The 47,418-nt window shown below is 70.4% G+C and carries 35 protein-coding genes and 2 tRNA genes; 14 read left to right on the top strand and 23 right to left on the bottom strand.

Annotated elements, in window-relative coordinates; translation table 11 throughout:
• The 3 genes from MLV88_RS20420 to MLV88_RS20410 form a co-directional block, all read right to left on the bottom strand.
• The coding region (locus MLV88_RS20420; protein WP_243338262.1) for a transposase at nucleotides 1-116 on the bottom strand (116 nt) is incomplete at its 3' end.
• Between the two features lie 25 nt (nucleotides 117-141).
• Nucleotides 142-489, bottom strand: coding sequence for a hypothetical protein (locus MLV88_RS20415; RefSeq protein ID WP_243338535.1), 348 nt, complete (start codon nucleotides 487-489; stop codon nucleotides 142-144).
• Nucleotides 486-653 (bottom strand): hypothetical protein, encoded by a 168-nt coding sequence (locus MLV88_RS20410; RefSeq protein ID WP_243338533.1) that lies wholly within the window; start codon nucleotides 651-653, stop codon nucleotides 486-488. Before MLV88_RS20410 ends, MLV88_RS20415 begins: the two co-directional genes overlap by 4 nt.
• 274 nt (nucleotides 654-927) lie before the next feature.
• Here MLV88_RS20410 and MLV88_RS20405 point away from each other — a divergent pair, with 274 nt between their 5' ends.
• A complete protein-coding gene (locus MLV88_RS20405) occupies nucleotides 928-1,164 on the top strand; it encodes a hypothetical protein (protein ID WP_243338532.1) in 237 nt (78 codons plus the stop codon).
• Between the two features lie 877 nt (nucleotides 1,165-2,041).
• Here MLV88_RS20405 and MLV88_RS20400 read toward each other — a convergent pair.
• The 7 genes from MLV88_RS20400 to MLV88_RS20370 all read right to left on the bottom strand — a co-directional run bounded on the left by MLV88_RS20400 (nucleotide 2,042) and on the right by MLV88_RS20370 (nucleotide 14,539).
• Nucleotides 2,042-7,012 (bottom strand): RHS domain-containing protein, encoded by a 4,971-nt coding sequence (locus MLV88_RS20400; RefSeq protein ID WP_243338530.1) that lies wholly within the window; start codon nucleotides 7,010-7,012, stop codon nucleotides 2,042-2,044.
• A 12-nt stretch (nucleotides 7,013-7,024) separates the two neighbouring features.
• Nucleotides 7,025-8,152, bottom strand: coding sequence for a WSC domain-containing protein (locus tag MLV88_RS20395; RefSeq protein ID WP_243338528.1), 1,128 nt, complete (start codon nucleotides 8,150-8,152; stop codon nucleotides 7,025-7,027).
• A 27-nt stretch (nucleotides 8,153-8,179) separates the two neighbouring features.
• Nucleotides 8,180-8,527 carry a hypothetical protein gene (locus tag MLV88_RS20390; RefSeq protein ID WP_243338526.1) on the bottom strand — a complete coding sequence of 116 codons (348 nt, stop codon included), beginning with the start codon at nucleotides 8,525-8,527 and terminating at the stop codon, nucleotides 8,180-8,182.
• Between the two features lie 262 nt (nucleotides 8,528-8,789).
• Nucleotides 8,790-10,313 carry a DUF5906 domain-containing protein gene (locus MLV88_RS24715; RefSeq protein WP_243338524.1) on the bottom strand — a complete coding sequence of 508 codons (1,524 nt, stop codon included), beginning with the start codon at nucleotides 10,311-10,313 and terminating at the stop codon, nucleotides 8,790-8,792.
• Between the two features lie 485 nt (nucleotides 10,314-10,798).
• Nucleotides 10,799-11,890 carry a bifunctional DNA primase/polymerase gene (locus MLV88_RS20380; protein WP_243338522.1) on the bottom strand — a complete coding sequence of 364 codons (1,092 nt, stop codon included), beginning with the start codon at nucleotides 11,888-11,890 and terminating at the stop codon, nucleotides 10,799-10,801.
• 130 nt (nucleotides 11,891-12,020) lie between these two features.
• On the bottom strand, nucleotides 12,021-12,239 hold the full coding sequence (locus tag MLV88_RS20375; protein WP_243338521.1) for a hypothetical protein: 219 nt from the start codon (nucleotides 12,237-12,239) through the stop codon (nucleotides 12,021-12,023).
• A gap of 1,724 nt (nucleotides 12,240-13,963) precedes the next feature.
• Nucleotides 13,964-14,539 (bottom strand): hypothetical protein, encoded by a 576-nt coding sequence (locus tag MLV88_RS20370; RefSeq protein WP_243338519.1) that lies wholly within the window; start codon nucleotides 14,537-14,539, stop codon nucleotides 13,964-13,966.
• A 620-nt stretch (nucleotides 14,540-15,159) separates the two neighbouring features.
• On the opposite strand from MLV88_RS20370, the gene MLV88_RS20365 reads away from it, so the two are divergent.
• Entirely contained in the window at nucleotides 15,160-15,372 is a 213-nt protein-coding gene (locus tag MLV88_RS20365) for a helix-turn-helix domain-containing protein (protein WP_308197559.1), read from the top strand.
• The gene (locus MLV88_RS20360) at nucleotides 15,369-16,577 is read left to right on the top strand and encodes a tyrosine-type recombinase/integrase (protein WP_243338517.1); all 1,209 of its coding nucleotides are present in this window, start codon (nucleotides 15,369-15,371) and stop codon (nucleotides 16,575-16,577) included. The genes MLV88_RS20365 and MLV88_RS20360 overlap by 4 nt, the downstream gene beginning before the upstream one ends.
• Nucleotides 16,578-16,617: 40 nt before the next feature.
• On the opposite strand, the gene MLV88_RS20355 is transcribed toward MLV88_RS20360, so the two are convergent.
• The 3 genes from MLV88_RS20355 to MLV88_RS20345 form a co-directional block, all read right to left on the bottom strand.
• Nucleotides 16,618-16,691: transfer RNA gene (locus MLV88_RS20355), tRNA-Pro, on the bottom strand.
• A gap of 128 nt (nucleotides 16,692-16,819) precedes the next feature.
• Entirely contained in the window at nucleotides 16,820-20,350 is a 3,531-nt protein-coding gene (locus MLV88_RS20350; RefSeq protein ID WP_243338515.1) for an Ig-like domain-containing protein, read from the bottom strand.
• A 110-nt stretch (nucleotides 20,351-20,460) separates the two neighbouring features.
• Nucleotides 20,461-21,453 carry a hypothetical protein gene (locus MLV88_RS20345; RefSeq protein ID WP_242340803.1) on the bottom strand — a complete coding sequence of 331 codons (993 nt, stop codon included), beginning with the start codon at nucleotides 21,451-21,453 and terminating at the stop codon, nucleotides 20,461-20,463.
• A 33-nt stretch (nucleotides 21,454-21,486) separates the two neighbouring features.
• On the opposite strand from MLV88_RS20345, the gene MLV88_RS20340 reads away from it, so the two are divergent.
• Nucleotides 21,487-21,756 (top strand): hypothetical protein, encoded by a 270-nt coding sequence (locus tag MLV88_RS20340; RefSeq protein ID WP_242340802.1) that lies wholly within the window; start codon nucleotides 21,487-21,489, stop codon nucleotides 21,754-21,756.
• A 21-nt stretch (nucleotides 21,757-21,777) separates the two neighbouring features.
• Here the strand turns inward: MLV88_RS20340 and MLV88_RS20335 are convergent, their stop codons facing one another.
• Both MLV88_RS20335 and MLV88_RS20330 read right to left on the bottom strand, forming a co-directional pair.
• A complete protein-coding gene (locus tag MLV88_RS20335; protein ID WP_242340801.1) occupies nucleotides 21,778-23,097 on the bottom strand; it encodes an aminopeptidase P N-terminal domain-containing protein in 1,320 nt (439 codons plus the stop codon).
• A 190-nt stretch (nucleotides 23,098-23,287) separates the two neighbouring features.
• The gene (locus tag MLV88_RS20330; protein WP_242340800.1) at nucleotides 23,288-25,033 is read right to left on the bottom strand and encodes a M61 family metallopeptidase; all 1,746 of its coding nucleotides are present in this window, start codon (nucleotides 25,031-25,033) and stop codon (nucleotides 23,288-23,290) included.
• Between the two features lie 82 nt (nucleotides 25,034-25,115).
• Between MLV88_RS20330 and MLV88_RS20325 the strand changes: the two genes are divergently transcribed.
• From MLV88_RS20325 to MLV88_RS20290, 8 genes are all read left to right on the top strand, one after another.
• Entirely contained in the window at nucleotides 25,116-28,439 is a 3,324-nt protein-coding gene (locus MLV88_RS20325; RefSeq protein ID WP_242352760.1) for an ATP-binding protein, read from the top strand.
• A gap of 165 nt (nucleotides 28,440-28,604) precedes the next feature.
• Entirely contained in the window at nucleotides 28,605-29,630 is a 1,026-nt protein-coding gene (gene kdd / locus MLV88_RS20320) for an L-erythro-3,5-diaminohexanoate dehydrogenase (RefSeq protein ID WP_242339542.1), read from the top strand.
• A 179-nt stretch (nucleotides 29,631-29,809) separates the two neighbouring features.
• The gene (locus tag MLV88_RS20315; RefSeq protein ID WP_242352762.1) at nucleotides 29,810-30,442 is read left to right on the top strand and encodes a DUF4129 domain-containing protein; all 633 of its coding nucleotides are present in this window, start codon (nucleotides 29,810-29,812) and stop codon (nucleotides 30,440-30,442) included.
• The gene (locus MLV88_RS20310) at nucleotides 30,439-31,707 is read left to right on the top strand and encodes a DUF4350 domain-containing protein (RefSeq protein ID WP_242352764.1); all 1,269 of its coding nucleotides are present in this window, start codon (nucleotides 30,439-30,441) and stop codon (nucleotides 31,705-31,707) included. Before MLV88_RS20315 ends, MLV88_RS20310 begins: the two co-directional genes overlap by 4 nt.
• Nucleotides 31,661-32,617 (top strand): AAA family ATPase, encoded by a 957-nt coding sequence (locus MLV88_RS20305; protein WP_255821063.1) that lies wholly within the window; start codon nucleotides 31,661-31,663, stop codon nucleotides 32,615-32,617. Before MLV88_RS20310 ends, MLV88_RS20305 begins: the two co-directional genes overlap by 47 nt.
• Nucleotides 32,614-33,927, top strand: coding sequence for a DUF58 domain-containing protein (locus MLV88_RS20300; protein ID WP_242352766.1), 1,314 nt, complete (start codon nucleotides 32,614-32,616; stop codon nucleotides 33,925-33,927). The genes MLV88_RS20305 and MLV88_RS20300 overlap by 4 nt, the downstream gene beginning before the upstream one ends.
• The gene (locus MLV88_RS20295) at nucleotides 33,924-34,913 is read left to right on the top strand and encodes a stage II sporulation protein M (RefSeq protein WP_242352769.1); all 990 of its coding nucleotides are present in this window, start codon (nucleotides 33,924-33,926) and stop codon (nucleotides 34,911-34,913) included. Before MLV88_RS20300 ends, MLV88_RS20295 begins: the two co-directional genes overlap by 4 nt.
• Nucleotides 34,910-35,776: an RDD family protein gene (locus tag MLV88_RS20290; RefSeq protein WP_242339554.1), complete on the top strand. Its 867-nt coding sequence runs from the start codon at nucleotides 34,910-34,912 to the stop codon at nucleotides 35,774-35,776. The genes MLV88_RS20295 and MLV88_RS20290 overlap by 4 nt, the downstream gene beginning before the upstream one ends.
• Nucleotides 35,777-35,828: 52 nt before the next feature.
• Here MLV88_RS20290 and MLV88_RS20285 read toward each other — a convergent pair whose 3' ends face one another.
• The 7 genes from MLV88_RS20285 to MLV88_RS20255 form a co-directional block, all read right to left on the bottom strand.
• A complete protein-coding gene (locus MLV88_RS20285) occupies nucleotides 35,829-36,659 on the bottom strand; it encodes a hypothetical protein (RefSeq protein ID WP_242339556.1) in 831 nt (276 codons plus the stop codon).
• Nucleotides 36,660-36,862: 203 nt separating this feature from the next.
• Nucleotides 36,863-37,642 carry an ABC transporter ATP-binding protein gene (locus MLV88_RS20280; RefSeq protein ID WP_242339558.1) on the bottom strand — a complete coding sequence of 260 codons (780 nt, stop codon included), beginning with the start codon at nucleotides 37,640-37,642 and terminating at the stop codon, nucleotides 36,863-36,865.
• Nucleotides 37,639-38,556, bottom strand: a complete 918-nt coding sequence (locus MLV88_RS20275) for an ABC transporter permease (protein ID WP_242352773.1) — start codon at nucleotides 38,554-38,556, stop codon at nucleotides 37,639-37,641. Before MLV88_RS20275 ends, MLV88_RS20280 begins: the two co-directional genes overlap by 4 nt.
• A gap of 2 nt (nucleotides 38,557-38,558) precedes the next feature.
• Complete coding sequence (locus tag MLV88_RS20270) at nucleotides 38,559-39,545, bottom strand: ABC transporter substrate-binding protein (protein ID WP_242352775.1); 987 nt, start codon at nucleotides 39,543-39,545, stop codon at nucleotides 38,559-38,561.
• 2 nt (nucleotides 39,546-39,547) lie between these two features.
• The gene (gene cooS, locus MLV88_RS20265; protein ID WP_242339563.1) at nucleotides 39,548-41,536 is read right to left on the bottom strand and encodes an anaerobic carbon-monoxide dehydrogenase catalytic subunit; all 1,989 of its coding nucleotides are present in this window, start codon (nucleotides 41,534-41,536) and stop codon (nucleotides 39,548-39,550) included.
• Nucleotides 41,533-42,450 (bottom strand): cysteine synthase A, encoded by a 918-nt coding sequence (gene cysK, locus MLV88_RS20260; RefSeq protein ID WP_242352780.1) that lies wholly within the window; start codon nucleotides 42,448-42,450, stop codon nucleotides 41,533-41,535. Before cysK ends, cooS begins: the two co-directional genes overlap by 4 nt.
• A 129-nt stretch (nucleotides 42,451-42,579) precedes the next feature.
• The gene (locus MLV88_RS20255) at nucleotides 42,580-43,860 is read right to left on the bottom strand and encodes a trans-sulfuration enzyme family protein (RefSeq protein WP_242339568.1); all 1,281 of its coding nucleotides are present in this window, start codon (nucleotides 43,858-43,860) and stop codon (nucleotides 42,580-42,582) included.
• Nucleotides 43,861-44,170: 310 nt separating this feature from the next.
• Between MLV88_RS20255 and MLV88_RS20250 the strand changes: the two genes are divergently transcribed.
• A tRNA-Leu gene (locus tag MLV88_RS20250) sits at nucleotides 44,171-44,256 on the top strand.
• A gap of 48 nt (nucleotides 44,257-44,304) precedes the next feature.
• Here the strand turns inward: MLV88_RS20250 and MLV88_RS20245 are convergent.
• Nucleotides 44,305-46,839, bottom strand: a complete 2,535-nt coding sequence (locus tag MLV88_RS20245) for a PPC domain-containing protein (RefSeq protein WP_243338512.1) — start codon at nucleotides 46,837-46,839, stop codon at nucleotides 44,305-44,307.
• Between the two features lie 463 nt (nucleotides 46,840-47,302).
• On the opposite strand from MLV88_RS20245, the gene MLV88_RS20240 reads away from it, so the two are divergent.
• A partial coding sequence (locus MLV88_RS20240) for a transposase (RefSeq protein ID WP_243338262.1) occupies nucleotides 47,303-47,418 on the top strand: 116 nt, incomplete at its 3' end.

The raw sequence follows: 47,418 nt of genomic DNA, 5'->3' as shown, positions 1-47,418 counted from the left end.
TAGAAGGTCGTCTCCGTGATGCCGAGGCGGCGCACGACGTCCTGCACCTTGGCGCCCGCCTCGACCTCCTTCAGGACCTTGATGATCTGCTCGTCGGTGAACTTGCTCTTCCGCATCCGTCCTCCACCATCAGTAGAGGACTCACGCTTCGACCCGTCCAGTTTTCGGGGGGCAGGTCACCGCCGCTGCGTCGAGGGATCGGTCGTAAAGGGCCTCGATGTACATCCGCGCTCCCCGAACCTTGTCGGCGAGCGACGCACCGGTGCCAATTAGGTTCTCGCCGGCCTGCTCTAGGGCCTTGCGATCTTGCTTCGTTCGGGGCTGGTAGCTGAGGGCAGCAAAGGCGCGGGTCTTCCTGTTGTGCACTTCGCGGTGCCTTCGAGTGTCCCGCTTCACGGCGTCGCGAACATCAGCGGGAAGGCGCCTGTATTCGTCTGGCGCAAGGTGGTTCACCGGCCAGTGGCAGCTCGGGCATTCGGTAACGATCATTTCGTGTTCTCCTCTAGTAGGTTTTCGATGGCTCTCTGGATCAACTCCCGCACCGAGACACGCCGCTTCGACAGGCTGTGCAGCCGATGGCGTTCATCTTCGAGGCGAAAGAACAGGCTTGCAGGAATGCGAGCGCTCACCCGCATATGCGTCGGCTGGTCCATTGGGTATTGGCTCCTTGACATAATGGTAGGCCATTAACCAGCGAGACCCAACGGGCTCTCGAAGTTTTTTGCCTGCATCGGCGGCGGGCGGGGTCGTGTGTCCGGATGTCCGGAAATCCTGCGGGGTTGTATTCGCGGCGCGAAGACGCGTTCCGCGCTGTTGACAGCGCATGCCTCACTATTTGGCGATCACACAACATATTGACGGACATCCGGGATCAGTCGCTCACAATCTAGTAAGTCGCGGATTACGCTTGCAATGTGGTTATTCAAGATGTCCGGAAGCGTTTCAGACATCGTCGGACATTCCGGACAGCGCCTCGCGCCACCTTTCGCCTACATCGGCGGGTGCGCCTCCGGGGAGACGGCCCGGTTCGCCACCGTGGTCGCCAAGGTCGTCGCGGAGCACCTGGGCTGCTGGAACGAGGATGGCTTCAAGTGCCTCGCCCAGCAGGTCGAGGAGACGAGGGTCGCCGTCTATCTCGCGCACCATACGCAGCGCGGTCGCTGAGGGCGGCAGCAGCGCCGCTCGAATTCCGTGCTGCTGCGGTCCTCGAAGTGGACCCGGAGACGGTGGCCTCGGAATGGCGGCGCTACGTCATTCCTTCCCGAGCAGCTTTCCGAACTCCGCGACGCGCCAACAACCTCGTCCGAAGCTCTCTGTATTTTCCGGAGTCGCCCGGCATGAGCCCGCGCGCGGCATAGCTCTCGTAGCGTGTCGTCGTGGCGAGCGCGGTTGTCGATGCACCAACGCCAGGAGCGCGGAATCCTGGACATGGCGGTCAGCATCCGTGAACCCAACCGCTGCATTGCACCGAAGCTGGACCTCACCGACGACGCAGCGCTCGCTCCGCGAACACGCCGCCATCAGCAGGCCCTCGGCCGCCGGCCGCTTCACTTCTTTACGCTCTCGTGCTGCGGCTGGGCAAAACGAATGCTTCGCGCGCGGCTTCAGCGAGACGGCGCTTCGCTTATGCGAACGGCAGGCGCGCCCCATCGGCAAGGGGCTACGCCGAGCGCCCGCGCCGCCTTCATCGACCTCTCCTCGGGGAACGTACTCGCCGGCATGGCTTGTTGTTCCTGGCGTGAACCGGCCAGATGCCGCCGTCCTGGATGCTACGGAGCAAACCCCCTAGTTCGCCAAACGAGCATGGTCATCTCTCGAAGCAGGAGGTTCCACTGTCCGGCAACTAGCACGACGGCGAGCAACGCGAGCGGTCGCCACCTGAAACGGTGCGCCACTGCGACCCAGGCGCCTACTACTGCCGATGCAACCCCTAGTACGCTCTCCGCTGTCCACCACCCCGGTCCCAACTGGCCGACACACCGCACCGCCCAGGAACCCACCTGAATGGCGACGAGAACGCTCCACGATATCGAGGTCGCGTTCATTTGTTGCACTCTTCCGGACAACCGGAGCACTTGAAGTTGTTTATGGCCATGTTGCAGTACGACCTGCTGTCATTCCATGTCCCGGGCTTCGGCGGACGCGGCCAGTTGTTTGGGTCGTCGCAACCCAGTTTTCTCAACTCATTAATCAGTGCTCGGTCGCACAGAGACGTGCAGTTCTTCTTCAGCGGCCCGGTGAGCCCGTCACACTCCGCGTAACAGAAGTCATGGTGCATGTACGCCTCGTCGCCACTATCGACGGGCGGTGCGTTGCCAGAGCCTCTGCCGGGTCCGCACGAAGGCTGACCGCCGCTCCAGCACATGCCGCCCCAGTTGCCGTTCGTGGGACCGAAGAACGGCGCCGGCCACCTCGCCCCGCCGGCCGAGTTGTTGTAGTCCGTTTTGTCCAGGCCGAATCTGTCCGTAAACCGAAGGGGGTCCTGCCCAGCGTAGCCATACCACTCGGGGCCGTACGGACCGTTGAAACCCCCTTCAAGAGCCACCGGGTCCAACTCCACGTACCTCCCCACCGAGGGCAGGTACCACCTGTTCCAGTTGTAGTACGGCCCCTGCATGCTGATGCCGGCTGGTTCGAAGAGCCGCTCGTCGTACTGGCCGGGGAGCCGCAGGTTCGTCACCACAGTCCGCCCGGAGATCGGATCAACCGACGTCTTCTCCGAGATGTCACCATACGGCTTGGGATACGTATTCCACACAAGCTGCCCGCTCGAGTTGGTCATCGCGCGCGGCAGGCCCATGTGGTCCACGTGAAGGTAATACGTGTAGCCTTCGGTACTGCCCGCCGGGCCCGGGTACTCGATCTGGGCGAGTGGGCGACCGTCGAGCCAGATGTAATCCCGGACTCTTACCCAACCGCCGTCCACAAGATCGAGCTCCGAGAGCGGGTTCCCGGAGGCGTCGAACACGAAATAGGTCCATTTGCCGGAGGCGACATCCTGCCGGGCGACCCGACGATTCCGGGCGTCGTATTTGAAACGCGCGATAGGTTGCGTAATCTCGGAATCCTGAGCGCAAAACACGAATCCCGCACGGACACCGACGGGGCGGCGGCCGAAGAGCGTCATGCGCCCAAGCGGATCGTGACGCAGGCATACCGCAACGGTCTGGTTGCCCGCCATCCCGCCTGTGAGGTCCCACTTCCCGATGGCTGCGACGTTGCCCCATAAATCGTAGCCGAAGCTGTGGGTGACCCGATCGCCGCTTGGAGTCTTGAGCCAGCGCGTGCTGATGCGATCTTGGAGCGCGCCTTCTAACCCGTATTCGTACACGTACCAGGCCTGCGCCCCCTCGACAGTCTCATTAAGCCGGTTGCCAGCTCCGTCGTAACCGTACGCGAGCCAGACGGGGGACTCGACTAGACGATTCTGGAAGTCGTACCCAAAGCTCCGCGCGGTGTCCCGAGGGCAGCCGCTCAGGGTCGTGGACGTGTCGGCGATCGTGATGAGTTCGCCGGCCGGCCCAATCGTATAGGCGAGCGAAAGCGGTCCGCTCCGGATGACCTTCGGCTCGGCCCGCCTCGTGAAATCTTGGGAGAGGGCGAGCCCGTTGCCAAACGAGAGTTCTCGGACGCCTCCCTCCGGATCGTGCATCACGTGGTCAGCGTAGCGCGTGCCGGTGGCGGCGTTCACTACGCTCACGATCGTGCGCGCCGCGGGATCCCGCTCGTAGCGGATGCGGAGACCGGTCGGGTAGGTAATCTCTCGGAGAGCCCCGTCCGCGTCGTATCCGTATCCGGTCGTAAGCGGCTCGGGCACGTCCGTCAACTGCAATGTCTCGGTCGCGAGCCGGCCGGCGGCATCGTAGGTGTAGCTCACGGCACCATCGGCGTCTTGAATCGACGTGAGCCGCCCCTCATATGGCTGGGCGTCGTACACGTACGTGTACGAGACGTCTCCCGCGTGCATAGCGGTCAGTCGGTCGAGGCCGTCGTACGTATACGTGGCGGTCTCGCCGGTCTTCTGGTGAGTCCGCGAGACAACGTTCCCCCGAGTGTCGTACTCGAACCAAAATCCCTGCCAGGTGTCGAGTGGCGGCGCGAGGATCTGGACCATGCGCCCGAAGTCGTCGTGTTCGTACGAGGTAAGGGTCCCGTTCCCCGCCCTGATGACGTCCAAGGTGTCGGAGCGGGGTGCGTACGCGTACGCGGCGACCGTCACCGACTCGCCCCCAGGCCCCGTTCTTGCGACGCGCAGCACGCGATTGAGCGCATCCGGGGTGAATTGGACCCCCCGTCCGGCCTCGTCCGTTGTGGCCGACAAGAAGCCAGACGGATCATACGTCCAGCTCCGTGCAATCCCGGGAAGCTCGGGGTTCGACTCCCATATGACCCGGTGCTCGACATCGTAGGCGCGATCCTGGGTCCCGCGCACGATTCCCTCGGCATCCCGCCGTTCGGCGTGGATTCGGTTGCCGGCCACGTCGTGCGTGTACCGCTCGCTCCAGGCGACCGCCGGCGTTTCGCCCGGTGTCTCGGGATCGCCGCTCAAGTGATCGACCTGTTGTAGCCGACCCATGCCGTCGTAGCCGTAACGGACAATCGCGCCTCCAAGCAAGAGCTGGAGACGGGGCGAGAGGCCGTCGTAGTACCGCGTCTCCCGATTGGAACCGCCGGACGTGAGGACAAACGCGGGCCGGCCGCGTCCGTCCTTAACGATGGTCGTGATCCCGCCCCGCTCGTCGGTCACCTGGTACACCCCGAACTCGTCGTAGTCGTACGACGTGGAGAGGCCACTGCTCGCCGGCGACGGATACCGCTTGAACTGCCGGACGCGGCCGCGACGCGCGAGGGTCTCGGAGTCAGCCCAGTACGTCCACTCCTTGATCGGAGCGACGTCCGTCGACCGGGCGTCGAGATTTACCGGTCCATACCTGCGAACAAGGCGTCCACGCCCGTCGTAGGAGAAAAAGGTCGCGTGGCGCTCGAGACGCGTGCTTCCCCCGGCATAGGCAATCCCGCTTGTAATCTGTCGGCACAGGACGCTTCCAGCCGGCAAGTGCGCCTCGACACACGTGTAGCCGGGCGGATCGATTGCGGCGTTCGGGCGCTGATCGTAGTCATAAGAGTCGCCGATAGCCGTCGAGGCGTCCAGCGTGCTGGGCCGGGTCGCGCTGGTCAGCACATCCAGCGGAAGCGAGATTCCGACCGCGATCTCCTTCACCAAACCGTAGGCGCGTCGCTCGTCGCGGGAATCGCCGGGAAGGCTCGCAGGCAACGCGCAGCTCGTGCCGGAGAACTCGACCGTCCGCGTCAAGCGACCGGCGCTGTCGAACTCGCGCCGGGTGACGTGACCGAGCGCATCCCGCGTACAGGTGGGGCGCCGGTCCGTCCACTCCCGCAGCCTCGCCGGCCCACAGGAACATCCATCCGACACGCTCGTCACGTGGCCGTCTTGGTTGAGCGCCCGGATGCTGACGCTCGACGTGTCGCCCTCCTTCCCGCGGAAGTACTCCGTGACCGCGATCCCTCCGGGCGCCTCGTAGTTCACCGACACGCTCGAAGCATAATCGACGAGGCCGGTTGCCCGCCCGTACTCATCGTACGCGAACTGCGCAACCAGATCACCCGACTCATTCTTCACGGCCTGGAGCAGAGACGAGCCTTCGTCATACACGTACGAGCGGAGCACGTTACCATCGGCGTCCACCGCCCGAGCGAGATTAAGGCCTTCATATTGATAGCTCGCAACGACAACGCCATCGAACCGCAGCAGATCGGCTAGCCCCGTGGAACAAGCCGCAGCACCCCACACGTCGAGCGTGTGGCCGAGGTCGTCCGCGAGGCTCATGAGCAGCCCGGAAACCCGATCGTAGCGGACCGTCACCGTGTTGCCAGCCGGATCGCGAACGCTCACGAGACGGGCCAACCCGCCGTCCAGCGCGTCGACGCACCGCGCGCTCGAGAGATCCGCTTCGGTGCACGCGTCGCAGACCGTCCGAAAGGTGAGCTCGCGCCCATCCGTCAGGAACGCGATCCAGGATCCGTCCGGCTTGCGGACGAGGAGGTTCGGGTTGTCGTCCCTCACCACTTCGTTGGAGTAGCCGGTGTAGACGTCCCACATCTCGAAACCATCGAGCGAGGGCGCGGACCCGCTGCGCGCGAATTGGAGCGCAGGAAGGAGGCCTCGCATCAGGGTGCACACGCCGGCGCGACAAGTCACGGCGGCCTCCCAGTCGTGGTGCCAGCCAACGCCGAAGATCCCGATGGGACCACCGTGAAGCGACGCGTCGGCGCTCTGGTACGTCCGGCCAAGCGACAGCGTCGACACGAATTCGACACTGAAGTCGGTGAAGGGTTCCGTCGCAATCGCCCTCGAGGCCAGAAGAATAGGGTCCGCCCCCGCCTTCTCGTCGCAGGTTTCCAGGTGGCCGCCATTCTCCTTCGGGCCGAAGGGCCCGCCACCTCTACCCCCGCCGATCGGCGCACAACCGTCGTCGGCGATCCCGTTGCAGTCGTTGTCGATGCCGTCGCCGCAGAGTTCCAGTTTCGCCGGGTCGTACGGCTTGCATGTCGCCTTCCCTGGGGCCAAGCACGACAGCTGTTTCGGCGAGCACTCGGCGATGCACGTGCACTGGCCCGAGCCAAGTTCGCAGCCCTCGTTAACGCAGCCGTCCCAGTTGTCGTCGGTCGTGTTCGCGCACGATTCCGCTTTCGGGCCGAGGAACTCACCGCACTTGTCCACGGCTTCGTCCCGCCATGACGCAATTGTGGCTTCACACCAGTCCGGCGCGAAACCGCATGGTGAGTAAACGCAGCCCCGGTACAACTCTTCGCCATCCGCACACGCGTGGGCTATCAATTTCAAATTTGCCATCCCATAGCCCTCCGCGGTCGTGTACGGCTCACAGTAGTACGTATAGTACACACCCGTGTTGCACAACGTCGTTCCAGCTCGAGCGTATGCCATCGGCATTACGGACATCAGCCATACCGTCGCCGTTCGCAGGTTCATAGGAGGATGTCCTCACTCGAGAGGCTGGCACTTGGGCGAAACACCATCGCAGATCTGACCGCCGCAAACTCCGCCGGAGGAACACGGCGTCCCCGGCGGAAGCGTGATGGAGCTGCAGACCGGGGTACCATCACAATGAACCTGCTGGCATGGACCGGCGGACCGGCACGAGACCGCTGTTCCCACGCAGATGCCGTTCTCGGAGCAAACGTCCGAGTACGTGCATGGGTCTCCGTCATCACACGCGGCCCCGGTCCGTGGCACCCCTGTGCAGGCACCAGCGCCGTCGCACGTGCCCTCGGTCCGGCAGCCATCGATACATATGGTTCCCGCTGATACGGGGGGATGGATCACGCCGGTCATCGGGTCGCATTGATCCAGCGTGCAGGGATTTCCGTCATCGATAGGCGCCGGCGGTTGGCAGGAGTACGGTCCAACCACGAAGGGCCCGGCAGCAAATGAGTTGTTCGTCTCATCGAACTCCGAAACGACTTCCCCGAGGTCCGCCACCGCGATGAGGTAGTAGATGCCAGGCAAGACATCGATCGGGATCGAGAGGCTCGTCTCGCCGGAGCTGGACTGCCCCGGCGCGAGCCCGCCTGCCACGGTCCGGGCTGCATTCAGGAAGACGTCGGCCGGTCCACCCGTGCTCGTCGTCGACAAGTAAAACCCAACCTCGAACTCACCGGCGGTCGCCCCGTCAACGCTCGCGGTGACCGTGTCCCGAATCGTGAGGCTGTCGCCGACGCCGATGGCGTCCGGAATCCCTGTGAGTGCCGTAACGAACAGATCGGCCCGCCCGGCAGCATAAATACTGTTTCGCCATGCGCCCCCGCACGCTTGCGCAGGGTTGGCGGTACAGGACGTGTTGCACTCAGAGTCCACTACTTTGGTGTAGCGGAGCTCGTTCCCTGCGAAGCAGTAGCCGTAGTACTGCAGGCCGGCATAGGCGAATCCCTGTGCAGCGGCGGCGGCGGTGCAGTTCTCGACGGTCGCTCCAGACGACATGAGCAGCGTTGGGAGGGCACGCGGCTCGGTGTCCGTGTAGCAGCCCTGATACTCGCCAACGTCAGCCACAGTGGGTTCAACCCTAGCCAGCACGAGGCCGAGCGTTACGGCGACGCGAGCAGTTCGCGGCATGTCCCCCCCTTGCAGCACGTGTGACGGTCAGTCGACCATACTGGTGGTGTCACCTGCAAGGGCAGTGTACGAGTAAAGCATCGTTTCAAGAGCACGCTTCCAGACGGTTAGTGAGATCCATGCTTTGCGAGGCAGCTTGTCGAGATGCTGCTGTGCGCGAGACTGCCCGGCGATGCCTGCCCTGGTGAACTCGAACTCAACAACAGCCGATGGACATGCTTCAACTGACGGGGCACCTTCCCGCTCATCAAGGCCCCTGAGGCGCGGCAGGGTAATCGTCAGGCCAGGCTGCGCCATGGCCGCGCGGGCGGCGTGCACGGCGATGTCGGTGGCGTCTCCCTGACCCCTATGCGCGATCGCCGTGAGGATGAACACGTTCCGCGCGATCGGTACCCGAGCAGTTGGAGTCCGGACACGCGGGATGTGTCGATCAGCGCGTGCCATGGAAGGCAACCCAGTCGTCACCGATCTCGCGTTCCGTCGGAAACGTGCGAGACCCGGCTTGCCGTCAGCGGGTTGGCGAGCCACGTATCACAGCGCCGGTCCGCCCTGTGCCGACCGGCGCCCCACAGAGAACAGAAGACCCGGGCGGCGTGAGTCCACCCGGGTCTTCTCGACCCATATCCGCGACGTGAAGTCAGTTCAGCGGCAGAAGCTGAAGCGACGAGTTGTCGTCTTCTGGATGTACGGCCTCGCTGCCCTCGAGCGGAATGCCATGCCACGCATCGAACGAGGTGCGATCCTTTCGTTTCGAGCGCGACTCTGCGAAGGCTCCGTTCAGCATCATCGCGAACGCCCCCTTCACTGCCCTCTTCGGCGGCACGTTGTGGTGCCCATTGGCGCGGCACCACCGTTCGAAGACTTCGTACACGAATGCCGCATCGACGACCGGCACCTGTTTTACAGTCTCGAAAGGCTGCGTCCATCGGCCGAGGCCGGGGAGTTCGTTGAACTCCGCAGCGACCTCGAGCCAGCCGTGGCGGCGGATCTTCTCCACAAACGCCTGCTGTGGCGAAAGCGACTGATCGATGATCATCTGAATGTCGTTATCGGGATCGCGCTCTCCGAACTTGAGCGTCACGTTCACCTCGTAAAGTAGGTGGTGGAAGAACGCTCGGAGCCTGTCTAGCGGCCCCGTACCAGCCGGAGATCCGAGATCAGCGTAGATTTCGTGTGCCAATGATCCGGGCAATCGGCTCTTCACGTAATACGGATTCGCCCGACGATCCCAGTGCTCCAGCAGGACGGGCCGCTCACTGTTCGAGGTGACATACATGTTGTGGAACACCTCGATCGTTTCCCGATCCTTGCCCTTGCCCTCGATGTCGAGCCGCGAGGCGGTCGTCATCTCCTTGATCTTGTTTGCTGACTCCATGGTCCGATTGGTGGAGCTGATCGTCTCGTTCAGGTGTAGCAGCAGCTTGCCGCGGATCTGGCTGTTGAACCTGCTATCGATCGCGTCCTGATCCAACTTCTGGTAGTTCTCGTCGCCGTACATGAGGCGCAGCACATCCGCGAGCGTGTCCTTACCGCACCCGGGGTGCCCGAATACGAGTTGGTAGAACCCCAGGGTGCGCGGTCGACCGCTGCGGTGCAGGCTCTGTAGCGGTGCCGCAAGCGTCTGCATGAAGTGCAGATAGCTCTCCTCACGATCTCCTACGAGATGCCGAACGAGCCGCTCGTAGCAGGACCAGTCGCCCGGCTGCGGCACGAGGGTCGTGGGGATGTAAGTGTTCAGGACGAGCCGCTCCCCTGCCTTTACGAGGGCCTCTTTGCTAGAGAAGATCGGACGATGAGCCTCGATCTTGGGGATCTGGGTCAGGAAGAAATGCATCTTGCGATCGGTAAGGTGAACGAAGAGCATCTTGAACGCATGCGTGGTGACCGCTGTGCCGAATGACCTGTCTCCCAGCCGGCGGCGGAACCCACCTTCGTGCGCGTCGTAGATCCAGTTCTCGGGGTTAGGTGCGAGTGCTCGCCCCGACTCGACATCCGCCTGAACGCGAAGGTCGTCGAGGTGCTTCGCCCACCCATTCTTCAGCCAGACCGCCACCGACATCTTCGGGCCGATGCCCGGGTCGAGTTTGTCGATCGGCAGGTCCTTCCATTTCGAAACAGCCGGAGCGGGCCCTTTGGGAGCCAATGCCCACGCCGCTTCCACGAGTTTCGGATCGTGTTCTGGATGAGGCTCATGAAGCAGGCTTGAGGCGTGCTATCCAACGGAAACCCCGGCCAGTTGTAGCCCTCGTCGGGTTCCGAAAGTGATTTGAGCGAGGCAGCCAACTTCGCTACCCACTCCTTGGCGTGCTCCCACTCGCCGTTGCAGATGAACGCCAGGAGCTTGCTTGCGCCAAGGGTGGTCTCAGCGAAGGCGAGGCAACCAGCTTCCGGGGGAGCGCCACGGGATGCCTCGCTCACCGGGCACGGTTGAGCGAGGACAGATTCAGTCGTGTGTGTTTCCATGTGATGCACCTACAAACTGCCAATTAATGGAGCCGAAGCCCCAGTTGAGAAGGGTGCGTCCCCGGAGCCATTCCGAGGCACGCGGCTATGGAGTTGGAAATGGAGTGCTTGGCCGAGCCTTGAGGCACTCGACAGATGAACGAAAGACTTGGTTATCCCGGCCGACCCTGAGGGCCGACGTTGTCACTCGGCGAGGTACCCATGCGACGTCAGGTATTCACGAACGCCCATGCCGGCATCGTACGCATCGACGTCGAGTGCGGTCCCGCCCCAGCTGCCGTCGAGCTCGCTCTGTCGGCCGCACTGCGTTGCGTGATGACGAGTCGACTTGCAGTTCCACCATGCAGCGGAGGAACTGGTGGCCTCGTACAGGAGGATGAATCCGTCCGGACTTCCGCAGACAGGGCACGCTCCACGACGACGGGGCCACTCGTCGGGCGTGTTGGCGTGGTTGTACTCGAGGGCCGCACGTGCGAACGAACCCGAGGCGTCCCGCTCGAACCATGCTCCTCGTGATGCGCGTGGTGCGCCTCGGAGCGGCGAGGTAGCGCGCGTCTGGACGGGTGCTGGCAGACGCGCTTGAGCCGCCAAGATCTCTTGGATCAGCCACTCGGGAGCAGTGGCGACGTCAGTCTGATCCGGCGTGTGACCCTCGAAAAAGAGGTACCTGTTCCGGGACTTGTGCCGGGACGGAGGGAGCACCGCAAGCCTATTTCCCCCAGCTAGCACGTCGAGTCCGGGGCGTACGCAGCCTAGGCTGCTCCGAATTCTCGGGTCGTGCTTGAAGAACAGGTGCCGTGTCCCGGGCTTCTGCGAACCGCTCTGGGCCATGATCGTTTTCGGCAAGGGCCCACGCGTCGCGACGAGTATCTCGAGTTCGCGTGCGCCGTTCGCGCCGCCCTCGTCCTGCTTGTTGTCGACGTCCAAGATCCAGACGCCCGATGCCTCGCCCGTGAGGAGGCCGATGTTCCAGGGCTCACCGCGTCGGCGAGAATCGCGGCTTTGGAACCATCGGTATTCGAGGTTCGCCAGACTTGATGACGCGTTTGCGGCGTAATCCTTGTACGCCGGGTGCTTTCCGACGTTCCTGCACGCGAGATCGCCGCACGTACAGATGAGCGGCGCGTGCTCGTCCCCCGGCGGTTGGTAGGCGTAATGGACCTCGAACACCTTCCATCCGAGGCGCGCGTACACCGTCAGCGCTTTGAATATCTGCCCGCGATGGTGAGCGGCGGCGTCGGCGGCCGCGCCGCCTGCGGCTGATACGTATGTCATGATCAACAAAAGATAGGCCGCAAAGCGGATTGACGCAAAGGCGCCAGGCCGTACGCGAAACCTTGACAATGAAACCGGCCTGGCATCCCGCGTACCAGGCCGGTCTCCTCGTCCCATCCTCGTCCTAATGCTACTTCCGAAGCTGCGCGTCGTTCGGCCGCGTGCCCGTGTGCGAAGAGGTCTCGGCGATCTCATTGATCGCTTCGTCGAGAAAGCCCAGTGCCGCCACGGCGCGGGTGGCGTTCGCAAGCGCATCCGCGACAAACGCCTTCGCCTCGCACGTCGGGCAGATCGCGTTGGTAGTAGCCATCGAGTGGTGAATCTTGTTGCTCGGGTTAGCCTTGGACACAAATAACCTCGTTTCAGTAATGGGTTCAGAAGTGGTGTGACTGCAACCGCGTTCCCGTCGCCAGGCGGCTGGTGCAGAGGTACCCGCGAGAGCGGGGGAAGATCGCATTTCAGCAGTGGGTAGCCGCCGCAGGGGTCGCGCGGCGGACGTCAATCCGTACGCTCCGCATGGTTCGGGGCGCGGAGCCCTAGCTAGTTCTCGCTAACGGCGCACGACTTGCAGACATATACGCGCCTCCTGCCATCGGAGCTGACGTTGGTCGTGCACTCCCGGCAGCACGCGAGGCCGCAGTACTTGCAAACGCGCACCCACTCGCGAATGTAAGTCGAGCGGTCGACGCGCCGGACGGAGCGGAACGGTTGCAGGTCGCCCCCACAGAGAAACCTTCCGTGCGAGTCGATGTAATACCTGTGGCCGAACTGGTACTTAGTAATGAGAAGCAACGTGTTCTCCTGCTAATTGCGTGGGGACAGCAGATCGTCGCTGCGCCGCATGAGGGCGCCTTCTTCACGAGTGTGCTCGTGAGCGGACCGCCCGACGATCGACGGTGCGGTTATTCTATTGTCAATCAGCAATCGTTGACCTCGCCGACCAGGCGAGGGTGAGCGCCGAGGCCGAACCCCGGTCCATCGGTGGCTCCGTCTTGTTCAGCGTGCGACGGGGTCACGGTGACGTGGACTGAATTACGGCCGAGGTCGGGGAACCGCATCTGGCCGCCGCTGCCCGCGACGCGCGCCGGTCTCGTGATCACGCCGCGCAGCGGACCAGAGGTGAGCGCCACAGCACCACGCGATGCGGCACAAAGGCCCGAGATGGCGCCCGGTTGTAGCGCCGTCGTGGACCCACGCGTTCGCTGGCCCAGTTGTGGCTTCGCGCCGGCAGGCGCGAGGGAGGAAGTGCAGGTGAATCTCCTCGATCTCTTCGCAACAACCGGCGCATGCCCGCCGAAGGACGCGGGTTTAGAGGTGTCGAATGCTGCGGTCCCCTGCGAGGAGAGCTGGGCGCGGGCCAACCCGCGGGACGGTACGGAAGCAGTTGCTGGTCGCGAACCTTGCGAAGAGCAAGCTTGGCCGATCCCGCCGAGCAATGATGCAGGCGTGATGGTCTTCGCACCGGCGCACGATCAGAATGCGAGTGTTCTCGCGCTCTTTCGCCGCGGGGCAAGGTGTTAACGTTCACCCGCACATCGCTCCCGCCGAGAATCAGCGTCAGCCGCGTCTCGCAGGCACGTTCACCTTCATCACCTTCCCGCTGGTCTCGTCGTAGCCTCGAACGGGACTGCAGGAGGCTTTCCCGCTCTCCCCGGGCGGGGCCGGAGGGATGGGGATGAGGGTCGCGGACCTGTCGATGGATCGATGAGCCCGTGCGTGCGACAGCTAGGCCGCCTCGACCTTGGTTCGCGGCGGCGGCAACAAGGCTTGGGCGTGTGCGGGTTCGCCGGGCAGAAGCGGTGCCGCGCTCATGAAGACCCCGTCCGACGAGATCTGCCTGAGCGCGCAGAGCCGCGCGCCGGGTGGCGTGCGCGAAACATCGGAGAACCGAATGGATGTCGTTCTCGCGATGCTCGCCTGCGCCGAAGCATCGCGGTCCCGTTCGCCGCCGAGGGAAGAATCACCGGGAGGGGTCGAATGAGGCGGTCCATCATCTGCCAGATCCTCATGCGATCGCCGCCGCCGCGGCCCCACGGCGACGCCGCTCGTGTGCGCATCTGCATGATGACGCGGTCAGTCTGCTCGTTGGAATCGTCCGTAGCGATCTCCAGAAGACGGGACTCGAGCCCGGGCTCGACGTGGAACTTGGTGGTCGTCGTCACGAACGCGATCGGCCCTCGGTGGTGAGCGTACGGCGGCCAAAGGCGTGTCGAGGAGGCGGGAGACCGCCACCAGCTTGACGATCCTGATGTTGTCGTCCTCGCCAGCAACGCCAGCCGCGTGAATGTCCTCGACGAATCGATCCAGGAGCGTCGGATCCCTGAGCAGTTCCTCAGCCCCCCTCAAGATGCTGGGATCGTCAGGCGCGGAGCGGGTCGCAGTGTCGACCGGGGTTTGCGCGACGATGCCGCCGACGACCCTGTAGCAGCGATCATTGCCGAGCACGGACGCTGGGTCCCCGTAGTCGATGTCGCCGGCGTAATCGGCACCGCCACCGAGTTCGCCGTCGGAGGACCCGTCCGTGAGATCTCTCACGTACTCCGCGAGTTCGTGGTCCTCGCCAAGCGATTCGCCGACAGCAGCAGAAGCGCGCCGAGTGCGGGGCCTCGCAAGATCGATGATGTTGTTGTCGTTCTTCTCGTCCCTCATGTTCTTCTCCGCCGCGGCGTCACCCGCAGCGCGAGTAGAGCGACGTGTGCTGAACCGAACTGCGGCGGACAACACTTAAGGTGTCGTTCTGCCTGAGGAACTTGTCCGACCAGGGATGCAGTCGAACAAGGTTGGGCATGCGGTTTTCGGCACGGGACGAGAGCCGAGCGTGCGGGACCGGACTGCGGTCGGACAACACTTAAGGTCTCGTCCCGCCTGAGGAACTTGTCCGATCAGGGATGGGATCAGAGCATGCGGTTTTCGGCACGGCACCTGGGTCTCCGCGTATGGCCCCAGGATGTCCGCGCTCATGCGAACCCGCTCGTATTCACCGGACCTCGCGCTCACGACCGCGAGCGCAGGCGCCACATGTTTGGCGTCCACGTTGGCGTGCCAGTTGCGAACGCGCGCCTCCGCGTTACATTCCGTCACTCCCGCATCTCGGGGCACGGGGACTAGATCACCCGCAACCGCCGTACTCGTCCAGCTGCGCCGCTGTCCCCGTCGCGCGCAGCTAGACCGCCTTCGGTGAGGCAGCGTCTCGCTGCCATCGGACACCGGGCACCTCATCTCGCCCTTTTGACGCCGTTAAGCGGCCGTCGGGCGCACGAGTTTGCCCTGTGTTCGAGCAACTTCCCCTTCTCCTCACGGCTGAAGAGCTTGCGGTCGTCCTGCGAACGAGCCGCAAGAACGTCTACGAGATGGTTCGTCTGGGTCAGCTCTCGGGCGTGGTCCGAGTGGGCCGCAAGGTCCTGTTTCGTCGGGACCGCCTGCTAGACTTCCTCGCTGAACGGGAAGAGCAGCCCGTGTCGTCGCTCGGAGATCGTCGATGAGCGACGTCACTGTGAGGAGGAAGAAGCACAAGATGCATGTGGCCGGGTGCCAGAAGCTGCGCACTTGCCAGTGCCCCTTCACCGAGGGGGACTGGCAGTACGACATCCGGTTCACCTGGCCGTCCGGGACGCCGTTTCGCGAGAAGCGGATGCTGGACCACCCGGACTTCACGAAGAAGAAGGCGCTCGACTGGGCCACGGAGCGCCGCAACGCCATCATCGCGAAGGGCGAGGCCCGGCTCGCGAGGGAGGCCGAGAAGCCGGTCCCGACGCTCAAGGACTTCGGGCCCGTCTACATCAAGGATTACTGCAAGGCGAACCGCAATAAGCCTCGGACCATCGAGCGCAAGGAGGGGGATCTCGCATTTCACCTCATTCCACGGTTCGGGAACAAGCGCCTCGATGAGATCAGCCTCGCCGACATCCAGCGGCTGAAGGGCGACCTCGCGGACCTGAACGCGAAGACGGTTAACAACGTCCTTAGCGTCCTCCGCACGATCCTGGATTTCGCCGCGGAGACCGGGGTCATCCCGGCCGTGCCGGTCACGTTTCCGCAGCTCAAGACGGCCCCCGCCGAGATCGACTTCTATGAGCCCGATGTCTACGAGAAGCTCGTCGCGATAGCCAAAGAGCTCGACGCTCGCGCCTACCTGATGATGCTCCTGGGGGGCGAGGCGGGGCTTCGCCGAGGAGAGATCGCTGGGCTGGAGTGGAACGACATCGACTTCACGCGCAGGTTCCTGCACGTCCAGCGTTCGGAGTCGAAAGGCCAGCTCTCGACGCCGAAGAGCGGCCGCAGCCGCCGGGTAGACCTAAGCGCTCGGCTAATCCAGGCGCTGCGCGAGAACCGACACGCGCGAGGCTCTCGGGTGCTCTGGAGGGACCCGCACTACCGCTGGGACGCTCCTCACGCGAAGGGCGGCGTGTGGGATCGAACCATCCAGAGTTGGATGGAGCGCGTCCAGCGGCGCGCCGGGCTCGAGGTGACGGGTAACGTCCACATCCTGCGCCACACGTTCTGCTCGCGGCTCGCGATGGGAGGCGCTCCGACGCTCTACATTATGCAGCAGGCGGGACACGCTGACATCAAGACGACGCAGCTCTACATGCACCTCGCGCCGAGCTTCCAGGGAAGCATCGACCGCTTCCTCGGCGGTGAGCAGGCACTTGGTCGTATTTTGGTCGCTACGGAAACTGGACCCTAGAAAAGACGAAAGCCCCGCGAAATCGCGAGGCTTTCAGAAGTCGGGGAGACAGGATTTGAACCTGCGACCCCTTGGTCCCGAACCAAGTGCTCTACCAGGCTGAGCCACTCCCCGATGATGCGCTTCGTCGGACGGATTCCGGGCCCCGGGAAGACCTCGGACCGACGTAAGGCGGCGTAGATACTGGAGTGCCGAGAGGGTGTCAAGGGGGAAGCGCGGGCCGGCTCGGCCCGCCGCTCCCGCTAGAAAACCGTCACCTCCGCGGACTCCGTCTTGCCGTCGAGCCGGGCCTCGATGCGCACGGTTCCGGCGCGCTTCGCGGAGAGCTTTCCGGGCGCCGCGGGGTCGAAATCGACGATCGTCGGGTCGGCGCTCGACCACGTCGCGCGGCCCGACACGTCGAGCGAGGCGCCGTCCGCGAAGCGGGCGGTCGCGCGGAACCGGTAGCTCGAGCCGACGGGTACCGTGGGCGCGACGCCCGCGAGCTCCAGGCGATCGAGGGGGGCGCTCGACACCGTCACGGGCAAGGGCCACACCTGCAGCCCGGAGGCAGCGGTGACGATCGCGGTGCCCGGGGCGACCGCTTCGACGACCCCGGGCGAGACCACCTTCAGCACGGCCGGGTTCGACGAGGCCCACGCCAGCGTCTTCTCGAGCTCGGCGAAGCCCACATTCTCGTAGGTGTTGAGGTACAGGCGCTCGTACGGGTGGAGCCCGAGGGGCCCGCTGTCCGGCGCGAACAGCCCGAACTCGCCGACGGTGTGCGTGACGTTCACGATCGCCGTCGCCGTCTGCCCGCCCCACGTGGCGGTGACGACCGCGCTCCCGAGCTTCTGGCCGGTGATGGTGCCGTACGATCCGGGGTACGAGGCCGTGGCGACGTCCGCGGGCGACACGGTGATCTGCGCGCCGGTCGCTGTGGCGGTGCCGCCGCTCGAGAGCGTCGCGCGGAGCTGCATCGTCAGGCTTCCGCCCACGGGGAGCTCGTAGGTCGGAGGATCGAAGCGCAGGCTCACCGCCGCCGGCTCCGCTGCGGCGCCGACCACCGGGACGCTGTCCGTCCCGACGAAACCGCTCCAGCTCGCGTCGAGCGTCGCCGTCCCCTCGGCGATCGCCTGCAGGTCGGGCGCCGTGCCCGGCGTCCACGTGAGCGACGCGACGGCGGGAGTCGAGCACGCCCAGGTCGAGAGCTTGGTCACGTCCACGTAGTCGCCGCTGTCGAGCTCCAGGAAGGCGCCCGGCGCCGTCTTGTCCCCTACCGTGAGCTGGTACGGGAGCGCCACGAAGAGGGCCTTCGGCGTCGCCGGCACGACGGTACCCTGCGCCACGACCGTCACGTCGTCGAGGCGGGCGCGGAGCTCGACCGAGCCGAGCTTCCGCGCGACCACCGTCGACCCGCGCACCTCGAGGACCGACGGATCGCTCGACTCGAAGGTCGCGAACGTCGTCGCCGAGGCGGTGGTGGTCGCGAGCGGCACGGCCAGGCGGAGCGCCGCCGAGCCACCGAGCGGGACCGTGACCGGCGCGAGCTCGAGGGGCGCCGTGGGCGTCACGACCGAGAGCTGCGTCGACGCCTGCATCGGCACGCCCGACGGGCTCGTCGTGGCGGCCCGCACGTAGACGCTGCCGGCGGCGAGCGCATGGACCCGGCCCGGGTTCGCGGGATCGTCGAACGCGGCGACCGCGGGCGACTCGCTCGTCCACGTCACCTCGCCTTGCACCGGGACTTCCACGTTCCAGCCGCCGGCCGAGTACACGTACATGGCCCGGAGCTGTCCGGTGTGCCCCACCGGCAGCTTGTCCCCGTACGCGACCGCGGGGCGGACGACGAGCCCGCCGAACTGGGACGGCTCGCGCACGACCGTCGCGGTCGCGGAGCCGAAGACGTCGCCGATCGCGGCGGTGATCTCGCCCGTGCCGGGGCTAGACGACCAGAAGCTGCCGCCGTTCACCGAGCCGATGACGCGGTCGCAGCGCCAGGTGACGAGGGTCGTCGCGTCGGTGGTGCGGCCGTCAACGAGGCGGGCCGTCGCGCTCAGCTGGCGGGTGGCGCCCGAGGCCACGACGAGCGACGCCGGGGAGATGGTGATCGAGCTGAGGGGCCCCAGCACCGTCACCGTCTTCGTCGCCGTCATCCCGCCGAAGGACGCGGACAGCGTCGTGCTCCCGGAGCCGACCACCGTGGCGGTGCCCTTCGTGCCGGGCGCGTTCGAGATGGCGATCACCGCGGGGTCGCTCGAGGACCACTCGGCGTAGCTCGACACGTCCTCCGTCTCGACGACGTACTTTCCCTGCACGCGGGTCTGCGCCTTCACCCTCCAGCTCACGCCCGCCGGCACCGACGCGGGAGCGTCGAGGGTGAACGATAGCGGCGCGGTCACCTGGACGCTCGCCGTGGCGGACAGCCCCGCGTAGCGCGCCTCCAGGGTGGTCGTCCCGAGGCCCACGGCCCGGACGACGGTATCGCCCCACCATCCCTTCTCCACGATGCCGACGGCCGGATCGAGGACCGAGAACGTCGCCGCGCTCGAGACGTCGTAGCTCGAGCCGTTCGCGTAGCTCAGCGTCACGTTGGGCGGTGGCCAGGTGTAGTCGCCGAGGCCCATGGCGATGGCGGTCGTGTCGATCGCGAGCCCGGTCGGCGCGTCGCCGGTGACCGTCACCGCCGCGCGCCCGACGGCGCCCCCGTAGCTCGCGCTCACGACGGCGACCCCGCCCGCGACCATCGTCGCGACTCCGCCCGCGGCCACGGTCACGGCGCTCGAGTCGGAGGACCAGGTCGCGAGCGCGGTCACGTCGGCGGTGGTGCCGTCCGCGTGGAGCGCGGTGGCGCGGAGCGGGTAGCCGACGCCGACCGGCAGCGGCGAGGGCACCGGTTGGACGAGGACGAAGATCACGGAGTCGGAAGCAACGGTGAGCTCCGCCGAGGCGGTCTTGCCGCCGAAGGAGGCCGTGATCGTCGCCGCGCCGGCCGCGAGCGCGTCGAGGCGCCCCGCGGTCTGGGCGACGCTCGACACCGCGGCCGTCGCCGGCGCGCTCGAGGACCAGTCCGCGAGGAGCGTCACGTCGCGCAGGCCCCCGTTCGAGTAGACGGCGAACACGCGCACGTCGAGCGCGTCGCCCGCGGCGAGGGTGAACGTCGGGGGCACGCCGAGGAGGAGCGACGCGAGCGACGCCGCCTCCACGGTGACGTGCGCCTGCGCGGAGAACCCGGCGTAGGTGGCGCGCACGTCCGTGCCGCCGACCTTCACGCCCGAGACGACGCCGCGCGAGACCGTGGCGACGAGCGGATCGGCGCTCGTCCAGACGGCGGCCGCGGTCACGTCGATCTCCGCCCCGCCGTCGGTGATGCCGAGGCAGCGGAGCGAGGCGGACTGGCCCGCGGAGATCACCGCGCTGACGGGATCCATCCGCACGGAGACGAACGTCGGCGTGTCCACGGTGACGAGCGCCGTCCCCTGGATGGGCCCGATCGCGGCGGTGATGGTCGCGGTCCCCGCGGTGATCCCCGTCACGACGCCCGCCGACACCTGCGCGATGCCGCCGTTCAGCGAGGTCCAGCTCGCCTCGGCGGTCACGTCGCGCTTGCTGCCGTCGTCGTAGGCGCCGGTCGCGGTGAGCTTCACCGTCGCGCCCGCCACGGTCACCGCCGTCGCCGGCGTCACCGCGATGGAGACGAGGGTCGCCGCCGGCTTCGCGCCGCCGCCACCGCTGCCGCCGCTGCACGCCGCCGCGAGCACGGCCGCGAGGCCGAGCGCCGAGATCCGCCGCATGTTCCCCTCCCCGCGCCGGCAACGGCGCGCGTCCCGGCGTTCACGCTGGGATACGGCGCGCGAGGGTACACAGCGGGTCAACGAGCGGCAAGGCTGCGACCGCACCTACATCAGAACCGTCCTGCCACCCCCGCCGAGAACCCGCCACCCTCGAGCCGCGCCACCATCGGCGCCGCCATCGCCCCCTCGGCGCGCGCGGCGGCCGCCTCGTCCAGCTCCTCGTCCCAGCCGCGCGAGAGGTACGCCCCCGCGGCGAGCCCGACGGCCATCCCGGCGAGGCCCGCCGCGCCGATCGCGTGACCGTTCTCCGCGTTCGCGAACGCCGGCACCGAAACGCCGGCGAGCGTGCCGAGGAGCCCGCCCGCGTCGATGAGGAGTGACCGGCCGCGGCTCATCTCGACGCGCCGCGCGACGAGCGCCATCGCGAGAAGGCCGGCGTCGGTGGTGGCGAGCAGCACGCCCTGGGCGGTCGTGTCGCTCGCGTCGTCCAGGATCGCGAGCGTGAGCCCGCCCGTCACGAGCCCCCAGATGCCGCCGCTGTTCGTGAGCGCCACGGCGCCCGAGGACGGGCTCCGGTCGCGCGTCAGGAGCACCGTGGTGCCGAGCGCGGCGAGACCCGTGCCGAGCGTCGCGCCCACCACCCCCTTCCCGTCCGCGTCAGCGAGCGCGGCGATGAGGCCGCCGTTGAACGTCCCCCAGCTCGTGGCGGACTCGATCGCCTGGGCGCGGCCCTCGGGCATCGCAGCATGGCGGGTGGGCAGGATCGCGAGCGTGAGCCCGCCGACGCCGCCGGCGATGGCGAGCGCGAGGTAGGCGCGGCCGTCGTCGGCCTCCGCGAGGAGCCCGGTCGCGACGCCGGTCCAGATGCCGTAGGTCGTGCCGAAGAACGCGAGCTCGGCGCGGCCGCTCCGGTCCAGACGGGCGGGACGCCGGCGCTCGAGGCGCGGCTCCTGGAGCTCGAAGTGGCCGCGAGCGGCGAGCGCGCGGCTCACCTCGGCGAGCGTGCGCGCGCGGTCGGCGAGCGGGCCGGCGCCGGGGGTGGCCGCCACCGCGTCGAACGCGCGCGCGGCCTCCTCGAGCTTGCCGTCGAGGAGCAGCGCCATGGCGGCGTCGTAGCGGGCCGAAGGGTCCGTCCCTTGGGCTTCGACAGGCTCGGTCCGAGCGGCCGGGGCCGGTTGCGCGACCGGCCGGGCGGGCTGGGCCGGCTGCGCGGCCACGGGCACGACCGGCTGAGCCAGCCGGGCGGCCACGAGCTGGACCCGCTGCCCGGACTGGACGGGCTGCGCGGCGGCGAGGAGGACGGCGGCGGCGAGCGTCAGCATTGCGGCGGCTCCGTCGCTCCCGGTGAAGGGTCCTGGGAGCAGCCGGAGCCTACCGCATGGGCGGCGCGGCGCGAGTTCGCGTGAACGCGTGACGCGGTCGTGCCGCTACCGCACGCACACCGCCTCGACCTCTGCGACCTCCTTCGGCACCGCGGCGGTCAGGTTCTCGTGGCCCTCGGGCGTCACGAGCACGTCGTCCTCGATGCGGATGCCGACGCCGCGCATCTCCTTCGGCGCGCTCTCGTCGTCCGCGGCGACGTAGATGCCCGGCTCGATGGTGAGCACCATTCCCGGCACCAGCGCCCGCGGCTTGCCGTCCACGTAGTAGTCGCCGACGTCGTGCACGTCCATGCCGAGCCAGTGGCTGGTCCGGTGCATGTAGTACTTGCGGAACGCCTTGTCGGCGATCCGCTCGTCGGCGCTGCCCTGCAACAGGCCCAGCGAGATGAAGCCCTCGGTGAGCTTCCGCACCGCGAGGTCGTGGATCGCGTCGAGGTTCGTGCCCGGCTTCACCGCCTCGATGGCCTGCTTCTGCACGTCGAGGCAGAGCTCGTAGAGCTCGCGCTGCGCCTTCGTGAACTCGCCTGACACCGGGAACGTGCGCGTCACGTCCGCCGTGTAGAGCTCGTACTCGCCGCCCGCGTCCACCAGGCACACGTCGCCGTCCTTCAGGAGCTCGGGGCCGGCGCGGTAGTGGAGGATGGTCGAGTTCGCGCCGGCGGCCACGATCGTCCCGTAGCCGGGGCCCGACCCGCCGCGGCGGCGGAACGCGTACTCGATCTCCGCCTGCACCTGGTGCTCGCGCCGGCCGGGCTGCCCGTCGCGCATGGCCGCCATGTGCGCCTCGGCGGTGATCTCGGCGGCCTTGCGGAGCCGCCGGAGCTCGTCCGGCCCCTTCACGAGGCGCTGCTCGTGGAGGATGCGGCCGGGGTCCACGATGGCGCGCGGCGGGCGCTTGCCGAGGCGCGCGCCCTTCCGCAGCTCGTTGAGGACGCGCGCGAGCCGCGCGTCCCACGGCGCATCCTGGCCGACGCGGAACCAGAGCGTCTCCGCGCCCTCGACGAGCGCCGGCAGCCTCGCCTCCAGCTCCGCGACCGGGTACGCCTCGTCGGCGCCGTACTGCTCCTTCGCGCCCTCGATCCCGGCGCGGCGGCCGTTCCAGATCTCCTTCTCGCGGTCGCGCGGCCGCACGAACAGGACGAGCTTCGCCTCGCCCGCAGGCGACGCCACGAGGACCGCGCAGCCCTCCGGCTCGTCGAGGCCGACGAGGTAGTGGTAGTCGCTGTCCTGGCGGAAGAGGTACTCGGTGTCCGCGTTCCGGAGCTTCTCTTCGGCGGCCGGGAGGAGCATCACGCCGCCCCCCTGGCGCGCCATCTGCGCGGCGGCCGCCCGGCGGCGCTCGGCGAAGGTCGAGTTGGAGTCCATGCCCGCCCATATAGCGCACTCCCGCCGGGAGCGCGGGCGCGCCGCCGTCGCGGGGCGGGAGGGCCTCGCCGGGGGCGACGGGCCGTGCCGGAAGGTGGCCTCGACCGCGTAGCGGCCGCGCTCGGCCGGCCTCGGGCCCGCGCGCGCTCGGGGCGCAAAATCGAACGTGATTCCCGGACGATGAAGCGGGCTACTTCCCCGGCCAGCGCGTCCCCGACCACTCCTCGAACGCGGCTCGCTGCGCCTCGCTCGCAGCCTCCACCGGCTCGAGCCAGACGGTGTCCTCGGGCCACGGGGCGAGCGGCACGGTCACCTCGACGAGCTCGTCCCGCCGGAACACGGTGAGGCGGAGCGAGCCGCCCGGCCCCCTCTCGCCGAGCCGGTCCCACAGCGCGGCGCGGTCCAGCCGGAACCCGCCCTCTGCGACGAGCTCGTCCTCGGCGTAGAGGCCGGCCCGGTGCGCCGGGCTCCCCTCCTGCACCGACGCCACCGCGAGCTTCGGCCCCTGGGCGAGCTCGAAGCCGGCCCAGCCGGGCGCGGGACGCTCGTCGCCGTTCTTCGGAGGCGTGCCGCCCTTGTCGTCGAGCCCCTGGGCCGCGCGGCGCCGGAGCCGCAGGCCCACGAGCTCGAGGTCGAGGTCGAGCGGCTCCGTGCCGCGCACCTGGCGATCGAAGAAGCGCCGCGCCGCGTCCGCGCCGAGGAGCTCCGCCGCCGCCTGCTCGACGCCGTCCTCCGGCAGGCCGCGCCCCTCGTGACGCGCGTAGAGCGCGCGCAGGAGCGCGTCGAGCGACGACCCCGCCCGGCGCAGCGCGAGGTCGAGCGCGAGCGCGACGAGCTCGCCCTTCAGGTAGTAGGAGATGGCGCTGTTCCCGCTGTTCTCGTCCGGCCGGTAGTGCTTCACCCACGCGAGGAAGCTCGCCTCCTGGACGCTCATCTTCCTCGCGCCGGGCGTGCGCTCGAGCTGGGTGAGCGCGCGGCCGAGGTTCCGGAGATACCGCCCCGCGTCGAGGAGGCCGGCGCGCGCGAGCGCGAGCCCCTCGTAGTAGGACGTGGCGCCCTCGAACCACCACAGGAGCCGCGTGTACTGCTCGCGCCCGTAGTCGAACGGCACGAGCGCCGCGGGCCGCATGCGCTTCACGTTCCAGAGGTGGAAGAACTCGTGCGCGAAGAGGCCCAGCGTCTCCTCGTACGCGTCGCGCGGGAAGAACTGCATCCGGCCCACGTTGAGCGTCGTCGAGCTCGCGTGCTCGAGGCCGCCGCGCCGCTTCTCGGTGAGGTGCAGGATGAACAGGTAGCGCTCGTAGGGGAGCCCACCCATGAGCCCCCCGAGCGTCTCGACGATCCGCCGGGTGTCCTCCGCGAGCTTCGCCTCCTCGACGTTCCCCCGCCCCCAGATGGCGATCTCGTGCGGCTTGCCGAGCGCGGTGAACGGCACGACGCGGTGGCGGCCGATCTCCACCGGGGAGTCGGCGAGCTCGTCGTAGTCACGTGCGGTGAACGTCGTCGGCCCGCCGGGGAGCGCCGTCGCGATCGACCAGCCCTCCGGCGGCGCGATCTCGAGGACCTGCGGCTCGCGCTCGCGCCCCGGCGCGTAGAGGAACACCGCCGCGCCGTTCAGGTAGCCGTGCGTCCCGTCCAGGTGGCAGGTCCGCACCGTGAGCTCGTTCGCGTAGACCCGATAGCGCACCACCACCCGCTCCGCCCCGCCCGCGTCCACGCGAAAGCGTTGCTTGTCGAGTCGCTCGATCGTGAGACGGCGGCCCTGGCCGTCGTCGGCCTCCACGCCCTCGAGGTGGCGCGCGAACTCGCGCACCAGGTAGCTGCCGGGCGTCCAGACCGGGAGCGCGAGCTCGGGCGTGGCGCCGGGCCGCTCGAGGATCGCCTCGACGTGGAAGAGATGGGAGTGCGGTTCGGGGAGCGAGAGCCGGTAGCGCATGCGGTCACAATCTAGCCGGGGATCAACCGCGTGCCCCGGAGTTCTGTTAGCCTCTCGGCCCCAGGGGGTTCTCGCAGTGTCGATGCTGAAGCTCCACCTCCTCGGGCGGTTCGAGGTGGTCCGCGCGGACGCGCCCATCCCCGCCCAGGCGTGGCGACGGCGGCGGCCGGCCGACCTGCTGAAGCTCGTCGCGCTCGCGCCGGGCCGCGCGCTGGGTCGCGACGCGGCCATCGAGGCGCTCTGGCCCGACAAGGACCCCGCGAGCGGCGCGAACAACCTTCACCGCGCGCTCTACGACCTCCGCCAGATCCTCGGCGGCCGCTGGGTGGACATCGAGCGCGGCCAGCTCGCGCTCCGGCCGGACGTCTGGGTGGACGTGGACGCGTTCGAGGAGGCGGCCGCCGCGGGCGGTCCCGAGCGCTGGGCGCAGGCTGTCGCGCTCTACCGCGGGGATCTCTCGCCGGAGGATCTCGACTCTCCGTGGCTGCAGGGGCGGCGCGCGGAGCTCCGGAGCCGCTTCGTGGACGTGGCGCTGCCGCTCGCGCGCGACGCCGCCGGGCGGGGAGACGCCGGCGCCGCCGTCCCGCTCCTCCGCCGCGTGCTCGAGGTGGATCCCGCCGCCGAGGAGGCGCACCGGCTCGTCATGCGCCTCCTCGCCGAGACCGGCCGGCGGGCGGAGGCGCTCCGCCAGTACGACGCGTGCGACAGCGCGCTGCGCGCCGCGGGGCGGTCCGGCGCGTCGGACGAGACCCGCGCGCTGTGGACCGCCATCCAGCGCGGCGAGGTCGGGCCGACCCAGGCGCGGCCGGCGCTCGACGGCGCGCGCCGCGCCGCCCGGCGGCTGCTCGGGACGACCGACCCGCCCCCGGTGCGCGGGCGCGGGCCGGTGGTGCTGCTCGTCGAGTCGCTGCTCGAGCAGGGCTCGGGGACGCTCATGCTCCTCGGGGAGCGCGGGGTCGGCAAGACGCGGCTCGCGGTGGAGGGCGCCCGGCTCGCCCAGGCCCGCGGGGCGGCGGTGCTGTGCGGCATCGCCACCGGCGGCGGCGCGCCGTACGGTCTCTTCGCCGACGCGTTCGCCGAGGAGGCCCGCGCGAACCCCGCCTTCGCGAGCCCGCTCGCGGGGGCGGCGCCCGGGCCGGGGATCGCCGGCGAGGAGGTGCGGCTCCGCATCTTCGAGGCGGTGGAGCAGGCGCTCGGGGCGGTCGCGGAGGGGCGCCCGATCTACCTCCTCCTCGACGACGTGCACGCGGCGGACGAGTCGTCGCTGAACGTCCTCCACCTCCTCGCCCGCGACGCGCGCGCGCTGAGGCTCATGATCGTCGCCACCTGCAACGAGGCGGCGATCCACGCCGGGACGCCCATCCAGATGGCGCTCGCGCACCTCGACTGCGCGCGCCTGGCGCGCGGCGTCCGCATCCCGCGCCTCGGGCTCGCCGCCACGCGGGAGCAGGTGGCGGACCTGCTCGGCGAGCCGCCGCCCGAGGCGACCGTCGCGCAGCTCTACCGGATCACGGACGGCTCGCCGCTCCTCACCGAGGAGGTCGTGCGGGCGCAGCGCGAGTCGGGCGGGCCGTCGCTCCCCACCGATCCCTCCGCGGCCATCCGCACCCGCGTCGAGCGGCTCGGCGCGCGCGCGGAGGCGCTGCTCGCCGCCGCGGCCGTGGCGGGGGCGCGCTTCGACTTCGAGCTCGTGCGGCCCGTCTCCGGCCTCACGGCGCACGAGGCGCTCACCGCGCTCGACGGCTGCCTCGAGGCGCGCCTCCTCGACGAGGACGGCGCGGGGTACCGCTTCCACCACGCGCTCGTGCGCGACGCCGTCTACGACGGCCTCTCCCCCGCGCGCCGCGCGGCGCTGCACGGCGCGCTCGCCGACGGGCTGGAGGCGGCGCTCCCCGCGGGCGGCGAGCTCCCCTCCGAGGCGCTCGCCTGGCACCGCCGCCGCGCCGGCGATCCCGACCGCGCCGTCGTCCACCTCGTCGCCGCCGGCCACCGCGCCGCGGCGCGCGCCGGGCTCCGCGAGGCGCTCGCCTTCTACACCGAGGCGCTCGACCTGCTCGAGCGCTCCGGCGCGGACGGGCCGCAGGAGCTCGAGCTCCTCGACGCGGTCGGCCGCGTCCAGCTCGGCCTCGGCGAGCTCGCCGGCGCGGCGCGCTCCTTCTCCGGCGCGGCCCACCTCGAGGACGGCGGCGGCTTCCGCCCCAGCCCCGAGCAGCGGGCCCGCGCCCACCGCCTCGCGGCGATCTCGCTCGCCTCCGCGGGCCTGCTCCGCGCGGCGAACGCCGAGCTCGAGGACGGCCTCCACGCGGTGGACGCGCAGGGCGAGGAGGCGGCGGCGCTCCTGCACGTGCGCGCGCAGCTCTTCTGGCACGAGCGCCGCCCCGCCGACGCGCTCGCGGCCGCCCAGGGGTGCCTCGAGCGCGCCAGCGACACGGGCGACGCGGACCTCGCCGCCCGCGCCGCCGACCTCGTGGCCCTCGCCCGCGCGACGCTCGGCGACCCGCTGCGCCCGCCCGACGACGCGACCGGCGACAGCGCGCGCTCCTCCCGCCAGGACCTCGCCCCGGAGCACCCCGTCCCGCTCCATCTCGTCCTCTGGGATCGCGACCTGCTCTGCGACGCGACGGCCGGCGAGGTGGGCCACGCGGCCGCGCTCCTCGCGCAGCGCGCCCGCCAGCGCGGGGCCGCAGGCTCCGTCGCGGCCGGCCGTCACGGCGAGGGCGTCGCCGCGCTCGCCGGGGGAGACCTCGACCTCGCCGAGGCCGCCCTGCGCGACGCGCTCGAGCGCCACCGCGCGGGTGGCTCGGCCATCGGCGAGGCGCTCGCCCTCGAGCGGCTCGCCTGCCTCCTCACGCTGCGCGGCCGCCTGGACGAGGCGCTCGCCCTCGTGGACCTCGGGATCGTGGTCGCGGAGCGCGCGGGGCTCCGCCGCCACGCCCTCACGCGGCTCCACGCGACCGAGGCCCGCAACCGCCTCGCCGCGGGTGCGCTGTACGCGGCGGAGGACGCCGTGCGGGAGGCGAGCGAGACGGCGGCGCGCCACGGCGACTGCGCCGCGTGCGACGCGGTGTTCCGGCCCGAGGCGGTGCGCGTCGCGCTCGCGCGCGGGCGGCTCGGGGAGGCCGAGGCGGAGGCCGAGGCGCTCGAGGAGATCGCGCGGCAGCGCGGCGGCCGGGTGCTCGTCGCGACCGCCCGGCTCACCCGCGCCCGCGTCCTCGCGGCGCACGGACGCACGGACGACGCCCTCGCGGCGCTCGCCAACGCGCGCGCGGGCTTCCTCGCCGCGGGGCACCGGCACGAGGCGGGCCGCACCGTCCGGCTCGAGGCGCGGCTGCGTGGGGCCGGCTGGGCCATGCCCGACGAGCTGCGCGCGCTCGACGCGCTCGTCCAGGTCGACGCGGACGCCTGAGAGGACGGCCTCGGGCGGCCCGGAGCGCACGGGCGAGCGGCGGCGGCCCCGCACGCCGGGATCCCGGTGACGCGCGACGCGGGCCCGGCGGGCGCCGGCCGGGCCTCACCCCGCCCCGCCTCGTCCCTGGCGCACCGCTCGCCCTCCCCCTAAGCTCTCGCGCCCATGGATCCCTACGGGCTTCGCCGCGTGGTCTCGCCCAGGGGCGCGCTCCCCCAGCGCGCCGACGTCCTCGATCCCACCCTCCCGCTCGGCGAGGACGAGCTCTCCATCGAGGTCGAGGCGCTCAACGTGGACGCCGCGAGCTTCCGGCAGATCGAGGGCGCGGTGGGGCGCGACCCGGAGCGCATCGCGGCCGAGGTGCTGCGCATCGTGGGTGCGCGCGGGAAGCTCCAGAACCCGGTCACCGGCTCGGGCGGCATGCTCATCGGCCGCGTGCGCGCGGTGGGGCCGCGCCACCCGGCCGCCGCGTCGCTCCGTCCGGGCGACCGCGTCGCGACGCTCGTGTCGCTCTCCCTCACGCCGCTGCGGCTCGATCGGATCCGCGCCGTCCGGCCGGAGATCGACCGCGTCGAGTGCGACGGCGAGGCGATCCTGTTCGCGAGCGGGCTTTGGGCCCGGCTGCCGGCCGATCTTCCCGAGACGCTCGCCCTCGCGGCGCTCGACGTGTGCGGGGCCCCGGCGCTCGCCGCGCGCCTCGTCCGGCCCGGCGCGCGGGTCCTCGTGCTCGGCGCGGGCAAGTCGGGCCTGCTCGTCGCGGCGCACGCCCGCGAGCTCCTCCCCGGCACGGGCGGCGAGGTGGTGGCGGCCGATCGCTCCGAGGCGGCGCTCGCTGCCATCCGCGGCGCGGGCGCGTGCGACCGGACGATCGCCCTCGACGCCACCGACGCCGTCGCCGCGCTCGCCGCGGTCGAGGCCGCGGGCGGACCGTTCGACCTCGTCGTGAACTGCGCGAGCGTCGCGGGCACCGAGATGGCCTCCATCCTCGCGGTGAAGGACGGCGGCACGGTGCTCTTCTTCTCGATGGCGACGAGCTTCACCGCCGCCGCGCTCGGCGCCGAGGGCGTCGGCAAGGACGCGACGCTCCTCATAGGGAACGGCTACGTGCCCGGCCACGCCGAGCTCACGCTCGACCTGCTCCGCCGGAACGCGAAGCTCCGCGCGCTCTTCGAGGAGCGGTACGCGCGCTGAAGGTCGGGCGAGGTCGGACCCCGACGGCGTCCATCGGCCCGTCGAAGCTCCCGGAGGAGACCCGCGGCCGACGCCGACACCCACCTCCGCCGCCGTCCGGCGCACCTCCGCCTCGGCGTCGGTCGGGTCCGGGCGAGCCCATCCTTGTGGAGCCCGCCCGCCCGTTCTACTCTCGGGAAATGCCGCTCCTCGCCGGGCTCGTGGCCGCCCTGCTCGCTGCCACGCCCGCGCTTGCGCCCGCGTCGCCGCCGCCGGCCCCGCGTTCCGCCGAGTCGATCGAGGCGCGTGCAGGCGAGATCCTCGCGCGCGGCGACGTCCAGACGTCCCTCCCGTCCGAGTGGAAGCCGGTCGAGCTGCCCGACCTCCTCGCGACCGTGCTGCGGGTGCTCGTCTTCGCGGGGATCGCGCTGCTCGCGGCGCTCGCCGGCACCTGGCTCTTCCGGCGGCTCCGCGCGCGCTCCCGGGATCCCGAGGTCGAGGGTGGGTCCGGGACGGAGGCGGGCCCGGAGCCGATCCCCATCCCGTCCGCCGAGGCCGCCGCCGCGGCGGGCCGGTACGGCGAGGCGATCCACGCGCTGCTGCTCGACACGCTCGCGGCCCTCTCGCGCGCGGCGCGCCTCGCGCCGTCGCTCACCTCGCGCGAGATCGTGGGGCGCGTCCGGCTGGCGCCCCCTGCGCGCGAGGCGCTCGCAGGCCTCGTGACCGCGGTGGAGCTCTCTCACTTCGGCGGCGCGGTGCCGGGCGAGGCGGACTACCGCGCCTGCCTCGACCGGTTCCACGTCTTCCTCCAGAGCTACCGGGGCACGACGTGAGCGGGCCCTTCTCCCGCCGCGGCGCCACGTGGCTCGCCCTCGCCGCGACCGCCTCGCTCGCCGCCGCCGCCTTCCTGGGCGTCTTCGGGGACGAGCTCTCCGAGCCGCCGTCCGTCGCGCCCGGCGCGTACAGCCGGTCCGCCATCGGCCACCGCGCGTTCGTCACGCTCCTCCGCGAGCTCGGGATCCCGACGCTCGTCTCGCGCCACCGGACCGCGGACAAGGCCGCCGACGGCGCGCTGGTCGTCCTCGCCGAGCCGGCGCTCGAGCCGGCCGGCGAGAGGGGCCGGCGGACCGTGACCCTGGAGGAGATCGCCTCGGACGCCTCGCGGCTGCTCGTCGTGCTCCCGAAGCGGTCCGGGTTCCCCGATCCCCACCGGCCGCGCTGGCTCGGCGGCGCGAGCCTCCTGCCGCTCGCGGAGGTCCGGCGTGCCCTCGAGGTCCTCGAGCTCGACGCCGAGGTGGTCCGGCCGAGGCAGCTCACCGCCGCGTCCTGCGGGACGCTGCCGGCGGGGGCCGTGCTGGACGCCCCGCAGCTCCTGCGCTCCGACGCGCTCGTGCCCCTCGTCTCCTATGCGGAGGGCATGCTCGCCGGCGAGGTCGTGGACGAGGAGACGGGCCGCCGGATCGTGGTGCTCGCCGACCCGGACGTCCTCGCCAACCACGGCCTCGGGCGGGGCGAGAACGCGGCCCTCGCGCTGCGGCTCGTCGAGCGCCTCGGCGGAGGCGAGGTGCCCGTGGTGATCGACGAGACGCTGCATGGGCTGGACCTCCAGCCGTCCGTGGCCCGCGAGCTGTTCAGGTTTCCTCTCGTCCTCGCCACGGCGCAGGCGGCGCTCCTCGCGGCGCTCGCCGTCTGGGCCGGGCTCGTGCGCTTCGGCCGGCCGCGCCCGCCCGACGCGCTCCTCGCGCCCGGCAAGGCGTTCCTCGTCGAGAACACGGCGGCCCTGCTCCGCCACGGCGGGCACGTCGCGCACGTGCTCGGCGCGTACCTGCGCGCGGCGAAGGACGAGGTGGCGCGGAGGTCGCGGGCGCCCGGCGACCGGGCCGAGGCCCAGGACGCCTGGATCGCGCGGCTCGCCGCGGCGCGCGGCCGGAGCGACGCGCTCGCCCGGGCCGAGGCGCGCGTCCGCGCGCTCGAGGGGCGGGGGCGCGGGGCGGAGGAGGACGCGCTGCGGACGGCGCTGGAGATCCACACCTGGCGGGAGGAGATGACGCATGGAGCTGACGGCGATTCGAGACGTGACCGAGCGACTCCGCGCTGAGGTCCACCGGGTGGTCCTGGGCCAGGACGCCGCCCTCGACCTCATGCTCGTGGCGCTGCTCTCCGACGGGCACGTCCTGCTCGAGGGCGTCCCGGGCACGGCGAAGACCTTGCTCGCCCGCGCCTTCGCGGCCGCGCTCGGCATCGGCTTCAACCGCATCCAGTTCACGCCGGATCTCATGCCCGGCGACGTCGTCGGCACGAACATCTTCAACTTCCAGACGAGCGCGTTCGTGCTGACGCGCGGCCCCGTGTTCACCGACGTGCTCGTGGCCGACGAGATCAACCGCACGCCTCCGAAGACGCAGGCGGCCTTGCTGCAGGCCATGCAGGAGCGGGCCGTCACCATCGACGGCACCACCCATTCGCTCTCGCCGGGCTTCATGGTGCTCGCGACGCAGAACCCGATCGAGCAGGAGGGGACCTATCCGCTCCCGGAGGCCCAGCTCGACCGCTTCCTCTTCAAGGTGAGCGTGGGCTACCCGTCGCGCGACGAGGAGCGCGCGATGGTGCGCGTGCACGGCCACCGTACGGCGACGCCGCCCATCTCGGAGTTCGCGATCTCCTCGGTCGCCTCGCTCGAGGACCTCGTCGCCATGCGCGCGGCGGTCGCCGCCATCCGCCTGTCGGACGAGATCGTCGACTACGTCGTGGACCTCGTGCGCGCGACGCGCGCGCGGGCGCAGCTCCTGTGCGGCGCCTCGCCGCGCGCCGCCAACATGCTCGCGACGGCCGCGCGGGCGCTGGCCGCCACGCAGGGGCGGGCGTTCGTCATCCCCGACGACGTGAAGGCCCTCGCGCGGCCCGTGCTCCGGCACCGCATCGTCCTCGCGCCGGGCGCCGAGATCGAGGGCTCCACGCCGGACGCCGCGGTCGCGAGCGTCCTCGAGGAGGTGGAGGCCCCCAGGTGATCCACCCGACCCGCCGCGCCCTCCTGCTCGTGGCCGCAGGCTTTCCGGTCGCGCTCCTGCCCGCGCTCGTGCACCCGCGCCTCTGGGGTGTCTGGCTCGTCGTGGCGGCCCTCACGCTCGCCGCCATCGGGGCCGACGCGATCCTGGCGCTGACGCCGGGGGCGCTCGCCGCGTCGATGGAGGTCCCCGAGTCGCTGTTCGTCGGCGAGGCGGGCGCCGCGCGCGTCGTCCTCTCGGCGGCGCGCGGGGCCGCGACGGTGGAGGTCCTCGCCGATCTGCACGCGGACCTCGACCCGCAGCCGCCGGCGGAGCTCCGCGTCCGCGCGGGCGAGCCGGCGGCGCTCGAGATCGCGCTCCGCGCCCGCCGGCGCGGCAGGCCCACCGTGGACGCGCTCTGGCTCCGCTGGCCGGGCCCGCTCGGCCTCGCCGCGCGGCGCAAGCGCGTCGCGATCGACCGCGCGGTGGCGGTGCTGCCGAACCTCCGCCCCGTCCGCGCCGCGGCCTTCCGCTACTTCGGCGCGCGGGAGCTCTCCGCCGGCGTGCAGGTCGAGCGGTTCCTGGGCGACGGCTCGGAGTTCGACGCGCTGCGCGAGTGGGTGCCCGGGCTCGACCCGCGGGCCATCAGCTGGAAGGCGACCGCGCGCCACCGCAAGCTCCTCGCCCAGGAGTTCCGCGCCGAGCGAAACCACCAGGTGGTCCTCGCGCTCGACACCGGTCACCTCATGGCCGAGCCGCTCGAGGGCGTGCCGCGCCTCGACCACGCCGTGACCTCGGCCCTCCTCCTCGGCTACGTGTCACTCCGCCTCGGCGACCGCGTGGGGCTCTACGGCTTCGATCGCGCGGCGCGCGCCTGGACGGAGCCGCAGGGCGGGCTGGGAGCGTTCTCGCGCCTGCAGGCCGCCTCCGCCGGCCTCGCCTACTCGACCGAGGAGACGAACTTCACCGTCGGCCTCGCCGAGCTGTCGGCGCGCCTGCGCCGTCGCTCGCTCGTCGTGGTGTTCACCGAGTTCGTGGACACCGTGACCGCGGAGCTCATGCTCGAGAACCTCTCCCGGCTGGCGCGCCGGCAGCTCGTGGTGTTCGTGTCGCTGCGCGACCCGGGCGTCGAGGGGCTCGCCGGCGCGGCCCCGCGGCGGCTCGGGGACGTCTACCGCGCCGTGGTCGCCTCGGAGCTCGTGCGCGAGCGGGAGCGCGTCCTCGCGCGCCTGCGCCGCATGGGCGTCCATTGCGTGGACGCGCCGCCCGCCGCCGTCTCGACGCGCCTCGTGAACCGCTACCTCGACATCAAGCGCCGGGAGCTCATCGCGTGACCGTCGTGCTGAAGAGCGCGGCGTTCCGCGCCGAGCGGGAGCCCTCGTGGCGCGAGCTCGAGGGCCTCCTGGATCGGGTCGAGCGCTACGGCCTGCCCGCCCTCGCCTCCTCCGAGATCGCGCGGCTGCCGGCGCTCTACCGCGCCGCGCTCTCCTCCCTCTCCGTCGCGCGCGCGATCTCCCTCGATCGCAACGTCCTCGACTACCTGGAGACGCTCTCGGCGCGGGCGTACCTCGTCGTCTACGGGACGCGGCGGCACCTCCGGGACGCGCTCCGGGACTTCTTCGTCCACAGATTTCCGGGCGCGGTCCGGGCCCACCGGCGCCACCTCGCGCTCGCGCTCGCCCTCATCGCGCTCGGCGCGGTGGTCGGTCACGCGCTGACGGCGCGCGACGCCGAGCGGTTCTACGCGTTCGTCGATCCCGCGATGGCGCAGGGGCGCGGGCCGACCTCCTCGACCGCCTCGCTCCGCGAGGCCCTGTACGCGCCGAGGGACGCCGCGCAGCTCCTCAAGACCTTCGCGATGTTCCTGTTCCAGCACAACGCGACCATCGGCCTGCTCGCGTTCGCGGTCGGGTTCGCGGGCGGCGTGCCGTCGGCGCTCCTGCTCTTCACGAACGGGCTCGTCCTCGGGGCGTTCGGCGCGCTCTACCGCTCGCGCGGCCTCGCGCTCGAGTTCTGGGGGTGGGTGCTGCCGCACGGCGTGACCGAGCTCTTCGCGGTGGCGCTCTGCGGTGCGGCGGGCCTCGCGCTCGGGCAGGCCGTGGTGTTCCCCGGCCGCGAGGAGCGGCTCGCCGGGCTCGCGCGCCGCGGGCGGGAGGCTGGCGTCCTCGCGGTCGGGGCCGTCGCCCTGTTCTTCGTCGCCGCCCTGGTGGAGGGGCTCTTCCGGCAGCTCGTCCACTCCGTCCCGATCCGCTACGGCGTCGCCGCCGCCACGTTCCTCTTCTGGACCGTCTACCTCGCTCGCGCAGGGAGGCGGGCGTGACCGCCGGCGGCGCGCGCACGCGCGAGGTCGTGACCCCCGACGGCGTGCCGCTGCGCTTCGCGATCGCGCTCGCGGGCGACCGCGCGGGTGCGTTCCTGCTCGACTACCTCCTCGTGCTCGCCGCGGTGCTCGTCTCGGTGCTCGCGATCTTCTTCCTGGTGGGGTGGGCGGGCGGTGCGGATCTCGCCCTGGCCGGCGCGCTGCTGGCGCTGTTCCTCGTCCGCACCTTCTACTTCACCTTCTTCGAGCTCTCGTGGCGCGGCCAGACACCGGGGAAGCGCAAGCTCGGGATCCGCGTCATCGACGCGCGCGGCGGTCCGCTCACGGCGGAGGCGATCATCACGCGGAACCTCACCCGCGAGCTGGAGGTGTTCCTGCCCATGACGGCGCTCGCCGGGCCCGACGCGGTCTACCCCGGCGCGCCGGCGGGCGTCGCCCTCGCGGCGCTCGCGTGGATGCTGCTGTTCGGGCTCCTGCCGCTCTTCAACCGCGATCGCCTCCGCGTGGGTGACCTCGTGGCGGGGACGATCGTCGTGCGCGCGCCCGACGCGCGATTGCTCGACGAGCTCGTCGCCGCGCCCGCGTCGCGAGCGGCGGACGGCTTCGCCTTCTCGCTGGAGCAGCTCGACGTGTACGGTGAGTACGAGCTGCACGTCCTCGAGGGGCTGCTCCGCGATGGGCCCGCCGCGCGCCCGGACGCGCTCGCGGCCGTCGCGGCGCGGATCCAGGAGAAGATCGGGTGGGACGCCCCGGCGCCGGACGACCGCGCGTTCCTGCGCGCCTACTACACGGCGCTGCGCGGCCGGCTCGAGCGGCGCCTCCTCCTGGGGAGGCGGCGGGCCCACAAGCTCGACCGCTCCTGAAAAAGGGCGGCGCGATCCGCGCGTCGCGGATCGCGCCCGCCGGCGGTCGGTGCTACCCGAAGACCTTCACGAGCGAGGCGGTGTCCACGCCCTCCTTCTCCGCGCGCAGGTCGTGGTACGCGACCGCGGGCGCGATCGCGCCGAGCGACCCGATGGCGAGGCTCACCACCGTGGAGATCACCATGCCAACGATGCCGGTGATCTGGCCGCCGAGCGCGGCGAGGGCCGGGAACACCAGGTTCACGAACGCGCTCACCCCCATGAACACCGCGAAGAACACCAGGAACGCGGCGAAGATGGCGAGGCGCCGGCCCTTCGTGAGCTGGAAGCTGCGCCTCACCGAGCCGAAGATCCCGTTGCGCTCGACGACGGCCACGGGCACCGACACGCTCACGGCCGTCAGCACGATGAGTCCCGGGACGATGAGCAGGACGAACCCGAGCACCGACGCGAGGTAGCAGATCACGCCCACGCCGAGCACGACAGGCGCGCGGCGCAGGCCCGCGCGGAGGAGATCCCCGAGCTGGACCGGCTGGCCGGCCAGGCTCTGGATCGCCCCGTAGGTGAGCGCCGCCATCTGGACGAGGAGGAGCGCCATCGCGACGAGCCAGACGACGGCGAACGCCCCCATGGCCCCCGAGATCGCCGCCGGGTCCACCTGCGCACCTGGCGTCCGGAAGAAGAGGTTTCCGACGCCGAGCGCGACGGCGACCACCATCATCGGCACGTAGACGACGAGCGCGAGGACGAAGAATTTGCCGAGGTTGCTCCACCAGATCGAGAACGAGCGCGAGAGCAGGTTGCCGACGGTGAAGCGCCGCTCCGCGCCGACGGCGAGCGGTGCGGGCGGCGGCGCTGCGGGGATCGTTGCGGGAAGGTTCATCTCGTGACCTCCAGGAGAGAGGCGGCGAGCATAGTTTGCACCACCCGTGACGTCGAGGATCCACCGTGTGTGCGGGCTTCGCCCACAGCTTTTCGCCGCGCCGCGTTGTGCCGGAGTCTCTCGACCCGCGGGGCGCGGAGCGAGCGGACGTGACCCGGCTTCCGGGCAGCGCTCGAGCCCGACGCTCGACGAGCACACGCCCGTCAGATCTCGAAATCCGGCTTCGAATCGTGAACGAGCTCCAGCTCCGCGTACACCCGACGCCGCAGCTCGTCGAACTCGGGGCTCGTCCGGGAACGGGGGCGCGGCAGCGGCACGGGGATGACGGTCTTCACCCGTCCTGGGTTCGTCGCCATCACGAGGATGCGATCGGCGAGGAACACGGACTCCTCGATGTCGTGGGTCACGCAGATGATGGTCTTCCGCTTCTCTTCCCAGATCCGCGCCAGCTCCTCCTGGAGCTTGATGCGGGTGATCGCGTCCAGCGCGCCGAACGGCTCGTCCATGAGGATGCACTCGGGATCCACGGCGAGCGCGCGCGCCAGCGCGATGCGCTGCTGCATGCCGCCCGAGAGCTCGTGCGGATGATGCTCGGCGAACGAGGACAGGCCGACGAGGTCGAGACACTGCATCGCTTGATCGCGGCGCTGGCGCCGGGGAACCCCGGACACCTCGAGCCCGTACTCGACGTTGCGCAGCACGCTGCGCCAGGGGAACAGGCCGTAGCTCTGGAACAGGGTCACGACCCGGCGCTGCGGCCCGTCCACGATCGCGCCGTCGATCTCCACGGAGCCTCGTGACGGGAAGTCGAACCCCGCGAGGATGTTGAGGAGCGTGGACTTCCCGCAGCCGCTGGGGCCCACCAGGCACACGAACTCGCCCCCCCGGATCTCGAGGTCGACCGCGGCCAGCGCGACCGTCGTCCCGCTCCGGGTCGCGAAGCGCTTCTCGACCGAGCGCAGCACGATGCGCGCCTGCTTCATGTCACGTCCCCGGGCGCCGGCACCGCGCCCCACGCCCGGTAGATGCGGCGCTCGGCGGCGCCGATGGCCTTGTCGAGCGCGAGCCCCACGACGCCGATGACGAGGACCGCGAAGAGGAGCAGGTCCGTCCGCAGGAAGTTGCGCGCATCCATGACGAGGAAGCCGAGGCCCGAGCGCGCCCCCAGCATCTCTCCGGCGACGAGGTAGACCCACGCCGCGCCGAGCGCGATGTGGAGCCCGACGGCCACTTGGGGGAAGGCCGCGGGCACGACCACCTTCAGCACGATGTCCCGCTCGCTCGACCCGAAGTTCCGGGCGATCCGCAGCAGGAGCGGATCGACCCGGCGCACCGCTGCGACCGTGCTGAGGAGCGCCGGGAAGAACGACGCGAGGAAGATGATGGCGATGGCGGGCACGTCTCCGATTCCGAGCCACAGCACGGCCAGGGGGAACCAGGCGATCGGCGACACCGGGCGCAAGAGCTGGACCACGGGGTCGAACGCCCGCCAGAGCCGCTCGCGCCAGCCGAAGACGAGCCCCAGCGTCACTCCGAGCGTCCCTGCGAGAGCGTAGGCGACGAGGAAGCGGGCCAGGCTCGCGCCGACGTGCACGAACAGCGTCCCGTCCGCCAGGATCTGGGCGCCGGCGCCCAGCACCGCGATGGGGCCGGGGAGCTGCTCGGCCGTCCACCGCCCGGACCACGCCGCCGCCTCCCAGGCGAGGACGAGCGCCGCGATCCCCGAGACCGGCACGAGCCAGCGATCGAGCGCGCGCGTCACCTGCGACGCCGTGACGGACGACGCGCGCCGGGAGGCGAGGGCCCGCAGGGCGATCGCGTCCGAGGCCTCGCCCTCGGCCGGCCTGGCGGGCTGCGGCGACGGACCCGGGTCCGCGGCGTACGGTGGGGCGCCCATGCTCACCTCGCGTAGGCGTGCCTGGCGAACCGGTCGTCCAGGAACGCCCCCAGCTCCACCCGCGAGGTCGCGATGTCGAACCTGAGCATGTCCGCCTGCGTGACTTCCAGGTCATTCAGCTCCGGCAGGAGGTTGTCGTAGGTCACGCGGTCATGCGGATGCGTCAGGACGTGGCGGATGATCTCCGGCTTCTGTCCGAGGTACCGCGTCGACAGCTCCGCGGCCTCGTCCCGGTGCTCACCCACGAACCGGCCCGCCGCGACGAGCCCGTCGACGAGCTCCTGGACGACCTGTGCGTGCGCCGCGATGAGGTCCTCTCGGACGAGGAGCGCGCAGCAGACGTGGTTCGGCCAGACGTCCTTCGACAGCGTGAGGACCTTCCCGACGTTTTGCAGCTCGGCCTGGGCCCCGAACGGCTCAGCGACGATGAACCCGCCGATGCGGTCCGTCGCGAGCGCCTGGACCATCTCCGGCGGCGGCATCTCCACGATCTGCACGTCGCGGCCCGCCTCGAGCCCCTCGCCGGCGAGGATCCGCCGCAGCAGGATGTGGTGCGTCGAGAACCGGCTCGGGATCGCGATCGTCTTCCCTTTCAGATCCGCGATCGACGAGACCGCACCGCCCGCCTTCACCGTCAGCGCGCTGCCGTTGCGATGCCCGAGCAGCACGAGCTTCACCGGGACCCCCTTTGCGCGGAGGGTCAGCCCGATGGGCGTGAGGGCGAACGCAGCCTCGACCCGGCCGCCCTTCACCGCCTCCGCCAGCTCGGGCCAGCTCGCGAACTTGACGGGCTCCAGGGTGAACGTCCTGAAGCTCGTCCTCGCGCCCGCGATCACGGTCAGGTGATCCGTGAGCGGCAGGTACCCCAGCCGGACGGTGGGCTTCGAGCTCGACTGGCTGCGGCATGCGGGGACGAGGGCGCCGCACGCCACGGCGGCGCCGCCTGTCCCGACGAGCTTCAGGAGGTCCCTTCGCGTGATCGGTCGCATGCTCATTGCCCCATGGAGTGTTGGCCAGCCCAGCCGAGCGCGAGGCGCTTGCGGCGGAGGTGCATCCGGACGAGCTGCGCGCCGAGCCGCGGCTCGGGCTCCGTGTAGATCTTGGCGCCCACGAGCTTCAAGACGCCTTCGGTCCCGGCCAGGAAGTCGATGACGTCGTTGCTGCCGCGCTCCAGCTCGCCCGGCTCGCCCGGCTTCGGGCGCGGGATGGCGGGTGGAATGGGGCCCGGGAAGCCGACCAGATTGCTCACGCCGTGCACGAGGAACGTGAGCCCCTGCCCCACCGTCTTCTCGTTCCCCGGCTCGGGCCCGATGAACATGAACGGGAGGTCCTTCACCGCGACGCCGGCCGCGCGCGAAACCTCGGCGAAGAGGCGGAGCGTCCGCGTGTTGTCGACGCACCCGCCCACCGCCAGCACGGGCGGGATGCCGAGCTGACGGCAAAGGCGCCCGAGGCCGGGGCCCGCCTGGCCCGCGGCGTCCGGTCCGCAGAGGCCGTCGTTGAGGAGCGCGTGGGCGCAGCACCCCGTCGTGAGGAGGAGCACGTCGGAGCGAATGAGCTCGCGCGCGAGCGTCACGTGGTTGTGCTCGTACGGCACCTTGGGCGTGTTGCAGCCGACGATGGTGGCGATGCCCTTGAGCGTCCCGCTCCGGAGGAGCTCGACGATGCGCTCCGCGCCGCCGAGCGTGTCGAGGATGTTCTCGTAGCTCCACCCGACCTGGGCGGCGGTGGTGACCTGCGGGATGTGGATCTTCGAGCGGTCGCGCCTCGCGAAGGCTTCGACGGCCGCGCGGGCCACCCGCTCGGCGTCCGCCTGGAGCTGCTCCGGCTCCTCGGGATCGAACGGGACGTGGAGCGCTCCGGGGATCCGGTTCGACTTGCAGGTCGTGATGATCTGCGTCCCGAAGCAGTCGGCCAGGATCTTCGCCCCGGGGATGACGCACTGCATGTCCACGACCACCGCGTCGACGGCGCCGGTCCCGAGCACGAGCTCCTGGCCGCCGATGTTCGTGACGGTCGAGACGCCGTGTCGCGCGAGCAGCTCCTCGCCCGAGCAGCAGAGCCCGCCCACCACGATCCCCGCCGCGCCGGCCGCGCTCGCGAGCTGCTGGATCTCCGGGCTCCGGAGCTTCTCCAGGATCACCTCGACCATCACCGGAGAGTGGCCGTGCATGAGCACGTTCACGTGGTCGGCCTTCAGGATCCCGTAGTTCACGGTCGTGATCCGCTGCTGCGGCAGGCCGAACAGCATCTCGGTCGCGAACGAGGACCCGAAGAGCGTGCTGTAGCAGTAGGCCAGCGCGGCCCGCAGCTCCTGCGCGGCGAGCGCCGTCCAGTCCGTGCAGCCGCCGAGCGTGGTCATGTGGAGCGCTTCCATGACCTCGTAGGAAGCGCTGCGGGGGAGGATGCCGAGCCCCCTCCACGTCTCCTGCCGCTCCGGCGGGGCGAACGCTTCGAGGGTTCGAAGGGGGGACGCGTCGAGCCTGCCGAGATCCTCGAGGAGGATCCGGGTCACCTCGCGCGCCACGTCCGCGATCGGCCGGCCTTCGGCCGGGACGCCGAAGCGGCCCGCCAGCTCGAGCACGCGCGCCTCGCCCTTGATCGCGAGGTGTGCCTTGCCGTCCGCGGCGGCGAGCACCGAGAACATCGCCTCGTGCGCGTGACGCCCGTGCGCCGAGAGCCCGGCGACGAGCGCGCGCAGCACGTTGCCGATGACCATCGCGTTCTGGTCCTTGCCGCAGATGCCGCGCTCGGCGCGCGGGCCGATCCGGCACGGCCCCCACTGGCACATCCGGCAGCATCGACCGGTGAGGCCGAACGTGCACTGCGGCTTCTGCTGCTCGAACCGGTCGAAGAGCGTCTCGACCCCGAGCGCCTCGAGCCGCTGCAGGAGCTCGCGGGACGCGGGGTTCGGCGTCGACGCGACGTGCTCGGCCTTGTCCGGCACCTCGACGTTGAGGACGGGCAGGTGCTGCTTCATGAGAAGACCCTCGTCGACAGGTAGCGCTCGCCGGTGTCGGGCAGGAGGACGACGACGAGCTTCCCTTCGTTCTCGCGCCGCCGTGCGACCTCGATCGCGGCGTGCGCGGCCGCGCCCGCCGAGATCCCGACGAGCAGGCCCTCCTCGCGCGCCAGCCGCTGCGTCACCGCGAAGGCCTGCTCCGTGGAGACGCGAACGATCTCGTCGATGACGTCGACGTTGAGTACCTCGGGGATGAACCCTGCCCCGATCCCCTGCAGGTGGTGCGGTCCCGGCATGCCGCCCGAGAGCACCGGCGAGTCGTCGGGCTCCACGGCGACGATGCGCACGCCCTCCTTGCGCGCCTTGAGCACCTCGCCCACTCCCGTGATCGTGCCGCCGGTGCCCACCCCCGACACGAAGACGTCCACGCCGCCGTCCGTGTCGTCCCAGATCTCGACCGCCGTGGTGCGCCGATGTGCGGCGGCGTTCGCGGGGTTCGCGAACTGCTGGGGTACGAAGGCGTCGGCGTTCTCGCGCGCAAGCTCGGCCGCCTTGCGCACTGCGCCACGCATCCCTTGCGCACCCGGCGTGAGCACCAGCTCCGCGCCATAGGCGGCGAGCAGCTTCCTGCGCTCGACGCTCATCGTCTCCGGCATCGTGAGGATCAGCCGATAGCCCCGGGCCGCGGACACCAGCGCCAGGCCGATCCCGGTGTTGCCCGACGTCGGCTCGATGAGCGTGGTGCGCCCCGGAGCGATGCGCCCCTCGCGCTCTGCGGCGAGGATCATCTCGAGGGCGACGCGATCCTTGACGCTCCCGCCCGGATTGAACGACTCGAGCTTTGCGGCGACCGCCGCGACCTGACCGGGCTGCGGCTTCAGGCGCAGCAACGGGGTTCGCCCCACGAGGGCGAGGATGTCGTCGTGGATCATGCGCGCAAACTTAGCGGAGGAACTTCCGTTATCTCGGCCACGTCCGTCATGGTAGCAAAACGTCTGCCACGCCGGATGGGGACGCGCTCTGAGGGGGCCGGTGCGCGGTGCGGCCCGCCGCGGCGACGGTCAGGCCGGGAGCGTGCGCAGGGCCGCGTCCAGGTCGGCGATCAGATCCGCGGGCTCCTCGATCCCGACGGAGAGCCGGATCACGCCATCGGTGATGCCGGCGCGCTGGCGGGCCTCGGGCGACATGGACGCGTGCGTCATCGACGCGGGGTGCGCGACCAGGCTCTCCACGCCGCCCAGGCTCTCCGCGAGCGTGAACCAGCGCAGGGTCCTCAGCACGTGGTCGACACGATCACGCCGGCCGTCGGCCAGCTCGAAGCTCACCATGCCGCCGAAGCCGGTCTGCTGCTGCCGCGCGAGCGCGTGCTGCGGGTGGCTCGCGAGCCCCGGATAGTGCACCTTCGCGACCGCTGGGTGCGCGGCGAGGAAATCGGCGACGGCCCGGCCCCCGGCCTCGTGCGCGCGCATGCGGAGCTGCAGCGTCTTGAGGCCGCGCAGGACGAGGAAGCAATCGTGCGGACTCTGCGACGTGCCTAGCAGGTTGTTGACGCTCTGGATCCGCTGGACCAGCAGGTTCTTGCCGGGCGCGGCCACGACCGCGCCGCCCACCACGTCGCTGTGTCCGTTCAGGTACTTCGTCGTGGAGTGGACCACGAGATCGGCGCCGCGCCGGAACGGCTGCTGGGAGGCCGGCGAGAGGAACGTGTTGTCGACGACGGTGAGCGCGTCGTGGCGTCGCGCGAGCGCGGCGACCGCGGCGACGTCGGTCAGGCGCAGGAGCGGATTCGAGGGGGTCTCGATCCAGACCATGCGCGTGTTCGGCCGGAAGGCGGCGGCGACCGCGTCGAGGTCGGCGAGGTCGAGGTACGTGACCTCGAGACCGTAGGCGGCCTTCGCGTGCTCCAGTGCGCGGAAGGTGCCTCCGTAGCAGTCCACGGTGCAGAGGAGATGGCTGCCGTGCGGGAGGAGGTTCAGCGCGACGATCACCGCGCTCATGCCCGTGCTCGTACAGGTGGCGCCCGAGCCGCCCTCCAGGACCGCGAGCGCCTCCTCCAGCGCCGCGCGCGTCGGGTTGCCGCTGCGCGTGTAGTCGTAGCCGGCGTTCGTGCACACGTCGCGGAACGCGAACGTGGACGACTGGTAGATCGGCGGCATCACCGCGCCGTACGTGGGATCGGGCTGCACGCCGGCATGGACGCACTGCGTGCCCAGGCGAGCGCCGGGCACGAGCGCGGCGCGCCCCGCCCAGCCGGCCTTCGCAGGCGACCCCGGCGGCACGATGGTGAAGTGGTACGCGGGGTTCCCGGGGATGTTCGGGTCCAGATGAGCTTCGTCGGACATGCAACCTCCCCGCGCCGCTGCGATCGAGCAGTGCGTAGCGTTTGCGGATGTACCTGGGCCAGGGTCCTGCGGCAGCGGCGACATCCGTCATACCGGATGGACGTCTCGGATGCAAGATGGGGTGCCGCCCTGCTCGTGCCGGCCGATCGTCATCCCGTACCCATCCTCACGCATCGGAGAGCGGTCTCTCCGAAGCGGCGGCATGGATGAGTGGTGGCGTGTGGCTCGCTTGTCCCATGAAGAGGGCCGAACTGGTACGGTTGGTTACGCCATGGTTACGCGCGACGCGCGAGGTGGCGTAGGTGCTCCTGGGGCCGTGGCGGAACTGGCAGACGCGGCGGACTTAAAATCCGCTGCCGCGGAAGCGGCGTCCCGGTTCGATCCCGGGCGGCCCTACTCTCCCATCCTTGGTCGAGCCGTCGCGCGACGCGCGCTCGCGTCGCGCTACTGCTCGATGGCCCCGACGTCCGCCAGCCCGCCGCTGCGCGTCGCCCCCGTCTGGTCGGTCGGCTCGCGCAGGTACGTCTGGGTCACCCGCTCGACGGTGAGGGACACGTTGCCGAGCGGCCCGGTCACGAACGTTCCCCAGAAGTCGTCACCGAGGCGGACCATCCCGAGCCTGTCGCCGATCGCGACGTCGAGATCGCGCCAGAACTTGATCCAGGGCGCGTTCCGCGGGTCGGAAGGCCAGGTGACGGGGTGCTCGTACCAGGTGGTCCCGGTCAGGTCCCCGAACCCGCTCCCGAAGTCGCTGCCCAGCTCGGACCCGTACTCCTGTCTGAGCTGCAGGATCACGTGGTTCAGGAAGTCGTCCGTCGGGACACCGTAGCCCGTGTATCGGCCGTTCACGTAGGTGAGCGGGTACGGGGCGGCCGGGATCTTGTCGGCGGCCGCCGTGCCCGGCGGGTACCAGAGGAGCGCAGGCCCGCCGGCGTCCGTGCCGGCGGACACGATCGACTCATGGAAGCGCGCCCCTGCGACGTCGAGCGCGGCGCCGAGCGCGACGCCCTCCTGATCGCCCAGCTTCGGCCAGCGCCTCCGGTTCAGGTGCCCCCAGGCCGGCACCGGGACCAGGATCTGGCTGAAGTCGATCCGCCCCACGACGTTGTAGCCAGCGCTGCGGAAGTCGAGGATCGAGCCCGGGAACCAGTCCTCGGCGACACCGTTGAGCGTGTTCCCCACGACGATCGAGTTCTGCAGCCACACGTACTCGACGGTGTGCGCGTTCCCGATGGTGGCAGCCACGCCTCCGCCGCCGACGTTCGGCCTGCCGCTGAAGATCGCGGCCGGGCCGTCGACAGCGTTCTCGGCGATGGTGCTCGCGACGACCGAGAGCGATCCGCCGCCCATGTACACGCCGCCGCCACGGTAGTAATACTGCCCGTCCTGGGGCAGGGCGTCGTTGTCCTCCACCAGGTTCCTCGCCACCGTGCTGTTCTTGATCTCCATCGTGGCGAGGTTGTTCGGCCCGCCGGAGAGGGTGAAGAGGCCGCCGCCGTACGCGTGCTGGGCACGGACGAGATTGCCGCTGACCGTGCAGCGGTCGAGGAACGTGTTGTTGCCGCGCCCCGACGTGCTGTCGGCTCCGCCGACCGAGTAGACGCCGCCTCCCGCGGCCCCGTATCCGATCGCCGCGTTCCCGCTCACGACGACGCCGCGCAGGACGAGGCCGTTGGCGTAGATCCCGCCGCCGTAGCTGCCCCGGTCACGGGAGGCCTGGGTGTCGCCCACGACCGTGTTGCCCGCGATCGTGCACCGCTCGAGCGTGGCGGTGCCCCACACCGCGAGCCCGCCGCCCCTGGCCAGCGTGAACGGTTGGGTGCTGCCGGAGATGGGTTCGGCGACCGAAGAACCCGACGAGATCGTGACGTTGTTCATCGTCAGGTTGCCGTAGACCGCGAGCACGCGCGCGTGGCTGGTGTCGCCGCCGTTCCAGCGCAGGGTGATGCCGTTCGGCAGCATCGAGGCGTCGATGACGACGTCCTTGCGCGCGTACAGCGCCGAGCGCCCATAATCGCGATCCTGGTACCCGGAGAACGCGCCAGCCGCGTACACCTCGCCCTTCAGCACCGTGTGCTCGTCCCCCACGATCGACAGCAGGATCGTCCGGCCGTCGAGCGAGCGGTCGAAGGTGATCCGCTCGCCCGAGGCGGCGGCCGCGAGCGCCGACCTCAGCGTCACCGCGCGGCCCGTCGGGCTCGCCACGTCCTCGAGACTATTGACGAGGAGTGACCCGCTCGGCTGCGCGGCGTAGGTCGCCGTGAGCGCGACGCCCGAGTAGGCCTTGTCCGCGTCGAGCACCACGTACCAGGCCCCCGCGGAGGGGCTGGGGATCGTGCATGACTCGTCGTTGGTCCTCGCCGCGCTCCGGCACTCGTACGTCCTCGTGGTGGGCACCCAGCCCTGACGGACGTACAGGTTGGCGTTCCCCGTCCCTCCCGCCGTGGAGACCACGAGGGAGCTCTGACCGGCGGGCACGCCGATCGCGAAGCAGGGCTGCTCACCTTGCGCCGCCGAGAGCCCCGTCGAGGCGACGCCTTCCTGGAGCGGGGTACAGGTCGCGCCCTCGTGCGCGGCGACGAGGGTCGCGCCGGAGAACGCGGTCCGCGCGTAGAGCATCACGAACCAGGTGCCGGGCGCGGGGTCGGCGATCGTGCACCTGTCGCCGCCGGTCCTCGCGCTGCTCCGGCAGTCGTACTCCCTGAGCGTCGGCATTGCGCCGAACCGGACGTAGAGATCGGCGTTGCCGGTCAGCTGGGTCACGTCCACTGTCAGTGATCGCTGGCCGGCGGGCACGGTGAGGCCGAAGCAGCGCTGCTGGCCTTGCGCCGCCCAGAGGTGGGTGATCGGCACTCCGTCCTGGAGCTGGACACACGTGCTCAGGCTCGTGAGCTCCTGCGCGGCGGTGTGGGAGCTGCCGTGCGCGACCGTCGCAGCCGCGACGACCGCGAAGACGATCCGGATCGCGTGTGCGTGCATGGTCCCCTCGTCACGCCTGCAATGGCGCGAATTGCTCACGCGCACTCTAGGCGTGTCGCGCGAATACCAGCCTCGACCACTGCGGGGCTGCGGCACGCAGGCGGCGCGCGCGGCCGGAGAGCGAGTGCCCGGGCCAGGGCATGAGCGTTGTCGGCGCAGGCAGGGTCGCAAGCGCGTCCTGGGGGCGCACCCGCAGGTCATAGGAGCCACGGGTCACACGATGATTCGCGCCGAGCCTCGCGAATCGGGGCGCATCCTCGTCCCGTCACTCGAGCTGCATCGCGTCGAGAGATGAGGAGGCGGACATGAAACGGTTGGTCTCGCTCACGACGGCGCTGCTCGTCGGTCTGGCTCCGGCGGCGGCGGTCGCCTATTCGAATCAGTATTTCACGTGGACGAATGACCTGCCCCCCGAAAACTGGACGGGTCGAAGCGTGAGTCCTCTACTGATCGTGGAGGACGGATGCGGAAGAGCAAGTTCACCGACGAGCAGATCATCAAGGTCCTGAAGGAGGTCGAGGCGGGCGCCAAGGTGCAGGACGTCGTGCGCCGCCTCGGCATCACGGAGACGACCTTCTA

The organism is Anaeromyxobacter soli (assembly GCF_022808855.1).
Taxonomy (GTDB): Bacteria; Myxococcota; Myxococcia; order Myxococcales; family Anaeromyxobacteraceae; genus Anaeromyxobacter; species Anaeromyxobacter soli.
The sequence above is the reverse complement of the archived record's forward strand: the minus strand, read 5'-3'. Positions and strand labels throughout refer to the sequence as shown.

What these genes read in the sequence shown, in the direction of transcription:
- cooS (WP_242339563.1), bottom strand. Translation starts at nt 41,536, where the DNA reads ATGAAGCAGCACCTGCCCGTCCTCAACGTCGAGGTGCCGGACAAGGCC.
- MLV88_RS20280 (WP_242339558.1), bottom strand. Translation starts at nt 37,642, where the DNA reads ATGAAGCAGGCGCGCATCGTGCTGCGCTCGGTCGAGAAGCGCTTCGCG.
- MLV88_RS20270 (WP_242352775.1), bottom strand. Translation starts at nt 39,545, where the DNA reads ATGCGACCGATCACGCGAAGGGACCTCCTGAAGCTCGTCGGGACAGGC.
- kdd (WP_242339542.1), top strand. Translation starts at nt 28,605, where the DNA reads ATGGATCCCTACGGGCTTCGCCGCGTGGTCTCGCCCAGGGGCGCGCTC.
- MLV88_RS20325 (WP_242352760.1), top strand. Translation starts at nt 25,116, where the DNA reads ATGCTGAAGCTCCACCTCCTCGGGCGGTTCGAGGTGGTCCGCGCGGAC.
- MLV88_RS20275 (WP_242352773.1), bottom strand. Translation starts at nt 38,556, where the DNA reads ATGGGCGCCCCACCGTACGCCGCGGACCCGGGTCCGTCGCCGCAGCCC.
- MLV88_RS20305 (WP_255821063.1), top strand. Translation starts at nt 31,661, where the DNA reads ATGGAGCTGACGGCGATTCGAGACGTGACCGAGCGACTCCGCGCTGAG.
- MLV88_RS20330 (WP_242340800.1), bottom strand. Translation starts at nt 25,033, where the DNA reads ATGCGCTACCGGCTCTCGCTCCCCGAACCGCACTCCCATCTCTTCCAC.
- MLV88_RS20255 (WP_242339568.1), bottom strand. Translation starts at nt 43,860, where the DNA reads ATGTCCGACGAAGCTCATCTGGACCCGAACATCCCCGGGAACCCCGCG.
- MLV88_RS20410 (WP_243338533.1), bottom strand. Translation starts at nt 653, where the DNA reads ATGGACCAGCCGACGCATATGCGGGTGAGCGCTCGCATTCCTGCAAGC.
- MLV88_RS20415 (WP_243338535.1), bottom strand. Translation starts at nt 489, where the DNA reads ATGATCGTTACCGAATGCCCGAGCTGCCACTGGCCGGTGAACCACCTT.
- MLV88_RS20400 (WP_243338530.1), bottom strand. Translation starts at nt 7,012, where the DNA reads ATGAACCTGCGAACGGCGACGGTATGGCTGATGTCCGTAATGCCGATG.
- MLV88_RS20245 (WP_243338512.1), bottom strand. Translation starts at nt 46,839, where the DNA reads ATGCACGCACACGCGATCCGGATCGTCTTCGCGGTCGTCGCGGCTGCG.
- MLV88_RS20315 (WP_242352762.1), top strand. Translation starts at nt 29,810, where the DNA reads ATGCCGCTCCTCGCCGGGCTCGTGGCCGCCCTGCTCGCTGCCACGCCC.
- MLV88_RS20360 (WP_243338517.1), top strand. Translation starts at nt 15,369, where the DNA reads ATGAGCGACGTCACTGTGAGGAGGAAGAAGCACAAGATGCATGTGGCC.
- MLV88_RS20350 (WP_243338515.1), bottom strand. Translation starts at nt 20,350, where the DNA reads ATGCGGCGGATCTCGGCGCTCGGCCTCGCGGCCGTGCTCGCGGCGGCG.
- MLV88_RS20285 (WP_242339556.1), bottom strand. Translation starts at nt 36,659, where the DNA reads ATGAACCTTCCCGCAACGATCCCCGCAGCGCCGCCGCCCGCACCGCTC.
- cysK (WP_242352780.1), bottom strand. Translation starts at nt 42,450, where the DNA reads ATGATCCACGACGACATCCTCGCCCTCGTGGGGCGAACCCCGTTGCTG.
- MLV88_RS20335 (WP_242340801.1), bottom strand. Translation starts at nt 23,097, where the DNA reads ATGGACTCCAACTCGACCTTCGCCGAGCGCCGCCGGGCGGCCGCCGCG.
- MLV88_RS20395 (WP_243338528.1), bottom strand. Translation starts at nt 8,152, where the DNA reads ATGCCGCGAACTGCTCGCGTCGCCGTAACGCTCGGCCTCGTGCTGGCT.
- MLV88_RS20370 (WP_243338519.1), bottom strand. Translation starts at nt 14,539, where the DNA reads ATGAGGGACGAGAAGAACGACAACAACATCATCGATCTTGCGAGGCCC.
- MLV88_RS20405 (WP_243338532.1), top strand. Translation starts at nt 928, where the DNA reads ATGTCCGGAAGCGTTTCAGACATCGTCGGACATTCCGGACAGCGCCTC.
- MLV88_RS20380 (WP_243338522.1), bottom strand. Translation starts at nt 11,890, where the DNA reads ATGACATACGTATCAGCCGCAGGCGGCGCGGCCGCCGACGCCGCCGCT.
- MLV88_RS20345 (WP_242340803.1), bottom strand. Translation starts at nt 21,453, where the DNA reads ATGGCGCTGCTCCTCGACGGCAAGCTCGAGGAGGCCGCGCGCGCGTTC.